This window comes from Dermacoccus sp. PE3 (assembly GCF_001021715.1).
Lineage (GTDB): Bacteria > Actinomycetota > Actinomycetes > Actinomycetales > Dermatophilaceae > Dermacoccus > Dermacoccus abyssi.
Map to the genome: position 1 here is coordinate 458,574 of NZ_LDCM01000001.1, position 56,904 is coordinate 515,477.

A 56,904-nucleotide genomic window follows, 5' to 3' on the forward strand; every position below is an offset into this window, starting at 1 on the left:
CTCGGCATGAGCCACATCAACCGGCGCATCCTCGAAGACCACTTCGCCGAGATCCTGCCCACGCCCGGCAAACTGCGTCACCCCCGCGAGGCCTACCCCATCCTGCGCGAAGCCTTCCTCGCGGCAGCAGCTCTCGTCGAGGGCGCAGACGCCGACGACGAACTCGGCCTGTGCATGGTCTCCCCCGGTGAAACCGACACCACGTGGTACGAGCAGAACCTCGTCAGTGGCGAAATCGGCGCAGCCCTCGTCACCGCCGACAAACTGCTCGTCGACGACGGCATCCTCTACCGCCTCGACGGTGACGATCGCCACCGCATCCACCTCCTCAACCCGCGGATGGGCGAGGAGGAACTGTTCGGCTCCGAGGGCACCGACGGGCGCAAGCTCGCCGAGACACTGCGCGACGTCATGGCTGCCGGTGCCGTCACCATCATCAACGCCCCCGGCAACGGTCTCGCCGACGACAAGGCCGTCTACGCACTCGTGCCCGACATGATCGACTTCTACCTCGGCGAGGAACCCCTCATCGGCCAGGTGCCGACGTTGCTGTGCTCCGACGAGAAGCAGCGCGAGGAGGTCCTCGACCGGCTCGACGAGCTCGTCGTCAAGCCCATCGACGGCTACGGCGGCACCGGCATCACCGTCGGTCCCGAGTGCTCCGAGGACGAACTCGAGGAGCGACGCAGCGAAATCCGAGAGACGCCGGAGCGGTTCGTCGCGCAGGACATCATCCCGCTCTCCACACTGCCGACCCTCTCCGACGGAGCATTCGCGCCCAGTCACGTCGATCTTCGAGCCTTCGTCATGCAACGCCCCGACCCGAACGACCCCTCGCGCACGATCGCCCAGACGGCGCCCACCGCGATGACGCGAGTCGCTCCGGTGGGCACGATGATCGTCAACGTCTCCGCGGGTGGAGGCGGGAAGGACACCTGGATCAAGTCGTGAGCTTCAACCCCCGAACGAGCGAGACCTCGCCCGCCCGGCCGTCGGTCCGCCACTCTCTTCACCCGTGCCTGTCCCCCGACGGCAAGCTGCTCGCCGCCGTCGTCATCGACGAGGACGGCTACCCGCACGCCGTGCAGCGTCCGCTCGCCACACCCGACGGCGTCGGTGCCGGCCCCGAACGCACCGTGCCCATCCCGACGCCGGGCCCGGTGCGCAACGTCGCGTACTCCCACGACGGTCACTGGATCGCCTGCGAGGTCGCCCCCGACGGTGGTGAGCGCGAGGAGATCTGGCTGTTCACCACCGACCCGGACGACCAGAGCGCGGTCAACCCGTTCGAGTTCACCGACGCGACCGTGCAGATCGTCTGCTGGGACGGCGTCGAACTCGCCCTCACCGCCATCGACGACTCGGGTCTGGCCGAAGGTCGCGTCCTGTCCGCCGTCACCCAGGACGTGCGCGTCGTCGACCGGCGGGTCGGCGGCGAACTCGTCCACGTCCGCGACGGCGTGGCGCTGTTCCGCGTCGGTTCGCGTGGCCACCGCGAGTTGCTGCGCGTCGACGTCGGCGGCGCCTGGTGGCCGCTTCTGCCGCCCGACCCCGGGTCGACGACCGACGCCGGCGTCGTGCTCGACGCAGGGCACGAGAGCGGCGTCATGCGAGCCCTCGTGCGCAGCGACCACCACGGCGAACGCTTCCGCCTGCTCGACGTGCGCGTCGGCCCCGACGGCACCGACGTCCGTGAACTCGCCGCGCGGGCCGACGCCGATCTCGACGAGTTCTCCGTCAGCCGTGACGGGTCCACCGCCACGCTGCTGTGGAACCACGACGGTCGCAGCCGCATCCAGATCCTCGACCTGCGCTACGGCGAACCCCGCGAACTCCCCGCGCCGCGCTTGCCGAAGGTCGTCGTCACCTCGCCGTCCCTCACCGCGGACGGACGGCTGCTCACGTTCTGTGTGCAGGGCCCCGAGTTCCCACCGCGCGTCGTGCTCTGGGACGTCGCGCACGGCACGTGGACCGGCGACGAGCCCGGCGCGAACCTGTCGCCCGAGGATCCTAGGCCACCCATCGGTGCGCCCGGCCCGCTCGCGCGCTACAGCGCGGAGCCGAAGGGCGAAACGGCAGCGCCCGACCCCGAGGCCGACGAGGCTGACTCACGTCCCCTCACCGTGCTCGTCGACGCCGGCAGCGCGACGTTCGTCCCCGAACTCGTGCGCTACCCCGCACGCGACGGCCTCGAGCTCACGGCGTGGGTCTACCGCTGCGGTGACGAGCCCGCGCCGACGATGGTCTACTTCCACGGTGGCCCCGAGGGGCAGTCGCGGCCGAGCTACAACAACGTGCTGCGTCAGGCCGTCGACGCGGGCTACACCGTCGTCGCGCCGAACGTGCGCGGCTCGTCCGGCCAGGGGCGTGCGTTCAGCCACGCCGACGAGCGCTACTCGCGCCTGTCAGCCATCGACGACGTCGCCGACACCGTCGCCTACCTCGTGAAGACAGGCATCTCCGACCCCGAGAAGATGGTGGTCAGCGGACGCTCGTACGGCGGCTACCTCACCCTCGCGACGCTCGTGCGTCACCCCGAGCTGTGGCGTGGCGCCATCGCAGCCTGCGGCATGAGCGACCTCGAAACGTTCTACCGCGACACCGAGCCGTGGATCGCCGTCGCCGCTCTGCCGAAGTACGGTCACCCCCTGCAGGAGCGCGAACTGCTGCAGGAGTTGTCGCCGATCCACGGGCTGGGAGAGGTCATCGTTCCCGTGCTCTTCGTCCACGGCGCGCACGACACCAACGTGCCCGTCAACGAGACACGTCAGGCCATCGCCGTCCTGGAGTCGAACGGGGTGGGCACCGACCTGCTCCTGTTCGAGGACGAAGGCCACGAGTTCGTCAAGAGAGCCAACCGGCACCGCCTCGGTGACCGGGTCGTCGCATTTCTCGAGGAGGTACTGGGCTGATGTTCGGTCGAGGCAAAGGTTCCAAGGCGTCGGAGGGCGACCTCGCCGCGCAGGTCGTCGAGTGGCGGCGGTGGCTTCACGAGAACGCCGAGCGTTCGTACGAGGAGCACGAGACGACGGATTACGTCGCCTCAGTGCTCGAGGACATGGGCCTCAAGGTTCACCGCTTCGACATGGGCACCGGTCTGTGGTGTGACGTTCCCGCCGCCGACGGAGCCTCGTCGAAGGACGTCGTGGGGCTGCGCGCCGACATCGACGCCCTGCCCATGACGGAGGACACGGGGCTCGACTTCGCGAGCGCCAACGAGGGCGTCAGCCACGCGTGCGGGCACGACGCGCACACGGCCATGCTGCTCGGCGCCGCGTCGCTGCTCGTGGCCGACCCGCCCCCGCAGCCCGTGCGCCTCATCTTCCAGCCGGCCGAGGAGACACAGCCCGGCGGTGCGAAGAAGTGCGTCGAGGAGGGCGTCACCGACGGTCTGACGCAGCTCATGGGGTTGCACTGTGACCCACACCGCCCCACCGGTGAGGTCGGAGTCATCGCCGGCCCCATCACCTCCTCGAACGCCAACTTCGGCATCACCGTGACGTCGTCGGGCGGTCACACGGCCCGTCCGCACGAGACGGGCGACACGATCTTCGCCGCTGCGCAGATCGTCACCGGGCTGACGGCGGCGCTCGACCGCCGCGTCGACCCGCGCGCCGGCGCGGTGCTGACGTTCGGTTCGATCAACGGCGGCAGTGCGGTCAACGTCATCCCCGCGAAGGTGGAGATGTGGGGCACGCTGCGCAGCGCGAAGCGTGACGTGTGGGAGATCGGCGAGGAACTCGTCACGACGTCCGTCGCGTCGATCGCGGCCACGTTCGGCGTGGAGGCTGAGGTCACGTACACCCAGGGGCCTCCGCCGGTCATCAACGACGAGGAGTGCGCCGAGCGGGCGCGCGCGGCCGTCGTCTCGGTCTTCGGTGAGGAGGGTGTCGGCACAGCGGAGCAGTCCTCCGGCGGCGACGACTTCTCCTGGTACCTCGACTCCGTGCCCGGCGTCTACCTACGCTTCGGCGTCCACTCCGGCAAGGGCGAGGAGACCGACCTGCACCACCCGGGGTTCCTGCTCGACGAGGACGCCCTCGCCGACGGCGCCCGCCTCTTCGACGCCTTCGCCCGCGGCTGACACCACGCTCCGGCCCACATGGTGACAGTTGGGGTACTTGGTGACGGTTGAACGTCACCAAGTACCCCAACTGTCACCAACTTCTCCGGGGGCTTCACGCCGCTCGCGTGACAGCCATCGCCTCGCGGATCGTTCGAACCACCCGAACCGGCGCCGACAGGTCGCTCCAGGTGAAGCGCACCACGACGTAGCCAAGTCGCCGCAGTCGCATTTCGCGTCGCTTCTCGGCACGCAGCGCCTCGGGGTGCGTGTACTTCACCATGCCGTCGAACTCGAGGACGACACGAGTCCCTTCGACGAGGAAGTCAACGCGGGCGAACGGGAGCGACTCGTCGTCCCAGATCTCCACCTGCGGAATCACTGCGATTCCGGCATCTCGGCAGATCAACCGCAGGAGTGATTCGCCGGCGGATTCGATCGCTCCGTCGGCGAGCTCGACCGCTGCGCGAGCCTGCCCGACACCGGCCTTGCGACCGTAGGCGACCAGTGCTGATTCGAGCTCCCCCGGGGTTCCGCCCTCGAACAGGTAGGAGTCGGCACTCACGACACCCGCCCGCAGACCTTCGTGTGCGGCAACCTCGATGGCAGCCTCAGCGGCAGCCTGCACACCCAGCCCATCGACCTGCTCCGGCGCCTCGCCCCAGGCCCGACGGCACACGAAGTCGTCGCGCCTCGATTGCACCCGTGGGTGGCGCGCCACTTCGATGCGATCAGGGAAGCGCAGGACCGCGAGCCGGTGAACCACGAGGGCGGATCCGCCGATGAGGTGCGCCCCCGGGAGCGTCTGCAGGAGTGCCTCACAGCGGCGCACATGGTGAAGTCGACGAGCGGCGAAGTGGTCCATGTCCGCGGCGCACGGATCGACGATGCCGTACGCCCCGTAGCTGTACGACGTCACGAAGCCTGCGCGACGCCACGCCCTCAGCGTTGAGACGTCGATCCCTGCGGAGGCGAGATCACGTCGGGTGACGTAGGTGAGGCCGTCTGCCAGACGGCGGGCGAGATACGGCGGTAAGGGAGCGGCGGGCATGTCTCAAGGCTGGATCGACTCGGCAACGTTGTCACGCATGGCCATCTCGACCCTGTGGATGACTCGGAGTTGGTGGCAGTTGGGGTACCTGGTGACGGTTGAACGTCACCAGGTACCCCAACTGTCACCAACTTCTGGCGCCTCCTGCGTCAGGCGCGGCGGCGGTGGAAGAAGTCGGTGAGCACCTCGGCACACTCGGCTTCGCGGATGCCGCCGACCACCTCGATGCGGTGCGTGGAGCGGGAGTCACGCACGACGTCCCACAGCCCACCGCACGCGCCGGCCTTGCGGTCCCACGCGCCGAGCACGATGCGCGGCAGCCTCGCCTGGACGGCGGCACCGGCGCACATGAGGCACGGCTCGAGCGTGACGACGAGCGTGCAGCCGTCGAGGCGCCAACTCCCGCGGGACGTCGCGGCCCGCCGCATCGCGACGATCTCCGCGTGCCCGGTCGGATCGCCGTCCGCCTCACGCAAGTTCGCGCCGACACCGATGACGGCGCCGCCCTCGTCGACGACGAGCGCCCCCACCGGAACGTCCCCCGCAGCCGCCGCCTCGCGCGCTCGGGCGAGGGCGTCCGCCATCCACGTCGCATACGTCGTCTCGACGGCAGGTGCTGCAGGCAGGTCCACGGGTTAAGTTTGTCCCATGCGTGTCATCGTCGCCGACCACCCGCTCATCTCGCACAAGCTCACGACGCTGCGGGACAAACGCACCGACTCCCCCACGTTCCGCCGTCTCGCGGACGAACTCGTCACGCTGCTCGCGTACGAGGCCACGCGCGACGTGCGCGTGGAAGAGGTCGACGTCGAGACCCCGGTGACGAAGGCGCGCGGCATCAAGCTCGCCACGCCGCGCCCCCTCATCGTGCCGATCCTGCGCGCCGGGCTCGGCATGCTCGACGGCATGGTGCGGCTGCTGCCGACGGCGGAGGTCGGCTTCCTCGGCCTGGTGCGCAACGAGGAGACCCTCGAGGCCACGACGTACGCCAACCGTCTGCCCGACGACCTCTCGAGCCGCCAGGTCTACGTCGTCGACCCGATGCTCGCCACAGGTGGCACGCTGGCCGCGACGATCGACTACCTCGTCGAGCGCGGCGCCGACGACATCACCGCCGTCGTCCTCATCGCGGCGCCCGAAGGCGTCGAGAAGCTGCGCGAGCTCACGTCGCACATCAACGTTCCGATCACCGTCGTCACCGGCGCGATGGACGAGAAACTCAACGAGAACGGCTATATCGTGCCCGGCCTCGGCGACGCGGGTGACCGCCTCTACGGCATCGCGAAGAACGACGCCTGAGATTCGCCGTCACTGGCGGCGCGACGGCTCACCCCAGGTCGATCGTGTCGCCCCAGCCGACGTCACGCGCCTGCTTGTAGAGCGCGCCCTGCTTCTTGCTCACGACGGCGCGGCGCACCTGTCCACTGGCGTTCGAGGCATCGTTCGATTCGCACACCTGCAGTTCGACAAAGCCTTTGTTCTTGCGCGGGTGCCGGATGACACGCACCGGCTGCTCACTGGCTGACGCGTCGGCGGCCGGAGCCGCGAAGCCCTGCGCGAGATGCGCCGGTCGTCGCACCATCGCGACGTAGCTGAACTTCTCGTCCTCGTGCGACAATTCGCCGCCCTTGATCTGCCGGTGCACCGACGAGCGATTCACCCGGGCCGCGAAGTGACACCAGTCGGGCTCGTCCTTCGCCAGCAGGGGGCACTCGCCTTGGTGCGGGCACGGCGCCGCCACCTGCCAGGTCTCCGCGAGCAACTGATCGCGTGCTCGCAGGATGCGGCGGTAGCCGTCCGGCGTCCCGGGTTCGACGATGACGATGGCGCGCGTCGCCGCAGCAGCCGCCTCGGCGACGATCTTGTCGGCCTGCTCGCTCGTCAGTTCACTGAGCACGTACGAGACGGTGACGAGGTCAGCCCCACCCGCGGACGGCGACCCGACGGAGACGTTCCACGACCCGACGCGCCCTTCCTGCCATACGGTGCGCGCGAGCGCGGACACCCCGCTGGCCTTCGCCAAGCGCTGCCCCAGGTCGAGTGCTTCGGGCACCTGATCGAGAACGCTCACTTCCTCGAGCGAGTCGAAGACGTCAGCGGCCGCCCAGGCCGCGGCCCCCGTCCCGCCGCCGAGGTCGGCGAGCGAACGCACGGAGCCCGCCTCGAACGCCCCCGATGCCGCGAGCGCCCGCAGCGCGGCGCGCACCGCGCCGAACGTCGCCGGCATCCGGTAGTGGGCATAGGCCAGGACATCGACCGGCTTGGCGAGGATGGGGTCGGACGCCGCAGCGACCGCGCGGTAACGCGTCGACAGCCGCTCGACGGCCGCCGTCAACTGCTTGACCGCCGTCCCCGATGCCTCGCGCTCGAGGGCTTCACGCAACGTCATCGACAGATCCACAGGCGCGAGCCTACTGATCCGTGCCCCGGCGCGCCTTCTTCGCTCATACCCCAGGCGCTGGAAGAATGCACGAGTTGCCCGTCCCTCTTTGGGCGCGTCGCCCACCCGAGAGAGAAGACATCGAAATGGACAAGATCAACTTCAAATCGATCCTGAAGTTCTTGTTGTTCGCGTTCCTCATCTACGCCATCTTCAGCTCGCCCGGTCAGTCGGCGGACGTCGTCCGCTCCATCGGCAACGTCCTGCGCAACGCGGTCACCAATCTGGGCGAGTTCTTCGACGCGTTGCTCGGCAAGAGCTGACGCCATGGGCCCGCTGCGCCCGACCCGCCCGTCCGAGAGCGTCGCCGGGTACCTCGCCAGGAACGAGCACGTCGTTCTCGAGATGAAGCAGCACTGGGCGCAGCTCCTGCCCGCCCTCAGCTCCTGTCTGCTCGGCCTCGTCCTCGTCGTCGTCGCGGGCCTCAGCGCCCCCGCCTGGATGGGCCCGATGACCAATGCGGCCTGGTGGATCTGGCTCGTCCTCCTCCTTCACTTCGTCTGGCGCCTCTTCGAGTGGTGGGACAAGACCTTCGTCATCACGAACAAGCGCCTCATCCTCCTGCACGGCCTCTTCTTCAAGAAGGTCGCGATGATGCCGCTGTCCAAGGTGACCGACATGTCGTACAACCGCTCCCCTGCGGCGCGCATCCTCGGTTACGGCACGTTCGTCATCGAGTCGGCCGGCCAGGAGCAGGCGCTCAACGTCATCGACTACGTGAGCGAGCCCGACTCGAAGTACCGCGAGATCTGCGGTCTCATCTTCGGCGTCGGTGACGACGAGGACCACCCCTCGCGGCATCCGCATCATTCGGACGAGGTGTCCGACCCGTACCGCCACGAAAACAAGACACTCCCGGTCCGCGTTAGCACGCGCGACACGCAATTCGGGACAGACGAACGTCCCGGTCGCACCCGCGGACCGGTTCCGCGCTCCAGCGATGAGACCGATCCTTACGGAATGGTCACATTCAGCCGTCCGCCCTGGGCCGACGAGTGTGACCGTGCTTACGGTGAATTTCGTGACGTGGGCGAGGAATCGGACGACACGGACGATGACTTGGCTTGGTCGGTGAGCCGCGAACACGCGACCGCTCCACAGACCATCCGACGCTCTCGATATGCGGACCCACCCTCCACATGGCGAGACGGCGAGTAATCTCACACGGTTAAAACTCACCTGTGGAAGGTCGCTCCTATGAGCCTTTTGCGTACCAAGTCGATCGAGGCTTCGATCGCTGACTCGGAGGCATCCGAGTTCCAGCTGAAGAAGAATCTCTCGGCTCTCGACCTCACCGTTTTCGGTATCGGCGTCATCATCGGCGCCGGTATCTTCACGGTGACCGGCAGCGCCGCCGCCACGATGGCCGGCCCTGCCATCGTCCTGTCGTTCCTGCTCGGCGCCGCCTGCTGTGGCCTCGCCGCGCTGTGCTACGCCGAGCTCTCCTCGACCGTGCCTGTCTCGGGTTCGGCCTACACGTTCTCGTACGCGACGATGGGTGAACTCATCGCCTGGATCGTCGGCTGGGATCTGCTCCTCGAGCTGATCCTCGCCGCCGGCGTCGTCGCTCAGGGCTGGAGCGCGTACTTCAACATCCTGTTCGGCGAGTGGGGCCTCAAGCTGCCCGAGAAGCTGCAGGGAGGAACCGGCTGGTTCGACCACTTCGACCTCGCCGCCTTCGGTCTCGTCGCCGCGCTGACCTGCCTCATCGCCGTCGGCATCAAGGAGTCGCTGCGCATCAACTTCGCGCTCGTGGCTGTCAAGGTCTTCATCGTGCTGTTCATCATCGTGATGGGTATCCAGTACATCGACTCGAAGAACTACACCCCTTTCATCCCGCCGGCTCAGCCGCTCGAGGGTGAGTCGCAGACGATGCACCGCCCGCTGTGGGAGATTCTCACGGGCATGGAGCCGCAGGCCTTCGGCGTCATGGGCGTCATCTCAGGTGCTGCCCTCGTATTCTTCGCCTACATCGGCTTCGACGTCGTCGCGACGACGGCCGAGGAGACCCGCAACCCGAAGCGCGACCTGCCGATCGGCATCATCGGCTCCCTCGTCGTCTGCACCATCCTTTACGTATCCGTCTGCCTCGTCATCACCGGCATGGTGAAGTACGACAAGATCGACCCGAAGGGAGCGCTCGCTGCAGCCTTCCGAGACGCGGGGCACCCCGGTTATGCGCAGATCATCTCCGCAGGTGCTGTGGCTGGTCTGGCCACCGTCGTCATGACCCTCATGATCGGCGCCACCCGCGTCATGTACGCGATGTCGCGTGACGGCCTCCTGCCGCGCGGCATGGCCAAGACGAACCCCAAGACGGGTACGCCGGTGCCGATGACGCTCGTCATGGGCTTCCTCATCGCGGTGGCTGCGGCCACCATCCCGATCGGCGAGTTCGAAGAGATGGTGAACATCGGTACCCTCTCGGCGTTCTTCCTCGTCTCGCTGGCCGTGCCGATCATGCGCAAGGCCCGCCCCGACCTCGAGCGCCCGTTCAAGGTGCCGGGCAGCCCGGTTCTGCCGTGGCTGTCGGCGGCGATCTGCCTCTACCTCATGCTCAACCTGCCGGTGGAGACGTGGCTGCGATTCGCCGTCTGGCTCCTCATCGGCTTCATCATTTACTTCACCTACGGTCAGCGCCACTCGCGCGTCGGTCGCAACCCGCAGTTGCAGGGCGGCGTCGGTGACGGCGTGTACGCCACCGACCTCGACTCCTCGGTGGGCGAAGGATTCACGAAGGACGAGCGCTACTCGTCCGACGAGCGCCACTGACGCTCACCTTCGGGTCACGAGGGCCTCGCTCCGGCAATCTGCTGGGGCGGGGCCTTCGTCGTGCCCGGCTCGGACACCTGAACGGCCGCGTAAACTTGGCTGGTCGCCCCGAGCCCGGAGCGGCCACCCGCCCACGTCACACCAGAGGTTCGTTCATGGCCATCCGCCCCATCACCATCGTCGGCCACAAGGCACTGCACTCCCCGACGAAGCGGGTCAAGGAGATCACGGACGACATCCGCACCCTCGTCGACGACATGTTCGAGACGATGGAGGCCGCGAACGGCGTCGGCCTCGCGGCGAACCAGGTGGGCGTCAAGCAGCGCATCTTCGTCTACGACTGCCCCGACGACGACCTCGGCGAGAACCGCAAGGGCGTCGTCATCAACCCGAAGCTCGAGAAGGGCCGCGTGCCCGCCGGCGAGGCCGACGAGGAGAACGACAACGAGGGCTGCCTCTCGGTGCCGGGCGAGCACTTCCCGACGGCGCGCGCCGACTGGGCGAAGGTGACAGGTACCGACCTCGACGGCAACGAAGTCGTCCTCGAGGGCCATGGCTTCTTCGCCCGCATGCTCCAGCACGAGACCGACCACCTCGACGGCTACCTCTACCTCGACCGCCTCACCCCGACGATGCGCCTCGAGTCGCGCGAGGCCGTCAAGGACCGCGGCTGGCAGTACGACGGCCTGACGAAGTGGGACCCGGCCACCACGAAGGCCGAGGACGTCTGAGCTTAGTCCGGCACTCGAACCCACCATCTTCGCGGGAGGCTAGCCTGGAGCCATGAAAGCCGAGGCTGTCTCCACACCGCACACGTACCACGGCGAGGGTGTCATCTGGCACAACGACTGGGGCAACGGGCACGCGGCCCTGCGCTACGTCGACATGCTTGCCGGCGACGTGCTCGAACTGCAGGACGACGGCGACGTGCGCCGCTTCCACGTCGGCGACGTCGCGGCAGCGCTGCGCCCCCGCCTCGGCGGCGGCGCGATCGTCGCCACGGAGCGCGGCTTCGCGCTCACACGCTCCGCCGACTTCGACGACATCGAGCGCATCGACGACCTGTGGCCCGCCGATCACGAGCCGCGCACCCGTTTCAACGACGGCGGATGCTCCCCCGACGGTTCCTTCTACATGGGCTCCATGGCCTACGACCAGAGCGAAGGCGCCGCGTCGATGTGGCGCCTCGACCCCAACCACATGCCGTCGCACGTCTTCGGCGACGTGACGATCTCGAATGGCCTGTGCTGGTCGCCCGACGGCACCCTCGCCTACTACAACGACACCCCGACCCGCACGATCCAGGTCTTCGACTGGAACCCCGAGGACGGCCTCGTGAACCCGCGCCCGTTCGTCCGGCTCGAGGACGGCATCGGCTACCCCGACGGTCTCACCGTCGATGCCGAGGGCGGCGTGTGGACGGCACTGTTCGGCGGGTCCGCGGTTCGCCGCTACGACGCCGCCGGCGAGCTCTCCGAGATCGTCGAGGTCGACCCGTCGCAGGTGACCTGCCCCGCCTTCGGGGGCATCAACCTCGACACCCTCTACATCACGACGTCACGCGAGAACCTGCCCGACGACGCGGAACCCGAGGCGGGCGCGCTCTTCGCCTGCACGCCCGGTGTCATCGGTCTGCCGACGCTCCCCTACGGCGGCTGAGCAGGCCGTCAGCCCGTGGCAGGAGCCGATTCGCGTTTCGGCCTGCAGATGTGTAGAGTTCTATCTCGTTGCAACGCGCGATAAGCGCCTCGCAGCCCGCACCCGTAGCTCAACGGATAGAGCATCTGACTACGGATCAGAAGGTTTGGGGTTCGAATCCCTACGGGTGCACTCTGTGTTGAGACAGATGGAAGAGGCCCTCACTTCGGTGAGGGTCTCTTGCTTTGTTCCCGACACCTCCTACGCCCGGATGTCACACCTCTCCCGGCGAACGGCTCACCTCCGGCGGTAGTTGAACGTAGAATCACCCTGGCTGTCATCGCAGCCACGAAGCGCCTCCCCTCGAGCACCTGCAACGGCCCGCCCCACAAGGCGCGGTCCACGTCAGGATGACGCGTCAGGGTCGGGTGCACGACCACGCCTGATCCTGAAGGACATTTCCATGCGCACGATGCCCGTACTCGCCACTGCCACGATGATGCTCGCCGCCCCGATGCTGGCACCGGCCGCTCAGGCGGCGCCCGCCGTGAAGTTCTCGCGCTGGGTCGTCGACCTGCCGGGCAACGACAAGGTGACGGCTGCCAACCTCAACAAGGAGTACATCACCGTCACCAACACGACCGCGAAGACGATCACCATCGGCGGCTACCGCGTTTCGGACAGGGGCTCCAAGCACGTCTACGTCATCCCGAAGGGCTTCAAGCTCGGGGCCAAGAAGTCGGTCGTCATTCGCTCCGGACAGGGCAAGAACTCCTCGACGACGCTCTACTGGGGTCAGGCCGTCAAGGGCCTCAAGCCGGTGAGCCGCAACAGCTTCGTGTGGAACAACAGCGGTGAAACCGCCACCCTGCGCAACGCTGCCGGCAAGGCCGTCCACGTCTGCACGTACAAGAAGAACAAAAGCGGCTCGACATCCTGCTGACCGGAGCTGTGACGTGGGCCTGAGCGGGACGACGTTCGTCCTGCTCGGGCTCCTCGTCTGCGCCGGTGCCTTCGTCCAGCGCATTGCCGGGTTCGGCCTGGCCGTCGTCGCGGCGCCATTCGTCGTGACGTTCGCGCCGCAGGTCATGCCGGCGGCGCTTCTGCTCGTCGTCCTGCCCCTGCCTGTCGTCGAGATCCTGCGCAACGGGCGAGACATCCTGTGGCGCCCGTTCGGCTGGGCCACCGGCTTCCGTGCGCTCACCATGCCGCTCGGCGTCTGGGTCGTGGCGCAAGCCTCTGGCGACGCCATATCCCTCGGGGTGGCCTTCATGGTGCTCGTCGCAGTGGCCGGATCCCTCACCCGCGTGCGGGTACGCGCCGGGACCGTGACGTCGTCCGTCGCCGGCGCCCTCACCGGCGTCTCGGCGACGGCTGCGTCGATCGGCGGCCCCTTCTTCAGCCTCGCGCTTCAGGAGGAGCAGCCACAACGCGCACGCTCCACGCTCGCGCCGTTCTTCCTCGTTGGTTCGCTACTGTCACTCACCGGTCTCGTCGTCGGGGGTCAGCTACCTCGCGACGCCTGGACGGCCGGCCTCGGGTGGCTGCCGTTCGTGGCCGTCGGCGCGCTGCTGGCCCAGCCGTTGCGTCACCGTATCGATCAGGCTCGCTTCAAGCGGGTCGTTTTCGCCCTCGCGACGACGAGTGCGTTGGGCGTCATCGCCCGCGTTGCACTGACGTAGCGCTCACCGCACAACCGTGCGGGTATTGCCGTCGCGCCGGGTCCAGCCGCGAGCGTCGAGGTGCTCGAGAAGCGGGATGACGACACGGCGGGTCGTGCCGAGCACCTGACGCGCATCGCTCGTCGTGAACGGCTGCGGGAGCGCCGCGAGCTCACGCATGGCCCGCGCCGGCGCATCCGGCAGCAGGACGATGTCCGCCGGCTGCGCTCGCAGGCGCAGCACGAGTCCCCGCTCGGCCGCGGCAGCGATCTCCCGGGAGCCGAGTTTCCAAGCGGTGAGGTCGTCGGCCTCAGGAGCATCGAAGGGGCTCGCCTGCAGGCGTTCACGGAGCTGGGCCAGGGCGGTATCCGCTCCGCCCAGGCCACGTCGGTGTTCGGCGCCCCGCACGCGTCCGGCGTCCACGTCGAGGCCGGAGGCCGCGGCCAGCAGATGGACGACGGCGGGGGACGTGTCGAGTTCGCGCGCGAGCGCTGCAACAGCGACACCAGGGCTCAGCGGGTCACGGGCGTCGTCGCTCACGAGTTCGTCGAGTTGTTGCGACCACGCGGTCACCTGCGCGGCCGACACCGCCACGCGGTCGACGATCCCGAAACCGTCTCCGTTCGGCAGAGCCAGTGGCCAGTCGCCCCAACCCGTCGCTCCGGCGCCTTCGAGCCAGGCGACCGAAACGTGCCCCCGGTCGACGACGAGATCGGACGCGCGGCCGCTCTCCCACCCCGCCAACGTCGCGGCGCGGGCGGCTCCAGCACCGCGCCGCTCGAGCGGTGGCGGGTCGAGATCGAGCACGGTGGCGCCTGCGTGGATGCGCGCGGCCGAGTCGTCGCGCACGATGACGCGATCCCCCAGCCGCAGCGGCAGCGGTGATTCGAGCCGCAGTCGGGCGGTCTCGTCGTCGAACGGCCGCACACGGGCAGGCACAGCCGCGGTGCCGACGTGCACGGAGACCTCACGCGAGGACTCCGACCACGCGCAACCCGTCTCACGGCGCACGTCGATCGTCGTGGACTCCAGACCCCCGGCGGGACGAAGCAGCGCGCTGCCGCGGGGAGCGGCGTCCCGGGTGATCCCGCGCAACCCCACAGCGCAACGCGAGACGGGGCCGACCTCGTCACGCGATTCTCCGAGCACCTGGAGAGAGCGGATCGTCGCGCGCTCGCCCGCGACGCTCACCTCGTCCCCCACGCGCAACGTGCCGTGGGCGAGTGTGCCGGTGACGACGGTGCCAGCACCCTTGACCGAGAAGGAGCGGTCGAGCCACATCCGTACCGAGCCTTCACCGTCGAGCGGTGGCATGCCCGCCACGAGGTCGTCGAGGGCCGAACGGAGTTCACCGATGCCGTCACCCTGCACGGCGTCCGTCTCGACGACGCGCACGGCTCCGAGGGAGGTCTGCGCGATGTGCTCGAGAGCAGAGCGGCGCACTTCGGCGACGCGGTCGGCGTCGGCGAGGCCGCACCGGGTGAGGACGAGCAGACCCGTCTCGAGCCCGAGTGCGTCGATGGCGTCGAGGTGTTCGCTCGACTGCGCCTGCCACCCCTGATCGGCTGCGACCACGAGCATGACGGCGGGAGCGGGCCCGAGACCGGCCAGCATGTTGCCGATGAACCTTCGGTGGCCCGGCACGTCGACGAAGGCGACGTGCTCACCGCTCGGCAACTCCAGACCCGCGAATCCGAGGTCGATCGTGAGGCCGCGGCGCTTCTCCTCGGCCCACCGGTCGGGGTCGGTGCCGGTGAGCGCCTGAACGAGTGTGCTCTTGCCGTGGTCGACGTGCCCGGCCGTGGCGATGACCCGCATGGTCAGTGGCCCACGGCAGCAGCGACGGCGAGAATGGCCTCCCCCACTTCGTCATCGGATTCGCTTGGCACACAGCGAAGGTCGACCAGGGTGCGCCCGCCGTTTGTCCGTGCGACCACGCACGGCTCGCCGAGCCGCAAGGGCTCCGCGAAGCTGTCGGGGAGGGCAACCGCGAGACTCGGCAACGGCACACCGGGGGCCCCACCACCACCGACGCGGGCGTCCACTTCGACGACGTCGCCGCCGACCCGGCGAGCGAGTCGTTCCGTGCGCTCGCGAAGGGTCTCCGGAGTTTCCCGAAGGGCTGTGAGGACGGGCGGGACGGGGCCTCGCAGGGTTGCTTCGAGGGCTGCGAGCGTCAGCTTGTCGGTGCGCACAGCACGAGCGAGAGGATGACGTCGGATGCGCTCGAGCGCGTCGGCGTCGCCGAGCACGAGGCCGGCCTGCGGGCCGCCGAGGAGCTTGTCGCCGCTCGCAGTGACGACGGTGGCACCCTCGTCGAGCCACGTCGCGGCGTCGGGCTCGTCGGGCAGGACCCGTTCGGGCGCGAGGAGACCGCTGCCGACGTCCGCGACGACGGGCAGGCCCAGTGTCGCGAGTTCAGCAACGCGCGGCACACCGGCGAAACCCTCGACGCGATAGTTGCTCGTGTGCACCTTGAGGATGACCCCTGCGTCCCCCGACGCAGCCTCGTAGTCGCGAAGGTGCGTGCGGTTGGTCGTACCGACCTCGCGCAGACGGATTCCTGCGGACTGGAGGAGGTCGGGCAGACGGAAACCGTCGCCGATCTCGACGAGTTCGCCGCGGCTGACGATGACCTCGCGCCCCTCGGCGAGTGTCAGGCAGGCCAGGAGCAACGCGGCGGCCCCATTGTTGACGACGAGGGCGCCCCCCGCTGCGGGGACGCGTTCGCGAAGAGCTTCGAGGGCGCCGCGGCCACGCGGTGCCCGACGTGCTGTGGCGGGGTCGAACTCGACATCGACGTGACCTGCTGCGGCGAGCAGCGCCTCGCGGGCAGCATCGCCGAGGGGCGCGCGACCGATGTTGGTGTGCACGACGACTCCGGTCGCGTTGATGACCCGGCGCAGCGTCGTCGCCGATCCGGGAAGCGCTTCGAGGGCGACGGTCGCCACGGCGTCGGGCGCGAGTTCGCCTGAGCGAGCGCGGCGTTGGGCTTCGACGACAGTCGCCTTGACGACGTCGACGCCGAGTCGGCGGACAGCCGAAGCGAAGCGCGCATCGGCGAGCAGTGCGTCGGTACGCGGGATGCTGCGGCGCGGGTCGTCACTCACCCGGCCATCCTCTCAGGCGAGCCTGCGAGGAAGCTCGCCGTGTCGCACCAAGACGGGGCTGAGCCCGCGAGGAAGGCCTGTGTCGCACCGAGCCAGAGGCCGAGCCTGCGAGGAAGGCCCGTGTCGCACCGAGCCAGAGACCGAGCCTGCGAGGAAGGCCTGTGTCGCACCGAGCCAGAGGCCGAGCCTGCGAGGAAGGCCTGTGTCGCACCGAGCCAGAGGCCGAGCCTGCGAGGCCGCTGGCCGGAAGACGCGGCAAAAGACACAGGCCATTTGCTTCTGAGCTTGCGAAGAATCAAATGGCGGAGGTGGACAGGAATCGAACCTGCCAAACCGAGATACTCGGTTTCACCGGTTTTGAGGACCGGGGGGCCCACCAGGAACCCTGACACCTCCGTGCTCAACGGTAGTGAATGTTGGTCCATTCACCAAGCGAACACGCTTTCGCGGATGGCGCGATTCGATCGTGCACGACCTGCGGCAGGCGCATCTCAGGCCGCCAGGTTCGCACCGGCCCCGATCACATCCCAGTGAGAGCCGTGCGTAGGGTCGGACCATGGAGCCGATTCGATTGACGCAGTTCGCCTCGGGTGGCGGGTGCGCGTGCAAGATCCCGCCCGGCGAGTTGGAGGAGGCGGTCAAGGGCCTCGTCGGTGAGCCGAACCCGAGCGTCCTCGTCGGGCTCGACGACGGTGATGACGCCGCAGCGGTCCGTGTCGGCAGCCAGGCCGTCCTGTCGACCGCGGATTTCTTCACCCCGGTCGTCGACGACCCGTACGACTTCGGGCGCATCGCCGCCACGAATGCGCTGTCGGACATCTACGCCATGGGCGGCACCCCTGTCGTCGCGATCAACCTCGTCGGGTGGCCGCGTGAACGGATCGGCCTCGACGTCATGGCCGAGGTGCTCCGCGGCGGCGCGGACATCGGTCGTGCCGCGAACTGCCCCGTCATCGGTGGGCATTCGATCGACGACCCGGAGCCCAAGTTCGGCATGGCCGTCACCGGCATTGCCGATCCGGCCAAGCTGCTGCGCAACGACGCCGCCGAGGCGGGCCTGCCGATCTCGCTGACGAAACCGCTCGGCTCGGGCGTGCTCAACAACCGTCACAAGCGCACGGGTGAGGTCTTCGCCCAGGCCGTCGACGTGATGACGACGCTCAATCGGGACGCCTCCGTCGCCGCGGTCGACGCCGGCGCGAAGGCCGCCACCGACGTCACGGGGTTCGGCCTGCTCGGCCACCTGTGGAAGATGATGCGCGCTTCGGGCGTGGCGGCGGAGATCGACGCCGCAGCCGTTCCCTACATCGACGGCGCCCGCGAGGCGGCACGTGACGGCTACGTCTCCGGCGGCACACGCCGCAACCTCGATTGGGTGGCCCCGCACATCGAGTCCGAGGTCGACGAGAACGAACTGCTTCTGCTCGCCGACGCTCAGACCTCCGGCGGGCTCCTCGTCATCGGCGAGGTGCCGGGCGCGCCGATCATCGGCCGCACTGTGAAGGGTGAACCCGGCATCCGGGTGCGCTAGGGATCGAGCGCGAAGCGCTGGTTGTGCGCGAAATATCGTGCACAACCAGCGCTTTTCTCCATCAGTCCCAAAGGACCGGGTGACCGTCCGGCCCTGGCAGCGGACGACGTCCGTCGGCCGTGCGCGGACCCGTCGTGATGTTGCCGGTCCCGCCGCGCTCGTCGAGGCGGCGCCGCTGCGGCGCCATCGTGTACTTCGGGTCCTTCGCCGACTCCATTCCCGCTTCGAACACGGCAAAACGGGTACACACCGAACCGGCGACGAAGCACGCTCCCGAAAGCACCGACGCCACCCGCGAGCGCCGCGCGAACAGCGCCGTCCCGACGGAGCCCGCCACGTTGAGCGCCAGACTCGCCTTGTTGAGCTTTCCCGCCGTTCCGTGGTGCAAGGGTTCGCCGACGCCGTGGGCGTCGAGGTGCTTCTCGAGCCGGTTGAGAGCCACGAGGTCGACGGACGACCCGATGAGCGCGAGTGCACGGGCCGGCCCCGCGTGCGCCACCGGCGTCCACACCATCGCGTTTCCGCTCGCCGCGGCCGACGCCGAGCCGGCGAACACGAACGGCAGGTGGTGACGCGACTCGGCCCACGTCGGCGTTGCCGTGTTCGACAGCAGCACAGCGGTGTACGTCGCGAGCGGGCCGGCAGCCAGCCCACCCAGCGCAGCGCCCGGCGCCTCCACGCGTTCGAGTGCGTCCTCGATGAATCCGAGAACGCCGGCGCGCCGAGGTGCCACCGCCCCGCGGCGCACACCACCGACCCGGGCGGCGGCCTCTTCCGCGCGCCCCATGAGCGAGGCCAACGAACCGCTGTTCTTGCGCGGCAGCAGACGCAGGGTCTCCAACCCGGCGAGCGGCACTGCGCCCCCGGCGAACGCGGAGAAGATCCACGTACCCACCGACATCGGGGAGCTCAGTTTCGCCACCCGCAGCATGTTGTAGAACCGTTCGGGTCGCCCGAGGTCCACGACGAGCGCAGCGCCGCTGACCGCCGTCGCCACTCCGGACGTCAGGCGCGTGACGCGTCGCAAGGGCGCGTTCCCCGTCACGTACGCGCCAGCCGCGAGCAGCTGCGATCCCGCCGCGAGCCCACCGGTGAAGAGGTAGATCGGAATCGGCGCCTCCCACGGCACCGGCTTGACCACGTTGTGCTCGTAGTACGAGTCGAACTCCACGTCCGGCACGAGCGCGCGCTCGCCGCGTCCCTCGCGGCGGTCGTTCAACCAGTCCGTCGGACGGCGACGCTTGTCACCGCCACCACGGCGGCGGCGTGGGCCCTCGGGGTCACGGTAGGAATCGAGCGGGTTGGTCACACGCCACCTCCGACGAATGCGATGGCTGCCGCAGCCGCCATGCCGCCGGCCGCGGCGAGCATTCGCTTGTACGACGACGCGAGGTGTCGCGACGGCGCCACCGGGTCGGGCGGCAGCCCGTACACCTCCGGGTCGTCGAGGAGCAGGAACACCGAACCGGTGCCGCCCACACCGTCGTCACTGCCCGCGCCGTACAGGCGCGCCTCCGTCATGCCGCGGGCGTGAAGCTCAGCCACCCGCTCCTCGGCGAGGCGCGTCATCTCCGACAGCGGCCCGAACTTGATCGACGTCGTGGGGCACGTCTGCGCGCACGCGGGCGTCTGCCCCTCGGTGAGCCGGTCGTAGCAGAGCGTGCACTTCTGCGCGTTGCCGTGGTTGATGACGGCGTCCTTCTCACGACGCTCGACCACACCGAACGGGCACCCGCCGACGCAGTACCCACAGCCGTTGCACACGTCGGCCTGGATGACGACGGTGCCGAACTCACTGCGGAAGATCGCTCCCGTGGGGCAGTTGTCGAGGCACCCCGCATGGGTGCAGTGCTTGCAGACGTCCGACGACATGAGCCAGCGGAAATCGGGCACGTCGCTACCGGCGGTCGGCGTCAGGCCCTCCGGCGACGACGCCAGAGCGAACACGTCGACGTCGAGCGAGGATTCAGGCTGCACGCCGACCGCGCCACTGGGCGTCTCGGTCGACTCAGCCCTGCGCACACTCGGCATACCGAGGTCGACCAGCTTGCGCCCCGACTTCCGGGCCGCCGCGATGCGCTCCCCCGACTGCTCGACGAACGCGACGTGACGCCACGTGTCGGAGCCGAGCTCACCCGTGTTGTCGTACGAGTGGCCCGTGAGCCCGTACCCGTCCTCCGGGTTGCGGTTCCACTCCTTGCAGGCCACCTCGCACGCCTTGCAGCCGATGCAGATGGACGTGTCGGTGAAGAAGCCGACCCGCTCCGCGAGCGGCTCGTTCGGGGCCCCGCCCGTGCGTTCCGTCGCCGCACGAGTACCCCACGCGGCCTCCTTGGCCGGGTCGCCCGCGCCGCCGAACTGGCGCGCGACGTAACTCGTCAGTGCGCTCATGCGTCGTCTTCACTCTCCTCGACATCACCCTGGGCGAGGTCGTTGCCCGTCTGGACGGTCGTGCCCGCGCGGCTCTGGTACTCGGCGACGAACCGTTCCAACGCCTCACCCTCGGGGCGCCGGCCGGCACGGATGTCGCACATGCCGATCTTGCCCTCCTGGATCTGCGTGTTGCGATCGAGGACGACGCCGAACAGGTCGTTCGCGGAATCGCCTGCCACCTGGGCGAACCCACTCGAGCCCCAGTGATACGGCATACCGATCGTGTGCACCGTGCGTCCGCCGATGCGTAGCGGTCGCGCTCGCTCTGTGACGAGGACGCGCGCCTCGATCGCGGCACGGGCCGAGACGACGGTGGCCCATCCGCCGTTCTCGAGCCCACGCTCCTGCGCCAGCTGAGGCGAGACCTCGACGAACATCTCCGGCTGCAGTTCCGCGAGGTACGGCAACCACCGGCTCATGCCGCCGGCGGTGTGGTGCTCGGTCAACCGGTTCACGGTGAACATGAACGGGTAGACGTCGCCGCCGGGCGTGCCGAAACTCGGCGCGTTGAGGTTGTCCTTGCGTTCGAAGACGACGCGCGTCGGGTTGGCCTGCTGTTGGTACAACGGGTTCGCCAGGGGTGACTCGGCCGGCTCGTAGTGCGCCGGCAGTGGGCCGTCGACGAGGCCGAGCGGCGCATACAACCAGGCCTTGCCGTCGGCCATCATGATGAACGGGTCGTCGCCGGCGAGGCCGTCAGGCCCGCCGACTCCCTTGTCCGGCCGGTAGGAGGGCGCCGTAGTCGGCGGGAAGTCGGGGATGTCTCGGCCCGTCCAGCGGCCGGCCTCCTCGTCCCACCACACGAGCTTCTTGCGCTCGCTCCACGGCTTGCCGTCGCGGTCGGCCGACGCCCGGTTGTAGAGCGTGCGCCGGTTCGCCGGCCACGCCCACGCCCACTCGGCGGCCGTCTCGTCCTGCTCGTCACCGGGCTTGCGTCGCGCTGCTTGGTTGACGCCGTCGGCGTAGACGCCCGCGTACAGCCAGCAGCCGGACGACGTCGAGCCGTCGGCCGCGAGATCGACGTACGTCGAAAGCGGCTTGCCCTCGGCGTCGGTGCCGTTGATCTCCGCGATGACGGATTCCGGCACCACCTCGCCGCGCTCGTCCTTCGCGTAGTCCCACGTCATGGCCTGCAGCGGCAGGTCGCGCGGGTCATCGGAATCAGCCAGGCGGGCCCGGATGCGCACGCCCACCTCGTGGAAGAAGTCGAGTTCGCTCTGCGCGTCACCCGGCGGGTTGACGGCCTTGTGGCGCCACTGCACGAGGCGCTGCGTCTGGGTGAACGAGCCGGCCTTCTCGACGTGCGTGGCTGCCGGAAAGAAGAACACCTCGGTGTCGATGTCCTCGGTCTTCCACTCGCCGGACGCGATCTCCGGCGCGTCCTTCCAGAACGTGGCCGTTTCGATGAGCTGGAAGTCGCGCACGACGAGCCACTTGAGGTGACGCAACCCGTTGCGCTGCAGCTTGCCGTTCGCCGACCCGACGGCCGGGTTCTGGCCGAGGACGAAGAAGCCCTCGACGTCGCCGACGATCATGCCCATCATCGACTGGTAGGTGCCGTGGGCACCCGTCAGACGCGGCATGAGGTCGAGTCCGAAGTTGTTCTCGGGCGTCGCGTGCTCGCCGAACCAGGCCTTGAACAGCGAGACGGCGTACGCGTCCGCGTTGGCCCAGTAGCCCTTCGCGTCCTTCGACACGATGGAGTCGACGTAGTCCTCAATCGTCTCGTGTTCCGCGACGCGCGGCATCGGCAGGTAACCCGGCAGCAGGTTGAACAGCGTCGGGATGTCGGTGGACCCCTGGATCGTCGCGTGCCCGCGCAGCGCCATGATGCCCGCGCCGGGGCGTCCGACGTTGCCCATGAGCAGCTGCAGGATGGCCGCCGAGCGGATCATCTGCGCGCCCGAGACGTGCTGGGTCCAGCCGACGGCGTAGGCGAACATCGTGGTGCGTTCGCGCCCGGAGTTCGCGACGAGGGCATCGGCGACGTAGCGGAAGTCCTCCGGCGAGACGCCGCAGACCTCCTCGACGAGCTCGGGTGTGTAGCGCGCGTAGTGACGCTTGAGGATCTGGAAGACCGTGCGGGGATCGGTCAGCGTCTCGTCGCGCAGCACCTCGGCGTGGGCGAGCGAGGGCCCGCCGGAACCGTGCGACTCCGCACCACCCGACGCGTGATGCCCGGACGAACCACTCTTCTCGTCGCTCGACGTGCCCTGCTCGCCGGAGGGGTCGGCGTACTGCCATGAGCTCTGGTCGTACTGACCCGTCTCGGGGTCGTAGCCGGAGAACAGCCCGTCAAGGTCTTCGGTGTCGACGAAGTCCTCACTGACGAGCGTCGCGGCGTTCGTGTACGCGACGACGTAGTCGTGGAAGTACGCGTTCGTCGACAGGACGTGGTTGATGAGCGCACCGAGGAAGACGATGTCGGAGCCACCACGGATGGTGACGTGCTTGTCGGCCACCGCCGAGGTGCGCGTGAAGCGCGGGTCGATGTGGATGACCTTGGCGCCGCGCGCCTTGGCTTCGGTCACCCACTGGAAACCGACGGGGTGACACTCGGCCATGTTCGACCCCTCGATGATGATGAGGTCTGCATTCGCCATGTCCTGCAGTGGATTAGTGGCTCCACCACGCCCAAATGAGGCCCCCAGACTGGGAACCGTGGCGCTGTGTCAAATACGCGCCTGGTTCTCGATCTGTATGGCCCCGGCTGCGGTGAACAGCTTCTTGATGAGGTAGTTCTCCTCGTTGTCGAGCGTCGCTCCGCCCAACGAGGCGATACCCATCGTTCGCCTCAGGAAGTTGCCCTTCTCGTCGCGCTCCTGCCAGGTGCGTCGACGCGTGTCGAGGAACCGCTCGACCACCATGTCGATGGCCTTGTCGCGCTCGATCGGCTCGAAGTCGGTGCCGCCGGGCTTGCGGTAGAGCACCTGCTTGATCCGCGAGGGGTTGTTGACGAGCTGCTCGCTCGCCGCACCCTTGGGGCACAGGCGGCCACGCGAGATGGGGCTGTCCTTGTCGCCCTCGATGGCGACGACCTTCTCGTCCTTGACGAAGACGCGCTGGCCGCAGCCGACGGCGCAGTAGGGGCACACCGACTGGACGCTGCGGTCGGCCGTCGTCGTGCGCGGCTCGAGCGTGCGCGTCTTCTCGCTCGTCACAGCCGGGCCGCGGCCGAGGAAGTCGCCCGAGCGCACCTGACGCAGGACAGGCCATTCAAGTGGTGACAGACCCATGATGCCGGCCTCTCTGCGCGTCGGTTACTTCCTCAGTTCAACCCTACCCGGCGGCTGCGACAACGCCTCGGAGCCACTCAGTTCGAGCGCTGCACGAGGCGGGCGGGAAGCGTCTCGTACCCGCGCAGAATGCGTGTCGGTCGGCGGCCCGCCCCGGGAAGCAACTCGACGTCGAAGCGGTCGAAGAAGGCACGCAGGCCCACCTCCCCCTCCATGCGCGCGAGCGCCGCTCCGAGGCAGAAGTGCCGGCCCGCGGAGAAGGACAGGTGGTCGCGGGCGTTCTCGCGCGCGACGTCGAAGGCGTCGGGGTTGTCGAAGACCTGCGGGTCGCGGTTCGCGCCGGCGAGCACGAGCGTCGTCATCGAGCCCTCACCCACGCGCTGTCCGGCCACCTCGGTGTCTTCGGCCGCCGAGCGGCCGGTGAGCAGTACGGGCGGGTCGTAGCGCAGTGCCTCGTCGACGGCGTTGCCCCAACCGGACGGGTCGGCTCGCAGGCCCGCCAACTGCTCGGGGTGCTCGACGAGCAGCCGGATGGCGTTGCTCAGCAGGTTGACGGTGGTCTCGAACCCGGCGGCGAGCACGAGGCCGGCGGTGGCCTTGAGCTCACGCTCGCTGAGGCGCCCCTCGTCGTCCGTGGCGTGCAGCAGCGTCGAGAACAGGTCGTCACCGGGGTTGGCGCGCAGGTGGTCGAAGTGCTTTCCGAGCCATTCGTCGAACTCGTCGAGGGCGCCGTCGACGGTGCGGAACGTCGACCAGTCGATGCCGAGGTCCAGGCTCGCTGCGGCATGTCCGCCCATGCGCAGGACGTTGGCCCGCTCGCTCTCGGGAACGCCGAGGATCTCCGAGATGACGGCGACCGGCAGCTTCTCGCAGTAGGCGGCGACGAGGTCGACCGGCCCGCCTCTGGCCGCGAGTTCGTCGAGCAGGTCGGCAGCGATTGCCTCCGTCCGCTCGCGCAACCCCTCGACGGCGCGCGCGGTGAACACCCGCGAGACGAGCTTGCGGTAGCGCGTGTGGTCGTCGCCGTCGGTGACGAGCATCGACGGCGGCTCCACGGGGTGCAGGCCCTCGCGCCGTGCCCACTGCACGAGGCGCGAAATCGCCGGGCGGTCGTCACCGGGGAAGCCGGTGCGGAACTGGGTGGAGCTGAGCACCTCCTTGACGACGGCGTGGTCAACGCTGACGTAGGAAAACTTGCTGCGCACGAGCGGACCCTGCGCGCGGATCTGGCTGAACAGCTCGGCGATCTCCTCGGGCGAGAGGTTCTGGGCCTCGACCGTGAGGCGCGCCTGGAGGTCACCCTTGTCGGCTCCGTCCTTGAGGACGCGGCTCGGCACCGCATGCGTCAGGCCCCAGCGCACGAGGGGCTTCACCCTGTTCGTCACCACGCCACTGACGAGCTCTGCAGTCGTCGTCATCACCGTCACCACCAGATCTCGGAAGTTGTGCCGCAGATCACACTACCGACGTAGTGAGTGGCGCGCAGCCAACTCCCCTTTCGGATGGCTCAGGGTTTGCGACCGCTCTCGTACAGCTCGACCGCCTTCTTGTCGCCGGCCCAGAACGCCACAGCGTCCCCCTTGACCGACGGCAGTTTCGGCCGGTTCGCCGGCGACGGCTTCTTGCCCCACGCCGAGCCGACGACGGTGCTCGGGTTCGCCGGGCGCCCCTGGGGGAACGCGACGGCCAGGGCGTTGGCGTACATCGCGGCACGGTAGCGCGAGCCGAGACGGTCGTCGTGGATCCGATCCCCCTCAACCCACTCCTCCTCGCGCTCGGCTCGCCAGTCGTAGAGACGCAGATTGGGGTAGCGCTTCGTCGCGTCGCGCAGTTGAGCATCCATGTCGCGCATGTACGCGTCGTTGTACGACCCGTTCGTCGCGATCGTCGCCGGCAGGGGCCACAACACGGGCCGCCCCTTCGTCGCCTTCATGACGGTGTCGATGCGCTGGCGGATCTTCATGTTGCTGCCGGTGTGGTCGTTCGCCGCGTCGTTCGTGCCGGTGGCGATGACGTAGCAGCCCTTGAACGTCGAGGTGAGCTTCGGCGTCAGCACGTCCATGACGTTGGGCCGGTTCATGAAGCGCTCGAAGACAGACCGGCCGCCGGAGGCGTTGACGTACAGGTTCTTGACGCCGACGTTCGCGAAGCGCGCCTCGAGCCGCTCCGCCCGGTTCGGAATCTGGTCCTTGCTCACCATGCCGACACTCACCGAGTCACCGACGTAGACGACGTCCGTGCACGAGGTCTTTCCGTTGAACGGCTGCGGCGAGGAGTTCGCCGACGTTCCTGAGTTCGATGTCGATGCCTTCGACTCGCCGTTCCTCGAACCGTCCGATCCACGATCGCCGCTGCAGGCACTCAGCCCGAGGACGGAGACGAGGCACAAGACGGCGGGGGAAGGCTTCATCGCTTCATCATGGCGAAGGTCGGGCGTCACCGCACCTTCTCGACCGCGAGACACGCTCCCGGCGGGTGCCGGCTGCGGTGATTCAATCGGGGCATGACCACGCTGCACCTCATTCGGCACGGACAGACTCCGAACAACGTCGCAGGTGCCCTCGACACCGCACTGCCCGGCGCCGGCCTCACCGATCTCGGCATGCGCCAGGCCGAGGATCTCGTGCGCCGCTTCGACGGCACACCCCTCGATCGCGTCGTCTCCTCAGCGCACCGCCGCGCCGTTCTGACGGCCGCGCCACTCACTCGCGCACGGGCGCTCGAGCCTCTGCAGGACGAGGGCTTCGGCGAAGTGGGGGCCGGCGATCTCGAGATGATGACGACGCACGAGTCACACATGACCTACCTGACGACCGTCTTCGACTGGTCCGAGGGCGAGCTCGACGAGCGGATGCCCGGCGGCCCGGACGGCCACTCGGTTCTCGAACGCTACGAGGCAGCCATCGCGCGCGCCGTCGAAGGGCTCGCGGACGACGCAGCGGTCGCCGTCGTCAGCCACGGCGCCGTCATCCGCCTCTGGGCGACGTCGCAGGCGTCCGGCATCACGCCCAAGGACGCCGAGCACAAGCGCCTGCTCAACACCGCGGTCGTGACGCTCGAGGGACGCCCGTGTGACTGGCGCTTCGTCGGGTGGGACGACCCGAACATCGTCGACGCGGGTGCCTCCGACCCCACGGCGGACGCCGAGGACGACGACTGAGGGCTCCCACTCCTTCGGGGCCGAGCCACGCGTGAGGCGCTGCTCGGCCCCGAAGCCGATGGATGCCGCGAAATCAGGAGTTGACAGCGCCCGTCGAGGCCGAGGAGGAAGCCGAACCCTGGCCCGCCGACGGTGACTGCTGCGTCGACCCGCCCTGACCGCGCTCGCCGTGCGGGCTGTGGCCTCCACGCGGACCGCGGGGGTCGAGCGTGACGGTCTTGAAGTCCGCGCTCACCGCGTAGGCAACGCGCTGGCCCGACTTCGTGCCGAGCGCGACGTAGCCACCCTGGGGCGTCTTGAACGCGTGCTCGACGGTGACCGCAGCATCCTTCGCCTTCACGGCGCTCTTGACGCTCGTCAGGGTCGAGCCGGTGACGTCGGCGGGGCGCTGCTTGCCGTCGTGACCACCGGGCCCGCCGCGCCCATCACGCCCACTGGGGCCGCCCGGACCGCCGGTGCGCACCTCGACCGTCTTGAGGTCCTTGCTCACCTCGACCATGACCTTCGCACCGCTCTTCGTGCCCAGCACGTCGTACGAGCCGTCCGGATCAGCCATGACGCGCTCGATCGAGACCGCGGCATCCTTGGCCTTGACGGCGTTGACGACGCTCGTCTTCGTCGCTCCGGTCACCTCGGTGTGCTGGTGACCGCCGGGGCCACCCTTGCCCGCGTCCCCGGACTGAGCCTGCGTGCTCGAGGAACTGGACGGCGTGGGAGCCGGCGACTGCGAGTTCGCCAGCGCGGCTCCGGAAACGGCCAGCGTGCCCGCCGCGCCAAGGCCGGCCACGATCTTCATCGTGTTGTTCAACATTTTCTTCCCTTCTCTCATGAGGAGTTGAGGGGCAGCTCGCACAACGCAGGCTGCCCCCACCGCCCGAGAGAACGGCCCGAGGCTGTGACGAGGCTGTCAAACGTCCCGTCACCGCGCTGTGAGCGCGGTGTACGCGACAATGGTCGACATGAGCAGCACGCGTGATCGCCGTCCCGACCCGACGACGTTGAGCGGCCTGCCCACCAGCGGCGACCACATCGCGTTCTACCGGTTCGCCGCCTTCGACGACGTCGACGCCGCCGTGGCGCGTCTGCGCGAACTCACCCACGGGCTCAGCGGTTCGGTGCTCGTCGCGTCCGAAGGCGTCAACGGGATGCTGGCCGGCACGCCGCAGCAGATCGATGCCTTCCTCGAGACCGCGAGCGCCGACGCGACGGTCGCTCACGCTTTCGACGGCATCGTCGTCAAGCGCACGGCGTTCGAGCGCCCGCCGTTTCGTCGCATGCTCGTCAAGGCGAAGAAGGAGATCGTGCCCCTCGGCGTCGACGGCCTCGACATGCCGAACCGCATGGACGACGTGCACGCGACTGACGTGCCGCCCGAGCAGTGGCGTGAACTCATCCGCCGCGACGACGTCGTCGTCCTCGACAACCGCAACAGCTTCGAATACGGCGTCGGCCGCTTCCGTGACGCCGTCGATCCGGGCGTCGTGAACTTCCGCGACTTCGCCGACTACGTCGAAGACCACGCTGACGAGTGGCGCGAGAACGGCACGAAGATCGCGATGTACTGTACGGGCGGCATCCGCTGTGAGAAGTCGAGCCCCTGGATGCAGGATCTGGGGCTCGAGGTCTTCCAGTTGCAGGGCGGCATCCTCAACTACTTCCAGCAGATGCCGGACGCCGAGCAGGACTGGGACGGTGAGTGTTTCGTCTTCGACGAGCGCGTCAGCCTCGACACGAAGCTGCGCGACACCGGCCGCACCCGCGAGGAGATCGACGAGCCGCGCTGACCGGTTGAGCCCGGCGAAAAATCGGGTGCCGGCGACGGCGCCCCACCCGTACGGTGGGAGCTTCCGGACCCGAGGGGGCCCATGCATCCGAACCCACCCCGCGGCACACACCTTCGTCTCGACGGCATCTCGAAGAGCTACCCCGACCGCCGCGTCCTGACCGACATCTCGTTCGCCGTCGCCGCGGGCGAACGGGCCGCGCTCATCGGGGAGAACGGCACCGGCAAGTCGACGCTCCTGCGCATCGTCGCGGGCCTCGAGGACGCCGACGTGGGGACGGTGAGCGCGCCCGACGAGGTCGGCCTGTTCCACCAGGAGCCGCCGTTCTCACTCGATCTCACCGCCGATGAGGTGCTCCGGGACGCCACCGCGCCCCTGCGCGCTCTGGGCGACGAGGTGACGTCGGCCGGTGAGCACCTGGCCGCGCACCCCGACGACCCCGGAGCGGGTACTCGACTCGAGCTCGCCCTCGCCGAGGCCGAACGCCGCGGCGTGTGGGAGCTCGACCACACGATCGACGAGTTGGTCGAGGGCCTCGGCATCGCCGACATCCCCCGCGAGCGCCCTGTACGAGAGGTCTCCGGGGGCCAACTCGCCCGCTTCTCCCTCGCGTGGATGCTCGTGCGCCGACCGGAGACGCTCCTGCTCGACGAGCCGACGAACCACCTCGACGACCGCGGCGCCGAGTTGCTCGCGCGCATGCTCCACACATGGCCGGGGCCGGTGCTCATGGCGAGCCACGACCGCAATGCCACCGTCGTCGCTCGCCGGGTCAACGATGCCCGCACGGCCCTCGAGCGCCTCGAGAACGAGCAGGTGCGCAAACCGCCGAAGCACCTGCGGTTCAACGAGGATCGGTCGCTCGCCGCAGCCCGCCGCGCCGGCGAATTGCCGAGCGGGGCGCTCGTCACGGCGTCGAACGTCGCCGCCCGAGATCGGTTACGACCGACGAGTCTCGCGCTCGCAGCCAGAGAGCGTCTGCTCGTCGAGGGCCCGAACGGATGCGGCAAGTCGACACTGCTCGAGGCTCTTGCGGGGCGCATCGCTCCCGACGGCGGCAGCGTCACCGTCGCCCCGCGCGTGAGCGTCGCCCTGCTCGGCCAGGACGCCGAAGTGAGCGGTGACGACAGCGTCCGCGACACGTACGAGCAACTCGTCGGCGCCGAACTCGCTGCCAGGCGTCCGCTGGCCACGTTCGGTTTGATCGCCGGGCGCGACGAGACCCGGCCGGTGAACAGCCTGCGCGTCGGGCAACGGCGTCGGCTGGACCTCGCCGTCCTGTTGGCGCTGCCGCCCGACGTCCTGCTGCTCGACGAGCCGACCAACCACTTCTCCCTGCTCCTGTCCGAAGACATCGAGCGTGCCCTGGCGGACTACCCCGGGGTGGTCGTCGTCGCGAGCCATGACCGGATGTTGCGCCGACGCTGGACCGGTCAGCGCTTGGAGCTCCACCTACCCGGGTGAGCCGGTGCAAAACCTCTGGCCAGGGCGAAGGGCCCGGAGTAGGGTCGAAGCAACTGTCATCGAGTGAAAGGAGTTCAGCAATGGGTTTCGACGACAAGCTGGACAACGCCAAGGACGAGAAGTTCGGCCAGGCCAAGGAGGCCTACGGCAAGGCGACCGACAACGAGCAGCTCGAGGCCGAGGGTAAGGGCGACCAGGGCGTCGCCAACCTCAAGCAGGCCGGCGAGAAGATCAAGGACGCTTTCAAGAACTGATCGTTCTCGGTGTCTGACACCGCTTGTACGAGAGGCGCATCTCCCGATTCGGGAGGTGCGCCTCTTGCCGTGTCCGGCTCACGTGATCCGCGAAGGAGCATCGAATTGTGACCTGCATTACCTGACGGTAGTCGTCTACCAAGCGCTCCACAGGTCACAGATCGATTTCATCTTGCTGTGAGCCACACCTCTGGTTAGGTCGAATACCGCTGCAGCGCAGTCCCTCTCACAGGTTGGTCGCAGCGACCCAGAATCGTCTCGTTTTTCGGGAGTTGAGCGAGCCCTACAGTGACGCACGGCACTTTTCCGCCCACTCGAGTCACGGGTCAGCGGGAAGGCCCTTCCTCTTGAAAGGCTCCGTATGTCCTCGACTCTCGACGCGCCGCCCGCCGCACCTCGCGGCACCGGCGACTCCGGTGACGCCGGCTACGCCAAGCACCTGAAGAACCGCCACATCCAGATGATCGGCATCGGTGGCGCCATCGGCTCCGGCCTCTTCATGGGATCGGCCGGGCGTCTGCACTCCGCAGGCCCGTCGCTCATCTTCGCCTACGCCATCTGTGGCGCCGTCGCCATGATCGTGGTGCGTGCGCTCGGTGAGATGGTGCTCTACCGCCCCTCCTCGGGCGCCTTCGTGTCCTACAGCCGCGAGTTCATCGGCGAGAAGGGCGCGTACGCAGCGGGTTGGTTCCACTTCACCAACTGGGCGTTCACGCTCATCGCCGACTCCACCGTCATCGCGAGCTTCCTCATCTTCTGGAGCCCGCTCAAGGACGCCCTTCCGCAGGGAGGCTGGGCCGCCATCGCTCTCGTGACCGCCCTGGCCATCAACCTCATCGGCGTCAAGCTGTTCGGCGAGATGGAGTTCTGGTTCTCGGCCATCAAGGTCGGCACGATCATCCTGTTCATGCTCGCCTCGATCTACTTCATCATCGTGGGCCAGGACCTCTCGGGCGGCGGCAAGCCCGCCAGCGCCGGCGTTCACAACATCACCGACTCGGGCTTCTTCCCCAACGGTGTCTCGCCGATGTTCACACTGCTGACCGGCGTCATCTTCGCCTACGCCGCCATGGAGCTCATCGGCGTCGCCGCCGGTGAGACCGAGAACCCGCGTGAGGTCATGCCGAAGGCCGTCCGCTCGGTGCTGTGGCGCATCCTCATCTTCTACGTGGGCACCATCACGCTTCTGTGCTTCCTCCTGCCGACCGCGCAGTACAAGCAGGGCGAGTCACCCTTCGTCACTGTGCTCGACCGCGTGGGCTTCCACGTCGGTGGCGTGCGCATGGCAGACATCATGAACGTCGTCCTCATTTCGGCCGTCGCGTCGTCGATGAACTCGGGCCTGTATTCGACCGGCCGCGTGCTGCGCTCGATGGCCGTGGCCGGTACGGCGCCGCGCATCCTCGGAAAGATGAGCCGCACCCAGGTTCCCTACGCCGCCATCCTGGCGACGGCCGCCTTCGGTGCGATCGGCGTCGTCATCAACTTCAAGTGGCCGTCGCATGCCTTCGAGATCGCTCTCGAGGCCGCCACCGTCGGCATCATCGGCGTCTGGTCGATGATCCTCATCTCGCACATGATGATGGTCCGCAAGGCCGCGCGCGGCGAGCTGGAGCGTCCGGACTTCCGCCTCAAGGGTGCGCCGGTGCTCAACATCATTGCGCTCGTGTTCCTCGCTGCGGTTCTCGTGCTCATCGCGATCGACCCGACGGACAGCAGCCCCGAGTCGGCCGCTGCCGTTCGCTTCGGCGGCCCGATCCTCGTACTCCTGCTCGTCGGCGGCTGGTTCCTCGTGCGCAACCGCATCGACGCCGCGGTCTTCGACGACATCGACGACGGTGACGAGTACGTCACGAGCTGATCGCTCACCCGTTCCACGCGTGCGGCCGCCGTCCCCTTCCCGGGGCGGCGGCCGTACGCGTCCTCACGCCTAGACTGAGTGACGTGATCGACCTTCCCGTCCTGTTCTCCACGACCGCCGACTACTACCGCTTCGCCGTCGTCGAACTACGCCGCGAGGCCGACGTGGAGAAGGTGACGCGCGTGGGTGAGGACGCGGGCTTCGTCCAGTTGAAGAACGGCGGCATCGAGCGACTTCACGAACTCGCCTCGTCCGGCTACCTGCGCTTCTGCAAGCACTTCGCCGCCGTCGAGAAGCACGCGACGACGAAGTCCCTCGAGCACGAGGACGCCGAGGAGATCGCCGAGTGGGCCTTCGACGGCATCGCCACGCGCCTCGAGGCACTGGCCGACTCCGGCGAGTACACGCCCGGTTCGGCCGTCTCCCTGCACACATGGGATTCGGGGCAGGGCCCGTGGGCGCCGGGGAAGGTGCGTCGGCCCCTCCTCGAGATGCTCATGGACGAGGGCGTCCGGGTCGTGCCCAGCGGCGCCGACCTCGCGTTGTCGGTCTGCCTCGGTGAGGACCGGGTGACGACGGGTGTCACGCCCTCGCGCTACGCCCTGTCCGACTGGGCGGGTGGACGCATCCGTCTTGCCTCGCGCAAGGAGCAGGTCAGCCGCGCGGAGTTCAAGCTCGAGGAGCTGTTCACCCACATCGACCTGCCCGAGGGGGACGTGGCCGTCGACCTCGGCGCCAGCCCTGGCGGGTGGACACGCATCCTGCGTTCGCGCGGGTACGGCCACGTGCACGCCGTCGACCCGGCCGGTCTCGACCAGCGCGTGCTCGACCTGGGCGGCGTGGAACACCACCGGACGACGGCCGGGGAGTTCGTCGCTACCTTCCCGCGTCGGGTCGACCTCATCGTCAACGACATGCGGATGCCCCCGCAGCTGTCGGCCCACACGATGCTCGAGGCGTCCGACATGCTGAACCCGGGCGCAACGGCGATCGTCACGCTGAAGTTGGGCACGAACAACCCGGTCAAGCAGGCCGACGAGGCGATGAACATGCTGAGCGAGGCGTACGACATCACCTTCGCCCGACAGCTGCAGCACAACCGGCACGAGATCACCGTCGTCGCATTGCGCGCCTGACGCTGCGTCTCGCCCGACGCTGGGGAAAATCGGTCGTCGCGCGAGGATCCGGCTGTAAAACTCCCGACACCATGAGTTCTGCACCCGACGCCGCGCTGGCCACTCAGCTCCTGCGCGAGCAGGCACCGCACCTCGCCCAGCTTGCCGTGCGCCCGAGCCCGGCCTCCGGCAGCAGCAACTGGGTGTTTCGCGTTGGAGGTCACCTCGCACTTCGCCTCCCACGCTCCGACGACTACGCCACGGATCTGGGCAACGAGATCACCTGGCTGCCGACGCTCGGAGCCGGCGTCAGGACGCCGATCCCGCGCGTCGAGTTCGTCGGAACGCCGAGCGAGACATTCCCTCGACACTGGGCCGTCGTCACCTGGATCGAGGGTCGAACTCCGACGAACCTCGACGCTTCGGCGCAGCGGTCGCTCGCGTCGTCAATCGGGGAGTTCGTCGCCGAGCTTCACGCCGTCGACACGGACGGCGAGGTCGGCGGCGCCGAGCGTTGGGGTTACCGGTGCGGCGATCCGGTGACCGACGCCACCGACGCGTGGGTCGACGAGGCCGCCGCCACGCTGAGCGACCTCTTCGACCCGACGCAGGTGCGCCTGGCCTGGGCACGCCTGCGGGAAGTGGAGGCCGCGACCGGCTCCCGGACCTGGGTGCACACCGACCTTTCGGCCGAGAACGTCCTCGTCAGGGACGGCGGCACCCTGGCCGGCGTCATCGACTTCGGCGCACTCGGCGTGGGCGACCCTGCCGTCGATCTGCTCTACGCGTGGGATCTGTTCGACGCTCCAGCACGCGCCGTGTTCACCCGTGCCGCCGCAGCCGACGAAGCCACGACGGCGCGCGCCCGCGCGTGGGCCTTCCCGGGCCCGGGCCTCGTGACGCTCGCGGAGTACCGCGATTCGATGCCCGAACGCACGGTCCGCCTCACCCGCATGGTCGAGGCCGTCGCGGCCGACGTCGGGGTCCGCCTGCGCTGAGATCGCCCAACGTTGGGAGTTTTCCGGCCACGCAGCATCCCTTCGGCTGCAAAACCCCCAAGGTCGGGGGTTTTACGCGATCTGTCGGAAGTGGGGGCGCCAACCGTCCGACAGCCGTACCGAACGGCCGCGGCGCTCCAGGGCCGCGGCGACTGCCTTCACCGTTCCGGCCGGGTCGCGGTAGATGCCGTGGGACACAACGCGGATGACCTCCCACCCCTCGGTGCGCAGGGACATTTCGCGCTCGATGTCCGCATGCTTCTGAGCCTCAGTGACGTAGTGGTGGTCCCCGTCGTACTCGATCGCGATCTTGAGATCCGGGTACGCGAGATCCAGCCTTCGACGACGCCCGCAAGCCACCACCTCGAACTGCGCGACCGGCTGGGGTAACCCCGCCAACAGAAGCAGGACCCGTAGCCGCGACTCCATGGCCGACTCGGCACCGGCATCCACGAGCCTCACCAGGTCTCGTGCGCGCCCTGGCCCCGCACCACTGGACGACCACGACGCACGCGCCGACTCCGGTTCCACCCCGGGCAGCCTGAGAACGGCGTCCGCGAGCACGACGACGTCGACGAGCGACAGCCGGGGCAAACACTCACGCACGAGGTCGACCGGCGCCGTCGTCGGCAGCCGCAACCGCACCGAGGGAACCCAAATGCTCGACGTCTTCGAGTTTCGGAGGTGACGGTGCACGACGAGTCCCGCACCGCGCACGTCCCGGCTCGCCGGGATGCTCACCGACACGCCCTCGGACCACGGCACCGGCAGACCCCACAGGAGCGCCGCATCGAGTCGCGAGATCCGCGCGCCCTCACCACACCGTCGGACCGCTGCGACGCAGCGGAGCCCGTGCCCCACCTGCACGCGGGCATCGACGAAGACACCCCGGAACAGACGGCGTACGTCCGCGCTGTCGAGGTCGCTCCGACTCAGCCCTGCTGCGAGAGCCTCGTCCGAGGTGAACGGGAGCGCGCCGAACCTGTCCAGGGCAGCACGTCGACGAGCTACCACGCTCTGGCGCGAGGGACGCGCTCCAGACGAGGGGAAAGAGGCGGAAGCAGAAGGGGCCATACCTCCAGCGTCGCGATTTCGCGCCGACCACCGCGAAAGTTATCCACAGCCCACGAGGATGCCGACAAGACCGGCTCTCAGGGCGAATCACCCAACGTTGTGAGTTTCGCAGCCAACACCACACCGTTCGGCTGCAAAACCCCCAACGTCGGGGGTTCGCCGCCCGACCCCATCCCGGGAGCCGTCGTCGTGCCTCGGCACCCCGTGCCGCAGGTCACGTCGATGGCGGTAAATGTTCGATTCTCGAACCGTTAATGAACATTTCCGACATTGGTGGCAGAAACCCAACAGCGCACCATGCGTTTGTGAGCCACGTCACAACTTGAAACCCTCGGCCACTTATATTTCGACGTCGAGATACCCGTACGTTCGAGGAGTCCCACCGGGCGCTCCCCTTCGACTCCTCGAACTCGGTTGCGCGCCGGGACGACCGACGACAGCGATGACTCGGGTGACGAACGGAGATCCCGTTCGGGCCCGCTCGCACAAAGGATGGCCGATCCAATGACTACGACTGACATCGAGACGATCGGCGGCACGACGCACAAGGGCCTTGCCGCCTGGGTTGCCGAGGTCGCCGAGATGACCACCCCCGACCGCATCCAGTGGGTGACGGGTTCGGACGAGGAGTGGAAGCAGATCACGGACAAGCTCGTCGAAACGGGCACGTTCACGCGCCTCAACGAGGACATCAAGCCGAACTCGTTCTACGCCGCCAGCTCCCCGCAGGACGTCGCGCGTGTCGAGGACCGCACCTACATCTGCAGTGTCGACGAGAAGGACGCCGGGCCCACCAACAACTGGATGGACCCGAACGAGATGAAGGACATCATGCGTGGCCTCTACAAGGGCTGCATGAAGGGTCGCACGATGTACGTGATCCCCTTCGTCATGGGTCACCTCGAGGCCGAGCACCCGATGTTCGGTGTCGAGATCACCGACTCCGAGTACGTCGTCGCGTCGATGCGCGTCATGGCCCGCTGTGGCACGAAGATCCTCGACCGCATCGAGGAGCTCGGTGACGACGCCCGCTACGTCCCGGCCCTGCACTCGGTCGGCGCCCCGCTCGCCGACGGCGAGAAGGACGTCGCGTGGCCGTGCAACGACGAGAAGTACATCGTGCAGTTCCCCGAGGAGCGCACGATCTGGAGCTTCGGCTCCGGCTACGGCGGCAACGCCCTGCTCGGCAAGAAGTGCTACTCGCTGCGCATCGCCTCGGTCATGGCACGTGACGAGGGCTGGCTGGCCGAGCACATGCTCATCCTGAAGCTCATCTCCCCGGAGAACCAGGTCTACTACATCGCTGCGGCCTTCCCGAGCGCCTGCGGCAAGACCAACCTCGCCATGCTCAAGCCGACCGTTCCGGGCTGGAAGGTCGAGACCCTCGGCGACGACATCGCCTGGATGCGTTTCGGCAAGGACGGCCGCCTGTACGCCGTCAACCCGGAGTTCGGCTTCTTCGGCGTCGCGCCGGGCACGAACGAGCACACCAACCCGAACGCCATGAAGACGATCAACAAGGGCAACTCCGTCTTCACGAACGTCGCGCTCACCGAGGACGGCGACGTCTGGTGGGAGGGTCTCGAGAACCCGCCGGCCAAGGCCACGGACTGGAAGGGCAACCCCTGGACGCCCGACAGCGACGAGCTGTCCAGCCACCCGAACAGCCGCTACTGCACTCCGATCGAGCAGTGCGACATCCTGGCCGACGAGTACAACGACCCGCAGGGTGTGCCGATCTCGGCGATCCTCTTCGGTGGCCGCCGCAAGACGACGGTTCCGCTCGTCACCGAGGCTCGCGACTGGCTGCACGGCACCTTCATGGGCGCCACGCTCTCGTCCGAGACGACGGCCGCCGCGACCGGCCAGGTCGGCGTCGTGCGCCGCGACCCGATGGCCATGCTGCCCTTCATCGGCTACAACGCCGGCGACTACTTCCAGCACTGGGTGAACGTCGGCAAGGACGCGGACGCGAGCAAGCTGCCCGCGATCTTCTACGTCAACTGGTTCCGCCGTGACGACAACGGTGACTTCCTGTGGCCCGGCTTCTCCGAGAACAGCCGCGTCCTCAAGTGGATCATCGAGCGCATCGAGGGCAAGGCCGCAGCGGTCGAGACCCCGATCGGTCACGTTCCGACGCCGGAGTCGCTCGACGTCGAGGGCCTCGACATGACGGACGCCGAGCTCGAGGCCGCCCTCGCGGTCGACGTCGAGGAGTGGAAGGCCGAGATCCCGCAGATCGAGGAGTGGTTCGCCAAGTTCGGCGACCAGCTCCCGGTTCAGCTTCAGGTCGAGCTCGACGGCCTCAAGGAGCGCCTCGGCGCCTGAGCCCATCAGACGTGGCGGTCCCGGCCGACCGTCACTTGACCGTCGTCGGTCACGCAACCTCCCGTTCGCTGCTCGCGAGCGGGAGGTTGCGTCATCTCCGCCGTCCGCCCACCGAGCGTCCTACGGGCAGTTCGCAGGTACGCCCCGTACGCTCGAAGTCAACCGCACGTCCCCGTTCCCCGAGGTAACCGATGTCACGCTCGTTCGCCCTGACCGCCGCCGCCCTCGCGCTGCCGCTCGCTCTCGTGGCCTGCGGCAATTCCTCACCCGACGCCGAGGGGCAGTCCTCCGCGACCTCGACGTCCGTTTCGGCCTCGAGCGCCACCTCGGGGGCCGGGCAGTCGTCCTCGACGAGCAGTTCCACCGGCACGAGCACCAACTCATCGGGCTCGACGCAGTCGTCCGCCGCGGCGAGCTCCACCTCGGGCGAGAGCACGGCCACCCCATCGAGCTCCTCGCAGCCCTCCGCCGTGAGACACGTGTCCGTCTCGCCGTCCACAGCACAGGGGAAGGCGCCCACCCCGACGCAGGTGAAGAAGTCCGCACTGGAGAACACCCCCGTGTCGTCTGTACACCTCACCACTCCTGACGGGGGCCCTCAGACGGGCGCAGCCGTCGCCACCCAGAGTCTCGTGACGTCGGTGAACGGTCGTACCCTCTCCTACACGTACAGCGCGTCGGGCAAGCAGCACCTCTACCGTTCGCAGCTCAACAACGCGGTCATCGCGGCGCCGAACAGCCGTGGCGTCACGATCGACTTCGGTGACGGCAGCGACATGGACGGCGCCGACCTCGGCGCGCTCCAGTGCGCACCGAAGTCGCCCCTCGCTGCATTCGCCGACACGTTGCCGACGCAGAGCCACACCTACGCGGCCGCGGGGACGTACACCGTCACGACCACCACGTACTTCTGCGGCGACTCGGGCCCGGTGAGCAAGTCCTCGACGCAGAAGGTGACGATCAACTGATCACGTTCGCCGAGGCCCGCGAGGGGCTCTTCTCGGCGCTGCACGCGTCACCGCACGACCGGCTCGTCCTCGCTGTGGCAGGCGCACCCGGCGCAGGCAAGTCCACCGTCTGCGAGCTCCTGCTCGCGGAAGCGCAGAACCGCGACGTGTCGGCGATCGTCGTCCCGATGGACGGCTGGCATCTCGCGCACCGAACACTGGAACGACTCGGCCTCGCGCAGGTCAAGGGAGCACCCCAGACGTTCGACGCCGAAGGCTTCGTCGCCCTGGTGGCCCGTATCGCGGGGCAGCGGCCCGGGGATCCGTCCGTTTGGGCGCCCGAGTTCCGGCGCGAGATCGAGGACGCCGTCACCGGCGCCGTCGAGATTCGCCCCGAACACCGTCTCGTCGTCGTCGAGGGCAACTACCTGCTGCTCGACGAGCACCCGTGGCGCAACATCGCCGACTTCTTCGACACCGCATGGGTCCTGACGCCCGACGAATCGACTCGCCGCACCCGACTCGTGGAACGTCACGAGCGCTACGGGCGCAGCACGGAGGACGCTCGAGCGCACGCTCTCGGCTCGGACGAGACGAACGCCCGCCGCATCGAGCACAACATGGTCGCGCGGGCGGGGCTCACCGTCCTGGAGGTCGACCCGGGCTGATCACCCCTTGGAACACCACAGGTGCCAGCGGATCCCGAGCAGATCCGTCCACCACACCGAGTGCCCGTTCTTCGGGTCACCCAGCAGGTCACGCAAGCCAAAGGGCACGCATGTGCTGGGCCAGGACGTCGTCGGCGGGGTCGGTGTGGTCGTCGGCGACGTGGGTGACGGTGTCGGCTGCGTCGGCTCACTCGTCGGAGTCGACGGCGAGGGGCTCGTCGGTTCCGACGGACGCGTCGGCTCGGTGGTCGGCGTGGTCGGGTTCGACGTCGTCGGCTGCGACGGTTCGCTCGTCGGCGTCGTGGGTTCCGTGCTCGGTTCGCTCGTCGGCGTCGTCGGGTTCGACGTGGGTTCGGTGGTCGGCGACGTCGGTTGCGTCGTGCTCGGTCCGCTCCTCGACGAATCCGACGGTGCGGGAGCGGTCGACGTGGGAGCCTGCGACGTCGAAGTGCCCGGTGCGGGAGCCGTCGCCGAACCGGACGGCACCGGCGGCAGCGCGGACGTCGGCACGGTGGCCGAACCCGTCGGCGTTGCGGCGCCCGGCATCGTTGTGCGCAACGGGGATCCGCCTGCCGACGGCAAGCCTGGCAGGCGCGGCAGGGTGACCGCGGAGGAGCCCGACGGAACGACTGGGCCGTTGTTCCCTCGCTCGGAGGCGGCGCGCTCGTTCGCGCGGGGGGCGCTCGTCGCCCAGGTGGACGTCGAGGTCGGCTGACTCGTCGCGGACGCCGTCGACGACGCGGTGGGAGTGTCCGTGGAGGACGACGACGGATCGGCCGGCGCACTCGAGGAGGAGTTCGGTCCACGGGAACTCGAGGCGGCACCGTCGTCCAGCAGGACGACGCCGGCCGCCACGGTTGCGGCAAGGCCCACGAGCGCGGCGCCGGCGGCCCAAGTGCTCACCGTTCCGCCGGCGCCCGGCGCTCCGGCCGCACCGGATCCGGCGGCGGCCCCGGACGGGTCGTTCAGCGCCTCGCGCAAAGCCTCGGCCTTACCGGCGTCGAGGGCGGACGGAGTGACGGTTGCGGCCCGAGCGGACAGCGCATCACGCAACTGTTGCTCGAGGGCGGCGAACGCGTCGGGTCGAAGATCAGCCATCGGCGTCTCGCATCGCTTGGGCGAGCTTGGCCATGGCGCGTGAGGCTTGCGACTTCACCGTGCCCTGGCTGATCCCGAGGGTCGACGCGATCTCGACCTCGCTCAGCCCCTCCCAGTACCGCAGCACGAGAACCTCGCGCATGCGGGTGGGCAACGCGTCGAGGTGGCCGAGCACCTGCTGGTGCTCGTCGGCCAGAAGAACGGGCTCGTCGGAGCCGGGCCCGGCCTCGGGTTCGGCAGCAGCGGCGTACTCGCGGGCGGTGCGGCGACGCCGTAGCGCCGAGCGGGCGTGGTTGAGCACGGACGCACGCAGGTACGCGCGGGCGTTCGCGGGCGATTCGAGGGAGTCGACGTTGCGGTGCAGACCGAGGAAGGCGTCGTGCACGACGTCCTGCGCCGACTCGATGTCGTCGACGAGCTGACGAGCCAGACGCACCATGTCGTGGTACGAACTGACGTACAGGGCGTCGAGGTCGACCTCGTCCGGGGGAGAGCCCTGCGAGGACGTGTTCGCCCCCGAGGTCGCGTCGTCACCGGTCGACGCAGCGCGCTCCGAACGAGCGCTTCGCGCCCCTTCCGAGATGGCCCACCAGGGCGCCGGGGGAATCGGAAGCGCTGCATGGACGAAAGTCATGCACCCGCTCCCCTCATCACACGGCAGATGCCGAAGCCGATGTTCTGCAGGGCGATTCGGACGATGCCCCATCATCCAGTGTCGGCGAGGAACGCGGGCCGGGGCAAGCCGATCGACCCAAGTGTCCGCGCAAGCGGGTGCCTGGCCCGCGCGGTCGATCGTCCTCATGACAGAAAGACGCACACCGGACCGACAGGTTGCATGTCACCTGACGACCTATGCCCGAGGTGGCTCAGGACGTGTGCCGGCGAAGGGCCTTGGCCGTGCGTCCGATGCGTGACAGCAGCGCAGCGTAAGCGTCCGTCATCGGAGCCGATCCGGCGATGGCGCTGAGAGGCTGGCGTGCTCCCTGAGCCCGCTGAACCACAGCCCGATCCGCCAGGACAGGTGAGAGGACGAGTGGCCCGAAGGTCCGCTCCAGTACCTTCACCTGTTCGGCGTGTTCGCGGACCGATGGACGGAACCGGTTGACGACGATGCCGAGCGGTTGCAGCCCGCCCGCCTCACGTCGACGCAGGTCGTCGATCGCGGCGAAGAGTCGGTTCGCAGCATTGACGGCGAACGCCCCCGGTTCGGCGACAACGATGGCGCGGTCGCTCGCGACGAGCGCGCTGCGCGTCAGGCCGGACAGCGACGGCGGTGCATCGATGAGGACGAGATCGTAGTCGAGCTTGCCGAGCGCCTTGCGCAGCGTGTGGAGGCTCTCCCCTTGGGCGTCCGGGCGATCGAGCGCTGCGGTCGACGGGGCACCGGGCAGGACGTGAAGCTCCCCCGCACCCTCCCAGCCCGAGGCGACGATCGTCTGCTCGAGCACCTTGCGCTTCGGGCTTTCCAGCACGTCACCACTCGCACTGCCGGTGGCCTTGGCACCGAGGGCATAGGTGGCGTCACCCTGCGGGTCGAGGTCGACGACGAGCGTCGCGAGCCCCTTGCGCATCGCGGCGTCGGCGAGCCCGAGGACGACGGAGGTCTTACCCACCCCGCCCTTGAGGCTGCACACGCTGATGACGACCATGGCTCAACCCTAGGCGGGCGCGGCGCAGCGGTGCCCCGACACGCCGCGCCGCCGACAGGTCACTCCGCCCAGTCGAGGGTGCGCTCGACGGCCTGGCTCCAGCGCCCCAGCAGGCGCTGACGCTCGTCGTCCTCCATCGAGGGCTTCCAACGCTTGTCCTCGGCCCACTGACGACGCAGGTCGTCGAGGTCCTTCCAGAACCCTACGGCGAGGCCGGCCGCGTAGGCGGCACCGAGGGCCGTCGTCTCGTTGACCTTCGGGCGGATGACCTCGACGTCGAGGATGTCGCTCTGGAACTGCATGAGCGTCTCGTTGACGACCATGCCGCCGTCGACCTTGAGCTCGGTCATCTCGACGTCGGAGTCGGCGTTCATCGCCTTGACGACCTCCTGGCTCTGGTACGCCACGGCCTCGAGGGCCGCGCGGCACAGGTGCCCGCGGTTGGCGAAGCGGGTGAGGCCGACCACGACGCCGCGAGCGTCGCTGCGCCAGTGCGGCGCGAAGAGGCCGGAGAAGGCCGGGACGACGTAGACGTCACCGTTGTCGTCGACCTCCTTGGCGTACTTCTCGACCTCCTTCGCGTCCTTGATGAGCTTGAGGTTGTCGCGCAGCCACTGCACGAGCGAACCGGTGACGGCGATCGAGCCCTCGAGCGCGTAGACCGGCTTCTGGTCACCGATGCGGTAGCAGACGGTGGTGAGCAGTCCGTTCTTGCTCATCACCTTCTCCTCACCGGTGTTGAGGATGAGGAAGTTGCCGGTGCCGTAGGTGTTCTTGGCCGTACCCGGCTCGAAGCAGACCTGACCGAACGTGGCGGCCTGCTGGTCGCCGAGCGCGCCCGCGATCGGCACACCGCGCAGGACGCCGCGGTGACGCACCTTGCCGTACTCCTCGGACGAACTGCGGATCTCCGGGAGCATCGACATCGGGATGCCCATGTCCTTCGCGATGGACTCGTCCCACTCGAGCGTGTCGAGGTTCATGAGCATGGTGCGGGAGGCGTTCGTGACGTCGGTGACGTGGACGCCGCCGTTCGTGCCACCCGTCATGTTCCAGATGACCCACGTGTCCATCGTGCCGAACAGCAGGTCACCGGCCTCGGCCTTCTCGCGAGCGCCGTCGACGTTCTCGAGGATCCACATGACCTTCGGGCCGGCGAAGTACGTGGCGAGCGGCAGGCCGACGACGTCCTTGTACTTGTCGGCGCCGTCGTCACCGGCGAGCTTCTTGCAGATCGCGTCGGTGCGCGTGTCCTGCCAGACGATGGCGTTGTAGACCGGCTTGCCCGTCTTCTTGTCCCACACGACGGCCGTCTCGCGCTGGTTGGTGATACCCACGGCGGCGATGTCGTCGGAGTCGAGGTCCTTCTTGGCGAGCGCCTCGGCACAGACCTTGCGCGTGTTGTCCCAGATCTCGGCCGCGTCGTGTTCGACCCAGCCGGCCTTGGGGAAGATCTGCTCGTGTTCCATCTGGCCGACGGCGACGACGTTGCCGTCGTGGTCGAAGATCATGCAGCGCGTGCTCGTCGTGCCCTGGTCGATGGATGCGACGTACTTCTTCTCAGCCATGTTCTGCTCCTCGTGCGTCGAGTTGGCGTTGGCGGTTGATGTCGAGTCTGCCCCGAACGGGTCAGCCGATGTAGAGATTGGCGGCGAAGCCTGCGATGAGGCCTCCGATGACGGGGCCGACGACCGGCACCCATGCGTAACTCCAGTTGGAGTCGTCCTTGTTGGGGATGGGAAGGAGGAAGTGCGCAAGGCGCGGCGCCAGGTCGCGTGCCGGGTTGATGGCGTAGCCCGTCGGACCACCGAGCGAGACGCCGATGGCGACGACGAGGAAAGCAACGTTGAGCGGTCCGGCCTGGCTCGGCGTCTTGGCGAACACGAGGATCGTGAAGACGAGGACGAACGTTCCGACGACCTCCGTCATGACGTTCCAGAACGGCGATCGGACGGTGGCCGAGGTGGAGAAGACGTTCGTCGGCGCGTCCTCGTGCTCGTCGAACTGCTTCTTGTAGGCCATCCACACGACGACGGCGCCGATGAAGCCGCCGACGAACTGGGCGGCGACGTAGGTGAGTGTCGAGGCGGCCGTGATGTCGACGCCCTTGGCGTAGGTGTCGGCGCCACTCGCCCACATGCCGAGGGTCACCGCGGGGTTGAGGTGGGCACCTGACTTGTAGGCGGCGAACACTCCGGAGAAGACGGCGAAGCCCCACCCGATGTTGATCATGAGAGGGCCGCCGCCGAAGCCGCCGTTCTTCGGCAGCAGGACGTTGGCCACGACACCCACACCGAGGACGATGAGGATCGCCGTTCCGAGGACTTCGCTCAAGAAGACTTGTCCGAGTGACATGCGTTCTCCGTTCCTGAAGGATCCCGTGACGGGCGCGCCCCGGGGATGCTCGTTTCGTACCCTACGCGGTGGGCTGAGATCGCCGGGGGTTCCGCAGCGGGCGCGACGAAGGCTTCGCTCTCCGTTCGTCGTGTGACGAAAGGCCCACGCTCCGGATTCGGGAAACGTCCATTCGAGCGGTCTAAGGTGGAGGGGAAGCCGCGTTCCGCGCGGCGCCCGTGAGACCCGTCGCTCCCCTTTCGGAGGTACCCATGACGATGCACCCCTACAGCGCGAAGATGAGCCCGCAGGCCCGCGAGGAATCGTGGCGCGAGCTCGGCGAGCGCGAACTCGACGTCCTCGTCATCGGCGGTGGTGTCACGGGCGCGGGCGTCGCGCTGGACGCCGTCACGCGCGGCCTGCGTACCGGCCTCGTCGAGGCCCGCGACTTCGCGAGCGGCACCTCGAGCCGCTCGTCGAAGCTCTTCCACGGCGGCCTGCGCTACCTCGAGCAGCTCAACTTCGCTCTCGTTGCCGAGGCGCTCAAGGAACGCGAGCTCATGCTGACGCGCATCGCTCCGCACCTCGTGCACCCGGTGGCGTTCCTCTACCCGCTGAGCCACCGCGCCTGGGAGCGCCCGTACGTCGCGAGCGGTATCGCGATGTACGACCAGATGGGCGGCGCCCGCTCGGTGCCGCGCCAGAAGCACCTCACCCGCGGCGGCACGATGAAGCTGTTCCCGGGTCTCAAGCCGGACGCGATGGTCGGCTCGATCCGCTACTTCGACGCGCAGGCCGACGACGCGCGTCACACGATGACAGTGGCGCGCACCGCCGCGCAGTACGGCGCCATCGTGCGCAACTCCACCGAGGTCGTCGAACTCGTCACCGAGGCCGACCGTGTCGTCGGTGCCGTCGTGCGTGACGTCGAGACGGGCGAGAAGCTCGAGGTCCGCGCCAAGGTCGTCATCAACTGCACCGGTGTGTGGACCGACGACATCCAGAAGATGACGGGTGGGCGTGGCCGTTTCCGCGTGCGCGCGTCGAAGGGCGTGCACATCCTCGTGCCGCGCGACCGTATCGCCGGCGAGGTGGGCCTCATCCTGCGCACCGAGAAGTCGGTGCTGTTCGTCATCCCGTGGGGTCAGCAGTGGCTCATCGGCACCACCGACACCGACTGGGCCCTCGACGTCGCCCACCCCGCGGCGACGAGCAAGGACATCGACTACATCCTCGAGCACGTCAACACGGTGCTCGCCTCGCCGCTCACGCGTGACGACATCCTCGGCGTGTACGCCGGCCTGCGTCCGCTGCTCGCGGGCGAGAGCGAGGACACCTCGGCGCTCTCGCGTGAGCACGCCGTCGCGCGCCCGCAGCCGGGCCTCATCTCGATCGCCGGCGGCAAGTACACGACCTACCGTGTCATGGCGGAGGACGCCGTCAACGCGGCCGCCGAGGACCTGGGCCCGATCAAGGACTCGGTCACGGAGGTGACGCCGCTCGTCGGCGCCGACGGGTACGCCGCGATGCTCAACCTCAAGCACGAGCTGGCCGCCGAGTCGGGCCTGCCGGAGTGGCGTATCGAGCACCTGCTCGGCCGCTACGGCTCGCGTCTGTACGAGGTGCTCGAGCTGGCACAGGACGACGCGTCGCTGCTCACGCCCGTCGCGGCCGCCGACGAGTACCTGCGCTGCGAGATCGCGTACGCCGTGACGAACGAGGGCGCCCTGCACCTCGAGGACGTCCTCGCCCGCCGCACGCGCATGTCGATCGAGACCAAGCACCGCGGCGCCGACGCGGCGCAGGAGGTCGCCGACATCATCGCGCCGCTGCTCGGCTGGTCGGACGAGACGAAGAACGCCGAGATCACGTCGTACGTCGAGCGCGTCGAGGCCGAGCGCAAGTCGCAGGAGCTCGAGACCGACGAGGCCTCCGACGCCGCGCGCCTCGAGGCTCCCGACCCGCGCCCGAGTCTGCGCAAGGTGCTCGCCACCCGCTGACCCGCGCTGGTCCTCGCCGCCCCCTCCCGCCTGCCGCGGGTGGGGGCGGTGGCGTGTAGAGGCCGGTCTCCGGGGCGAGTCGGCCGTACGATGCATCGTGCCCCTCGATGTCATCGCTTTCCTGGCCGGGTTCCTCGCAGCTCTCATCGTCACGCTGCTCCTGGGACGCGCGGCCCTGCGTCGGTACGACACCGACTTCTCCGGCTGCGAAAGTGGCGGGTGCAGCGCGTTGGTCAGCCGGCTCGACGGTTATCCCCCGAGGGCTGTGCGGGCGATCGCCCACAAGGGAGGAGTCGTCCTGTGGCAGCCCCGACGGCGACTCGTCATCGCCACACCACCTGCCGCCACCGACACGGCCACACGTCGCGCAACTGCACAACCGGACGATGCCCCGTGGGGCTGGAACCTCGAAGGCCGTGACGACGGTCCGGAACTGTTCGGCGGCGAGGGCCTCGCCACGGTCGTTCGACGAGCCTCACGAACGGCGCAGCGAGCTCCCCTCACGACCTGGGCGTGGCTGCTGTTCCCCCGATTCTGGGGTGCACTAGCCGGCGCCTTCGTGCTGACTGCGCTGGGGATGGCAGGCGTTGTCGCTCTCGGTCACACAGAAACCGTGACGGTGACCAAGACCGTCGCCGACCCGGAGATCGACGAAACCTTGTGCACCTTCGTTCTCAGCGACGCGGCCGGCAAGGCGGCCGGCGAGCAGGTGTCGTCGTGCGTCATGGTCGACGAGCCTCGAGTGGGCGCGCGGGTGGAAGCCGTCGCGCTGCCGGCGAGCGACTACGCCATCGTCCTCGACGACTTGGGCTTGTCGGAGCCGACACTCGGCAGTCTCTTCATGGCAGCCGGAGCCGGCGGTGTCGCAGTGGTCTCCGGCCTCTGGCGCGCCGTCCTACCGCGCCGTCGAACGAGCCTCATCCCCTTCCCGATCGCCTCGGACGACGCCGAGGGCGTGGACATCGCGGCCATGGAGCACTTGACGCTGGCCGAACTCGCCGACCTCGAGGAGAGCATCGCCCCGCAGCCCTCGACGACCCCCTCGCACGCCGGTACTGGGGTTCGGGGGCTGATCAACCGGATGAGGCTCTATCCGATTCCTGCGGGATCTTTCGCGACGTTGGCCCTGTGCTGGCACCACTACGACGAGCATCGAAACATCGCCCTCGTGGTCGGGCTCGTGGCGCTCATGGTGTTCGTTCGAGGACTCGTGCTGAGCCTGACGCAGTTCGTCGAGGTGCGCTCCCTCACGCACCAGGCCTGGCAGGGTCCGCTCGCGTACTCACGCGTGCCGGGCGTTGCCAACGCTGTGCTGCTCTTCCTGCGCCCCGGCCGTGCGCTGTGGCTCGATCTCGATGGCAGCGTGCCGCCCCGCGGCACCGCGCAATACCGCGGTGATCTCACCGAGGACCCCTCATCGGTCCAACTGCTCGTGGACGGAGTCCTCCTGCGCGCCGATCGTCGCCACCCCGAGTTGGGCCCAGCGGAACTGGACCAGCTTCACGAGGACGTTCTCGACGACCTCACCATGCTCATCGCCCGGGCCGACCCACCGTCCACGCACAGGAACGTCACAGAAACGACCTTGGAACTGCATAGCCGCCGGGGCGACACTGAGTGACATGAGCCCCGCTGCCCCCGCTTTGAAGCGCCCCGACGGCACGAACGTCCGGGTCCTCGTCGTCGACGACGAGTCGAACCTCACCGAACTGCTGTCGATGGCCCTTCGTTACGAGGGCTGGGACATCAAGAGCGCCGCCACCGGCAACGCGGCCGTCAAGACGGCCAAGGAGTTCAAGCCCGACGCCGTCGTGCTCGACATGATGCTGCCCGACTTCGACGGCCTCGAGGTGCTCCGGCGTATGCGCGACGAGGACCCGACGCTGCCGGTCCTTTTCCTCACCGCGCGCGATGCCGTTGAGGACAGGGTGGCCGGTCTGACGGCCGGAGGCGACGACTACGTCACGAAGCCCTTCAGTCTCGAGGAGGTCGTGGCCCGCGTGCGCGCGTTGCTGCGCCGCTCGGTCCAGTTGCAGGAGGAGGAGAGCTCGCTGCTGCGCGTCGGCGACCTCACCCTCGACGAGGACAGCCACGAAGTGATGCGCGGCGGCGAGGAGATCACCCTCACCGCAACGGAGTTCGAACTCCTGCGCTTCCTCATGCGCAACCCCAAGCGCGTACTGAGCAAGGCTCAGATCCTCGACCGGGTGTGGCACTACGACTTCGGCGGCCAGGCCAACGTCGTCGAGCTCTACATCAGTTACCTGCGCAAGAAGATCGACGCCGGCCGCGCACCGATGATCCACACGATGCGCGGCGCCGGCTACGTGCTCAAGCCCGCTTCCTGAGCCGCCGCCCCGTGTTCAATCCCGCCCGGTGGCCGCTGCGCACGAAGCTGCTCACCTCGATCGTCACCCTCTTCGTCGTCATCATCGCGATCATCGGCGCGGCGACCGTCCTCACCACCCGCAACTCGCTCATGACGCAGGTGGACGCCCAACTCGCCGACGCACAGCGCTCCCTCGACGGCCCCGGTGAGGGCGACGCCCCCGGTCACACCGACGGCTACCACCGCGCCGCGCCCGGGCTCGGCGGCAGCATGCTGCGCCTGACGATCGACGCCTCCTCCACCGCGAACACGATCCGCACGAGCGAGAACGTCGTCCTGTCGCCCGGCTCGATCTCGACGCTGTCGAAGGCCCAGGTTCTGACGCTGTGGAACAGTTCGCTCGGCACCGCCCCTCAGACCGTCGACGTCGGCGGCGGCCTCGGCACCTATCGCCTCGTCGCCGTCTCGCGCTCGAACGGCGACGTCACCATCGTCGGCATGCCGCTCGAACCCATCGACCGGAACGTCGGTGAACTCGCCCGGAACATCGCGCTCATGGGTCTGCTCGGCCTCGTCGCCGTGGGCGGTGCGAGCTTCCTGCTCGTGCGCAGCAACCTGCGTCCGTTGCGCCGGGTCGCGGCCACCGCCGAACGAGTCTCGGAGATGCCCCTCGGACGCGGCGACGCACGCACCGACGAGCGCGTGCCGACGGTCGACACCGACCCGCGCACCGAGGTCGGCACCGTCGGCCTGGCGCTCAACAACCTGCTCGACCACGTCGACTCCGCCCTCGACGCTCGCGAGGAGAGCGAGATGCAGGTGCGCCAGTTCGTGGCCGACGCGAGCCATGAGCTGCGCACTCCCCTCGCCTCGATCCGTGGCTACGCCGAGTTGTCGCGCCGCGAGACCGAGCCCGTCCCGCCGTCCGTGACCCACGCTCTCGGGCGCATCGAATCCGAAGCCGGGCGGATGACGACGCTCGTCGAGGACCTGCTCCTGCTGGCCCGTCTCGACGCCGGCCGCGAACTCGAGCGCGAACCTGTCGACCTCACCCGCATCGTCGTCGAGAGCCTGAGCGACCTCCACGCGGCCGGGCCCGACCACGTCTGGCACCTCGACCTCCCGGAGGACCTCGACGAGGTGCCCGAAGTCGTCGGCGACGAGGCGCGTCTGCGTCAGGTCGTCATCAACCTGCTCGCCAACGCGCGCCGTCACACGCCGCCGGGGACGGTCGTGACGGCCGGGCTCGCGCGTGAGGGCGACGACGTGATCGTCAGCGTCACCGACAACGGCCCCGGAATCCCCGCCGAGTTCACGCCGCACCTCTTCGAACGCTTCACCCGCGGGGACGTCGCGCGCACGCGCACCGAGGGCTCGACTGGTCTGGGCCTGTCGATCGTGCACGCCGTCGTCACCGCGCACCACGGCACGGTGAGCGTCGAGAGCGAACCCGGGAGCACCCGGTTCACCGTGCGTCTGCCCATCGAACCGAGGGGCCGACTCGCGTCACCCGAGGCAGCCGGAGCATGATGTCGGACGACACCCGGAGGTGACGATGAACGAGAACGAGGCGCTCGCCGCCGCGACGAACCCGTCTGCGGCGCCGGAAACCCAAGCCGGCGAACGGGGCACCGTGTCGCACGCCATGCGCTTCGCGCTCGTCGGCGTGGGCTCGACGGTTCTCTACACGCTGCTCTTCATGCTCCTCGACATGCGCATGAACCACCACCTCGCGAACGTGACGGCGCTGCTCGTGTGCACGGTCCTCAACACGTGGGTGAACCAGCGATTCACGTTCGATGCGGCGGGGCACTCGGGCGGCAAGGCCGCCCACGTCCAGAGCCTCGCGATCCTCGCGGTCACGCTCGCGGTGACAACGGGCGCGCTCGCGCTGGAGCACCACCTGTGGCCGAACGCGGGCACCTTCTGGGACACGGTGACGGTGACCATCGGCAACGCGATCGCGACGGTCGTGCGCTTCGTCGTCTTCCGCCGAATCTTCACGCGCTGAGCGACCGAAGCCCCCTGTGACGGCGCGGTTTGGTGTGCGCCGGGCTGTCCGATACCCTTTCAGGGCTTGCAGTGCTTACTGCTCGTGGAGGAGGCGTCGCCTAGTCCGGTCTATGGCGCCCGCCTGCTAAGCGGGTTTGGGGTTTATAGCCCCATCGAGGGTTCAAATCCCTCCGCCTCCGCCAGCGAATGTGAAGGGCCCCTCCCCAGGATCAGCGACGAAGTCGCCCTGGGGAGGGGCCCTTCACATTCGCTGATGAAAGCACGGGGGATTTGGGAGGAGTCCGGGCGCCCGCGAGCGAAGCGAGCCCGCGCCCGGACGACGGCTCCCTCCGCCTCAGGGAACGAGACCGAGGCGCGACACACCAGCGCAGCACCTCCAGCGAACTCTCAGAACCTGATCGTCACCGGATTGAGACTTTCCCAGGTTCGTCCTTCATCATGGTGAGCAGCACTTTTCAAGTTCGCCGGGCCGGTGGCTCCGACGGGCGGTCAGCTATTGGGGATCTTCACATGACGCACGACTCGTACGCGAGCCATTCGGGGCCGGAGGGGCTCCGTGAGGCAACTCGCTCGGGTGAGCGTCAGCGCCGTCGGGCGTCGTTGCGCCGCAGCTTGTCGTTGACCTTCCTGAGCACGCTGTTGCCGGGGCTGGGGCTGGTGTGGACGCGCCGCCGCCGCCTGGGCATTCTGCTGGCGGCGTTCACGTTGCTCGCACTCCTCACGTTGGCCGTCGTGCTCGTCGGTGGTGGGCTCATCACCGGTGCGGCGAACGTGCTCACGGCGAAGGGCCTCAAGATCGCCCTCGCCGTCACGATCGGCGCGATCCTGCTGTGGCTGTTCTCGATCGTGCTCACGGCGCGCACGACACACATGACGGCGTGGTCGCGCCGCGGCGAGACCGTCTTCAAGGGCTTCACCGCGCTCATGTGCCTCGCGGTCACGCTCCCTGCCGCTGAGGCAGTCCGGTACGTCACGGTGACGCAGGACGCCTTCGGTTCGATCTTCATCAAGAACGGCGGCGGCCAGAGCGCGAAGGAGAACGCGTTCAAGCGGCACGAACGTGTCAATTTCCTCCTCGTCGGTTCGGATGCGGGCAAGGATCGCTTCGAGGTGCGTACCGACTCCGTCATGGTCGCCTCCGTCGACACGAAGACCGGCGACACGACCCTCATCAGCATCCCGCGCAACTGGCAGAAGGTGCCGTTCCCCACGTCCAACCCGCTGCACGACCTCTACCCGGACGGATTCACCTGCCCGGACCGTGGCGCGAGCGAGCAGTGCATCATGGATGCCGTGTGGACCGAGGCCACCGTGCAGCACCCCGAGCTGTTCAAGGGTCAGCAGTACGCCGGCCTCAACTCGACACGCGATGTCGTCACGGAGATCACCGGCCTCGAGATCGACTACTCCACCGTCATCAACCTCGAGGGTTTCCAGGATCTCGTCGATGCCATGGGCGGCGTGGACATGACGATTCCGCCCGGCGGGATCGCCATCGGCGGCAAGATCGTCAACGGCGTGAAGACGGGGATCACCGGGCGCATCCCCGAGGGTGAGCAGCACCTCGACGGTCAGCAGGCCCTCTGGTACGCGCGCAGCCGGGTCGAGACGGGCGACGGTGACCGCATGCGCCGTCAGCGCTGCATGGTCAACGCTCTGGTCAGCCAGACCAACCCGTTCCAGATGGTCCAGCGCTTCCCCGACATCATGAAGGTGGCCAAGGAGAACATCCTCCTCGACCTCCCCCAGGACCAGCTCCCCGACCTCGCTGATCTGGCCAACACGATGAAGAAGGGCCAGATGAAGAGCGTCAATCTGGCCTACCCGATCATCAGCGACAGCAACCCGGACTACGACAAGGTGCGCTCGCTCGTGAAGAAGGGCTTGGAGCGTCCGAAGGCCACGAAGAAGCCCGCACCGAAGAAGACGTCGACGTCCAGCTCGACCACGCCCTCGACGAGCACCTCGACCACCGAGGAGCCTGTGAGCGACACGACCTCCACCTGCTGATCGCACGACCTCGACGAGGACGCTCCACAGCTGATCCCGAAGTGACGAGATATCCGGGCACAACGAAGGCCCCAGCCGAACCGGCTGGGGCCTTCGTGAGGTCTACCTGATATCAGGCAGAGGTGACGTTCGAGGCCTGCGGGCCCTTGTCGCCCTGCGTGATCTCGAACTCGACGCGCTGACCCTCGTCGAGCGAGCGGTAGCCGTTGGTCTGGATGGCCGAGTAGTGAACGAAGACGTCAGCGCCGCCGCCGTCCTGCTCGATGAAGCCGAAGCCCTTTTCAGCGTTGAACCACTTCACAGTGCCCTGTGCCATGGGAAATCCCTCTATCTATCGTGTTGCGTTGAGCTTCAACTTTTGAAACTCAGGCTGATGTGCATGCCATAGGCGCCTGAGGTTGAAACAACAGGAAAAACCGAGGTACTGCAAAGCAACCACCATCACGCTAACACGCGCCGCCTCCCCGAGGCTCATGCGCGACGCCCGCAAACGTGAACAGTGCATGACCGCACAGCGACGGGCGGCACCCGATCGGCCTCAGGCTGCCAGCTCCTCGTGGTCGGCTGCCGCAACGAGTTCCGCGTAGCGCCCACCACGGGCGAGAAGTTCGGCATGCGTGCCGGCCTCGACGATCCGTCCCGCGTCCATGACGACGATGCGGTCGGCGTCGCGGACGGTGGAGAGACGGTGGGCGATCGTCAGGGTCGTGCGGCCCGCGCTCAGGCGCTCCAGAGCGTCCTGGACGGAGCGTTCCGTACGGGTGTCGAGCGCACTCGTCGCCTCGTCGAGGACGAGGATCGGCGGGTTGCGCAGCAGAGTGCGCGCCAGCGCCAGGCGTTGCTTCTCGCCGCCGGAGAAACGGTGTCCGCGAGCGCCGACGACGGTGTCGTACCCGCCGGGCAGACCGGCGACGACGTCGTGGATGGCGGCGGCTTTCGCGGCGGCGACGATCTCGTCGTCCGTGGCGTCGGGCTTGGCGTAGTGCAGGTTCTCGGCGATGGTCGCGTGGAGCAGGTAGGGCTCCTGGACGACGACACCGACGAGGTCGCTCACGTCGGCGAGCGTCATGTCGCGCAGGTCGACGCCGTCGATCCGCACGCTGCCCGCGTCGGGGTCGTGCAACCGGCTGACGAGTGCCGCCAGCGTGGACTTGCCCGAGCCGGTGGCGCCGACGACGGCCACGTTGGAGCCGGCGGGCACGGTGAGGTCGACGTCGTCGAGCGCGGGTCGGTCAGCGCCGGGGTAGCGCAGAGTGACGTGGTCGAAGCGCACCTCGCCGCGCACGGCGTCAGGCTCGAGGCGAACCGGCTCGGCCGGGTCGGCGATGGCCACGGGCATGTCGAGGTACTCGAAGATGCGGCTGAACAGCGCCTTGCTCGTCGTCAGCTGGATGCCGACGTTGAGCACGCCCATGAGCGGGCGGAAGAGCGCGGACTGCAGACCGGTGAAGGCCACGAGCGTTCCGATCGTCATGCCACCACCCGTGGCGGGGAGGCCGGCCGCGAGGTAGATGAGTGCAGGGATGACGGCGAAGATGATCGACATCGTGCCCATGCGCCAGCGTCCGGCCATCTGGGCCTGGAGTTCGAGTTCGGTGAGCGTCGCGGACGAGCGCGTGAAGCGGGTGCTGAGCTGCGGGCCCGCGCCCATCGTCTTGGCGAGCACGACACCGCTGATGGATAGGCCCTCCTCGATCTGGGTCTGCATGTCGGCGAGCGTTCCCTGCGCCTTCGACTGAACCGCGCGTCGCAGACGCGCGACGCGGCGCGTCAGCCAGATGGCCGGCGGCAGGACGACGAGGCTGATGAGCGAAAGCTTCCAGCTGAGCACGGCCATCGCGATCGCGGTGCCGATGACGGTCGTCACGTTGCTCGCGATCGACGTGGCGGCGTCCGTGACGACGCCCTGCATGCCGTTGATGTCGTTGGTCAGGCGGCTCTGCAGCTCGCCGCCGCGCGTGCGGGTGAAGAACCCGAGGGGCTGGCGCTGCAGGTGGGAGAACAGGTCGGTGCGCAGCGTGTGCATGACGCGCTGGCCGGTGCGCGTGGCGAGCCAGGTCTGCACGACGCCGAGAAGCTGCGTGACGATCGTGACGGCCAGGATGCCGCCGACGAGCGTGAGCAACAGCGGCACGTCCTGGTGCGGAATGGCGTCGTCGATGAGGTGCTTGGTGAGGAACGGCGGCGCGAGCGCGATGACGGCGCTGACGACGATGATCGCGAGCACGACGGCCATGGACACGCGGTGCGGCGCGAAGAGCCGCGTGATGCGGCGCATGGAGACGGGGTGGGCGTCGAGCTGGGCGATGTCAGCCTTGCTCACGCGCATGTCGGAGCGGCCGGCGCCGTGGCCGGGGCCCGGGCCGTGGGGGTTCGGTTGGCTGGTCGTGGTGATCACGTCCTTTCGGCTTTAGTGAGGTTGCCTCACTATCCGGGGATGTAACAATCGTGCCATGGCGATTCATTCCCGGCCGACGCACGAGTCGGACCTCGCGAGCCTTCTGGCTCTCACGGCCCGCCGGATGCGCCGAGCCCATCTCGACTCGCTCGAGCCGTATGGCATCACGCCCCAGCTGTCGCGAGCGCTCGCCATGATCGAGCGGCTTTCCGGCGACGGCGAGGTGCGCCCCTCGTCGATCGCGGCACGACTCGACATCTCGGCACGCTCGGCGACGGAGGTCGTCGACGCCCTCGAGGAGCGCGGGCTCGTCGAACGTCACCCCTCCCCCAGCGACCGGCGCGCCACGGCGCTGACGCTGACGGACGCCGGGCGCGCGCTACGTCGCGAGATCGGCGCGGTCCGCGCGGAGCAGACGCACGAGCTCACCCGCCACCTCACGGGTGATGAGCAGGAACAGCTGCGTGCTCTGCTGACGAAGATGCTCGACGCCTGACGTCGCTCTCCAGGCCGACGGCGGTGGCCATCGCGCCCAGCAGGACCGAGCTGACGCACCACCACATGGCGGTGCCGAACGCCTCGGCCACGCTTTCGCCGTCCTGATAGGCGCTGCCAACGAGACCGACGAGCATCGGCAGGGCCGCGACGGCGACGAGGCCGGCCGTACGCGAGACGGCGTTGTTGATGCCGCTCGCCAGGCCGGAGCGTCCGGACGGCGCGGCGGCAAGGACGGTGCCCGTCAGGGGCGAGACGAGCATCGACATGCCGACACTTCCCGCAGAGCTACGAACAGGCAACGCTCGGCGGATATCTCGTGACGCGCAGCTCCGGGCAAGCGTCCTCCGGGTACGGACGGCTCGAGCAGAACGTCGTCGCCGTCACCCTCGCCACGCCCGAGGGCGAGCTGACGCTCGGCGGGCGCACTCCCAGCTCGGCGACGGCCGCCGGGCCGAAACTCATCGACGTACTCATCGGCAGCGAGGGCACGCTCGGCGTCATCACCGAGATGACGCTGCAGCTGCACGAGGGACCGACCGAGTTCGCTTACTAGACCTGGGCGTTCGACTCGTTCACCGACGGGTTCGACGCGTTCCGGGCGCTCGCGCAGGATCTCGGCCACGGCGTCATGCCGGACGTCAGCCGCCTCTCCGACGGTGAGGAATCACGCACGATCCTGGCCCAGTCGGCGCAAGGGCTCGCGGCGATGGCGACCTTCGCCGCGCGCGGCGCCCGCGAGCCGTCGTTCGGGGTGCTGCGCTGGGAGGACACCGACCGCACCACCCTGCACTGGATCAGCCACCGCTTCCGCGGGCCCTACCAGCGCGACCACCTCATGGATCGCGGCATCTTCGTCGAGACGCTCGAGACGGCGACGACGTGGGCGAACCTGCCGACGCTCTACCGCGCGGTGCGCGATGCGATCAGTAGTGCCGAGGTCGGCCCGCACGCCGTCGTCCAGTGCCACGTCTCGCACCTCTACGACGG

52 protein-coding genes and 3 tRNA genes (2 of these 55 running past the window's edge) are annotated in these 56,904 nt (G+C 68.5%); 34 read left to right on the plus strand and 21 right to left on the minus strand.

All coding sequences use genetic code 11. From position 1 onward, the window contains the following. The 3 genes in view from AA983_RS02125 to AA983_RS02135 are tightly spaced (each overlapping or abutting the next) and all read left to right on the plus strand, a layout consistent with a single transcriptional unit that may run on beyond the window. Window positions 1-951, plus strand: the 3' portion of a protein-coding gene (locus AA983_RS02125; protein ID WP_052946784.1) for a circularly permuted type 2 ATP-grasp protein. Its footprint begins 576 nt before the window's first position; the window shows 951 of its 1,527 coding nt (coding positions 577-1,527); its start codon lies off the left edge, out of view; it ends in the stop codon at window positions 949-951. Further along, the gene (locus AA983_RS02130; protein WP_052946785.1) at window positions 948-2,912 is read left to right on the plus strand and encodes an alpha/beta fold hydrolase; all 1,965 of its coding nucleotides are present in this window, start codon (window positions 948-950) and stop codon (window positions 2,910-2,912) included. The genes AA983_RS02125 and AA983_RS02130 overlap by 4 nt, the downstream gene beginning before the upstream one ends. Next, window positions 2,912-4,084, plus strand: a complete 1,173-nt coding sequence (locus AA983_RS02135) for an amidohydrolase (RefSeq protein ID WP_047310553.1) — start codon at window positions 2,912-2,914, stop codon at window positions 4,082-4,084. The genes AA983_RS02130 and AA983_RS02135 overlap by 1 nt, the downstream gene beginning before the upstream one ends. A 94-nt stretch (window positions 4,085-4,178) precedes the next feature. On the opposite strand, the gene AA983_RS02140 is transcribed toward AA983_RS02135, so the two are convergent. Then, on the minus strand, window positions 4,179-5,114 hold the full coding sequence (locus AA983_RS02140) for a DUF559 domain-containing protein (RefSeq protein ID WP_047310554.1): 936 nt from the start codon (window positions 5,112-5,114) through the stop codon (window positions 4,179-4,181). 149 nt (window positions 5,115-5,263) lie between these two features. Continuing rightward, window positions 5,264-5,698: a nucleoside deaminase gene (locus tag AA983_RS02145; protein ID WP_047311114.1), complete on the minus strand. Its 435-nt coding sequence runs from the start codon at window positions 5,696-5,698 to the stop codon at window positions 5,264-5,266. A gap of 64 nt (window positions 5,699-5,762) precedes the next feature. Between AA983_RS02145 and upp the strand changes: the two genes are divergently transcribed. After that, complete coding sequence (gene upp, locus AA983_RS02150) at window positions 5,763-6,413, plus strand: uracil phosphoribosyltransferase (protein ID WP_047310555.1); 651 nt, start codon at window positions 5,763-5,765, stop codon at window positions 6,411-6,413. A 28-nt stretch (window positions 6,414-6,441) separates the two neighbouring features. Here upp and AA983_RS02155 read toward each other — a convergent pair whose 3' ends face one another. Beyond that, window positions 6,442-7,515 carry a small ribosomal subunit Rsm22 family protein gene (locus tag AA983_RS02155; RefSeq protein ID WP_231579498.1) on the minus strand — a complete coding sequence of 358 codons (1,074 nt, stop codon included), beginning with the start codon at window positions 7,513-7,515 and terminating at the stop codon, window positions 6,442-6,444. 125 nt (window positions 7,516-7,640) lie between these two features. Between AA983_RS02155 and AA983_RS15595 the strand changes: the two genes are divergently transcribed. From AA983_RS15595 to AA983_RS02190, 8 genes are all read left to right on the plus strand, one after another. Then, window positions 7,641-7,817: a hypothetical protein gene (locus tag AA983_RS15595; RefSeq protein WP_165357884.1), complete on the plus strand. Its 177-nt coding sequence runs from the start codon at window positions 7,641-7,643 to the stop codon at window positions 7,815-7,817. A 4-nt stretch (window positions 7,818-7,821) separates the two neighbouring features. Beyond that, complete coding sequence (locus AA983_RS14550; protein WP_052946786.1) at window positions 7,822-8,712, plus strand: PH domain-containing protein; 891 nt, start codon at window positions 7,822-7,824, stop codon at window positions 8,710-8,712. 39 nt (window positions 8,713-8,751) lie between these two features. Next, window positions 8,752-10,326 carry an APC family permease gene (locus AA983_RS02165; RefSeq protein WP_047310557.1) on the plus strand — a complete coding sequence of 525 codons (1,575 nt, stop codon included), beginning with the start codon at window positions 8,752-8,754 and terminating at the stop codon, window positions 10,324-10,326. Window positions 10,327-10,481: 155 nt separating this feature from the next. Then, the gene (gene def, locus AA983_RS02170; protein WP_047310558.1) at window positions 10,482-11,057 is read left to right on the plus strand and encodes a peptide deformylase; all 576 of its coding nucleotides are present in this window, start codon (window positions 10,482-10,484) and stop codon (window positions 11,055-11,057) included. Window positions 11,058-11,109: 52 nt separating this feature from the next. Then, window positions 11,110-11,985: an SMP-30/gluconolactonase/LRE family protein gene (locus tag AA983_RS02175; RefSeq protein WP_047310559.1), complete on the plus strand. Its 876-nt coding sequence runs from the start codon at window positions 11,110-11,112 to the stop codon at window positions 11,983-11,985. 98 nt (window positions 11,986-12,083) lie between these two features. Next, window positions 12,084-12,156, plus strand: a tRNA-Arg gene (locus AA983_RS02180). A 271-nt stretch (window positions 12,157-12,427) separates the two neighbouring features. Next, the gene (locus tag AA983_RS02185) at window positions 12,428-12,907 is read left to right on the plus strand and encodes a lamin tail domain-containing protein (protein ID WP_047310560.1); all 480 of its coding nucleotides are present in this window, start codon (window positions 12,428-12,430) and stop codon (window positions 12,905-12,907) included. A 13-nt stretch (window positions 12,908-12,920) separates the two neighbouring features. Then, entirely contained in the window at window positions 12,921-13,646 is a 726-nt protein-coding gene (locus AA983_RS02190) for a sulfite exporter TauE/SafE family protein (RefSeq protein ID WP_047310561.1), read from the plus strand. 3 nt (window positions 13,647-13,649) lie between these two features. On the opposite strand, the gene selB is transcribed toward AA983_RS02190, so the two are convergent. From selB to AA983_RS02205, 3 genes are all read right to left on the minus strand, one after another. Next, window positions 13,650-15,443: a selenocysteine-specific translation elongation factor gene (gene selB / locus AA983_RS02195; RefSeq protein WP_047310562.1), complete on the minus strand. Its 1,794-nt coding sequence runs from the start codon at window positions 15,441-15,443 to the stop codon at window positions 13,650-13,652. A gap of 2 nt (window positions 15,444-15,445) precedes the next feature. After that, the gene (gene selA / locus AA983_RS02200) at window positions 15,446-16,735 is read right to left on the minus strand and encodes an L-seryl-tRNA(Sec) selenium transferase (RefSeq protein ID WP_082128625.1); all 1,290 of its coding nucleotides are present in this window, start codon (window positions 16,733-16,735) and stop codon (window positions 15,446-15,448) included. Between the two features lie 300 nt (window positions 16,736-17,035). After that, a tRNA-Sec gene (locus AA983_RS02205) sits at window positions 17,036-17,131 on the minus strand. 160 nt (window positions 17,132-17,291) lie between these two features. Here AA983_RS02205 and selD point away from each other — a divergent pair. After that, on the plus strand, window positions 17,292-18,266 hold the full coding sequence (selD, locus tag AA983_RS02210; protein WP_047310563.1) for a selenide, water dikinase SelD: 975 nt from the start codon (window positions 17,292-17,294) through the stop codon (window positions 18,264-18,266). Between the two features lie 61 nt (window positions 18,267-18,327). Here selD and nrfD read toward each other — a convergent pair whose 3' ends face one another. From nrfD to AA983_RS02240, 5 genes are all read right to left on the minus strand, one after another. Further along, on the minus strand, window positions 18,328-19,575 hold the full coding sequence (gene nrfD / locus AA983_RS02215) for an NrfD/PsrC family molybdoenzyme membrane anchor subunit (RefSeq protein WP_052946787.1): 1,248 nt from the start codon (window positions 19,573-19,575) through the stop codon (window positions 18,328-18,330). Further along, window positions 19,572-20,657: a 4Fe-4S dicluster domain-containing protein gene (locus AA983_RS02220; RefSeq protein ID WP_047310564.1), complete on the minus strand. Its 1,086-nt coding sequence runs from the start codon at window positions 20,655-20,657 to the stop codon at window positions 19,572-19,574. Before AA983_RS02220 ends, nrfD begins: the two co-directional genes overlap by 4 nt. Next, window positions 20,654-23,938 carry a formate dehydrogenase gene (gene fdh, locus AA983_RS02225; RefSeq protein ID WP_369798755.1) on the minus strand — a complete coding sequence of 1,095 codons (3,285 nt, stop codon included), beginning with the start codon at window positions 23,936-23,938 and terminating at the stop codon, window positions 20,654-20,656. The genes AA983_RS02220 and fdh overlap by 4 nt, the downstream gene beginning before the upstream one ends. A gap of 74 nt (window positions 23,939-24,012) precedes the next feature. Continuing rightward, window positions 24,013-25,353 (minus strand): cytochrome P450, encoded by a 1,341-nt coding sequence (locus AA983_RS02235; protein ID WP_047310567.1) that lies wholly within the window; start codon window positions 25,351-25,353, stop codon window positions 24,013-24,015. An 89-nt stretch (window positions 25,354-25,442) separates the two neighbouring features. Beyond that, the gene (locus AA983_RS02240; protein ID WP_052946788.1) at window positions 25,443-26,345 is read right to left on the minus strand and encodes a hypothetical protein; all 903 of its coding nucleotides are present in this window, start codon (window positions 26,343-26,345) and stop codon (window positions 25,443-25,445) included. 93 nt (window positions 26,346-26,438) lie between these two features. Here AA983_RS02240 and AA983_RS02245 point away from each other — a divergent pair, with 93 nt between their 5' ends. After that, window positions 26,439-27,095, plus strand: coding sequence for a histidine phosphatase family protein (locus tag AA983_RS02245; protein WP_047310568.1), 657 nt, complete (start codon window positions 26,439-26,441; stop codon window positions 27,093-27,095). Window positions 27,096-27,168: 73 nt separating this feature from the next. On the opposite strand, the gene AA983_RS02250 is transcribed toward AA983_RS02245, so the two are convergent. Beyond that, window positions 27,169-27,906 carry a hypothetical protein gene (locus AA983_RS02250; protein WP_047310569.1) on the minus strand — a complete coding sequence of 246 codons (738 nt, stop codon included), beginning with the start codon at window positions 27,904-27,906 and terminating at the stop codon, window positions 27,169-27,171. 148 nt (window positions 27,907-28,054) lie between these two features. Between AA983_RS02250 and AA983_RS02255 the strand changes: the two genes are divergently transcribed. The 6 genes from AA983_RS02255 to AA983_RS02280 all read left to right on the plus strand — a co-directional run bounded on the left by AA983_RS02255 (window position 28,055) and on the right by AA983_RS02280 (window position 34,571). Continuing rightward, a complete protein-coding gene (locus tag AA983_RS02255; protein WP_231579499.1) occupies window positions 28,055-28,879 on the plus strand; it encodes a rhodanese-like domain-containing protein in 825 nt (274 codons plus the stop codon). Between the two features lie 81 nt (window positions 28,880-28,960). Beyond that, entirely contained in the window at window positions 28,961-30,343 is a 1,383-nt protein-coding gene (locus AA983_RS02260; protein ID WP_047310570.1) for an ABC-F family ATP-binding cassette domain-containing protein, read from the plus strand. An 80-nt stretch (window positions 30,344-30,423) separates the two neighbouring features. Continuing rightward, window positions 30,424-30,597 carry a CsbD family protein gene (locus AA983_RS02265; RefSeq protein ID WP_047310571.1) on the plus strand — a complete coding sequence of 58 codons (174 nt, stop codon included), beginning with the start codon at window positions 30,424-30,426 and terminating at the stop codon, window positions 30,595-30,597. 361 nt (window positions 30,598-30,958) lie between these two features. Continuing rightward, window positions 30,959-32,458 (plus strand): amino acid permease, encoded by a 1,500-nt coding sequence (locus AA983_RS02270; RefSeq protein WP_047310572.1) that lies wholly within the window; start codon window positions 30,959-30,961, stop codon window positions 32,456-32,458. Window positions 32,459-32,541: 83 nt separating this feature from the next. Continuing rightward, window positions 32,542-33,594 (plus strand): SAM-dependent methyltransferase, encoded by a 1,053-nt coding sequence (locus AA983_RS02275; RefSeq protein WP_231579500.1) that lies wholly within the window; start codon window positions 32,542-32,544, stop codon window positions 33,592-33,594. A 71-nt stretch (window positions 33,595-33,665) separates the two neighbouring features. Continuing rightward, window positions 33,666-34,571 (plus strand): aminoglycoside phosphotransferase family protein, encoded by a 906-nt coding sequence (locus AA983_RS02280; RefSeq protein ID WP_047310573.1) that lies wholly within the window; start codon window positions 33,666-33,668, stop codon window positions 34,569-34,571. Between the two features lie 72 nt (window positions 34,572-34,643). On the opposite strand, the gene AA983_RS02285 is transcribed toward AA983_RS02280, so the two are convergent. Further along, complete coding sequence (locus AA983_RS02285; protein WP_047310574.1) at window positions 34,644-35,585, minus strand: endonuclease domain-containing protein; 942 nt, start codon at window positions 35,583-35,585, stop codon at window positions 34,644-34,646. A gap of 564 nt (window positions 35,586-36,149) precedes the next feature. Between AA983_RS02285 and AA983_RS02290 the strand changes: the two genes are divergently transcribed. Next, window positions 36,150-37,973, plus strand: coding sequence for a phosphoenolpyruvate carboxykinase (GTP) (locus AA983_RS02290; protein WP_156170128.1), 1,824 nt, complete (start codon window positions 36,150-36,152; stop codon window positions 37,971-37,973). A 91-nt stretch (window positions 37,974-38,064) separates the two neighbouring features. Here AA983_RS02290 and AA983_RS02295 read toward each other — a convergent pair whose 3' ends face one another. After that, a complete protein-coding gene (locus AA983_RS02295) occupies window positions 38,065-38,529 on the minus strand; it encodes a hypothetical protein (protein ID WP_047310576.1) in 465 nt (154 codons plus the stop codon). Window positions 38,530-38,614: 85 nt separating this feature from the next. Here AA983_RS02295 and AA983_RS15345 point away from each other — a divergent pair, with 85 nt between their 5' ends. The 3 genes from AA983_RS15345 to AA983_RS02305 all read left to right on the plus strand — a co-directional run bounded on the left by AA983_RS15345 (window position 38,615) and on the right by AA983_RS02305 (window position 40,303). Beyond that, window positions 38,615-38,941 (plus strand): hypothetical protein, encoded by a 327-nt coding sequence (locus AA983_RS15345; RefSeq protein WP_156170129.1) that lies wholly within the window; start codon window positions 38,615-38,617, stop codon window positions 38,939-38,941. A gap of 38 nt (window positions 38,942-38,979) precedes the next feature. Next, window positions 38,980-39,588 carry a nucleoside/nucleotide kinase family protein gene (locus AA983_RS02300; protein WP_255352612.1) on the plus strand — a complete coding sequence of 203 codons (609 nt, stop codon included), beginning with the start codon at window positions 38,980-38,982 and terminating at the stop codon, window positions 39,586-39,588. A 112-nt stretch (window positions 39,589-39,700) separates the two neighbouring features. After that, on the plus strand, window positions 39,701-40,303 hold the full coding sequence (locus AA983_RS02305; RefSeq protein WP_047310577.1) for a hypothetical protein: 603 nt from the start codon (window positions 39,701-39,703) through the stop codon (window positions 40,301-40,303). 375 nt (window positions 40,304-40,678) lie between these two features. On the opposite strand, the gene AA983_RS02310 is transcribed toward AA983_RS02305, so the two are convergent. From AA983_RS02310 to AA983_RS02325, 4 genes are all read right to left on the minus strand, one after another. Beyond that, entirely contained in the window at window positions 40,679-41,320 is a 642-nt protein-coding gene (locus tag AA983_RS02310) for an RNA polymerase sigma factor (RefSeq protein ID WP_082128628.1), read from the minus strand. Window positions 41,321-41,552: 232 nt separating this feature from the next. Then, the gene (locus tag AA983_RS02315; RefSeq protein WP_047310578.1) at window positions 41,553-42,335 is read right to left on the minus strand and encodes a ParA family protein; all 783 of its coding nucleotides are present in this window, start codon (window positions 42,333-42,335) and stop codon (window positions 41,553-41,555) included. Between the two features lie 59 nt (window positions 42,336-42,394). Further along, window positions 42,395-43,903, minus strand: a complete 1,509-nt coding sequence (gene glpK / locus AA983_RS02320) for a glycerol kinase GlpK (RefSeq protein ID WP_047310579.1) — start codon at window positions 43,901-43,903, stop codon at window positions 42,395-42,397. Window positions 43,904-43,964: 61 nt separating this feature from the next. Then, window positions 43,965-44,690 (minus strand): MIP/aquaporin family protein, encoded by a 726-nt coding sequence (locus AA983_RS02325; protein ID WP_047310580.1) that lies wholly within the window; start codon window positions 44,688-44,690, stop codon window positions 43,965-43,967. A gap of 251 nt (window positions 44,691-44,941) precedes the next feature. Between AA983_RS02325 and AA983_RS02330 the strand changes: the two genes are divergently transcribed. The 7 genes from AA983_RS02330 (at window position 44,942) to AA983_RS02360 (ending at window position 53,021) form a co-directional block, all read left to right on the plus strand. After that, window positions 44,942-46,669 (plus strand): glycerol-3-phosphate dehydrogenase/oxidase, encoded by a 1,728-nt coding sequence (locus AA983_RS02330; RefSeq protein WP_047310581.1) that lies wholly within the window; start codon window positions 44,942-44,944, stop codon window positions 46,667-46,669. Window positions 46,670-46,766: 97 nt separating this feature from the next. Beyond that, window positions 46,767-48,290, plus strand: a complete 1,524-nt coding sequence (locus AA983_RS02335; RefSeq protein ID WP_047310582.1) for a hypothetical protein — start codon at window positions 46,767-46,769, stop codon at window positions 48,288-48,290. 1 nt (window position 48,291) lies between these two features. After that, a complete protein-coding gene (locus tag AA983_RS02340; protein ID WP_047310583.1) occupies window positions 48,292-49,017 on the plus strand; it encodes a response regulator transcription factor in 726 nt (241 codons plus the stop codon). 11 nt (window positions 49,018-49,028) lie between these two features. Continuing rightward, a complete protein-coding gene (locus tag AA983_RS02345) occupies window positions 49,029-50,528 on the plus strand; it encodes a cell wall metabolism sensor histidine kinase WalK (protein WP_082128629.1) in 1,500 nt (499 codons plus the stop codon). A gap of 25 nt (window positions 50,529-50,553) precedes the next feature. Next, on the plus strand, window positions 50,554-51,009 hold the full coding sequence (locus AA983_RS02350; protein ID WP_129663934.1) for a GtrA family protein: 456 nt from the start codon (window positions 50,554-50,556) through the stop codon (window positions 51,007-51,009). 89 nt (window positions 51,010-51,098) lie between these two features. Continuing rightward, window positions 51,099-51,193 (plus strand) — tRNA-Ser (locus AA983_RS02355). Window positions 51,194-51,521: 328 nt separating this feature from the next. Continuing rightward, window positions 51,522-53,021: an LCP family protein gene (locus tag AA983_RS02360; RefSeq protein WP_052946789.1), complete on the plus strand. Its 1,500-nt coding sequence runs from the start codon at window positions 51,522-51,524 to the stop codon at window positions 53,019-53,021. Between the two features lie 112 nt (window positions 53,022-53,133). On the opposite strand, the gene AA983_RS02365 is transcribed toward AA983_RS02360, so the two are convergent. Together AA983_RS02365 and AA983_RS02370 are read right to left on the minus strand one after the other, a co-directional pair. Further along, entirely contained in the window at window positions 53,134-53,337 is a 204-nt protein-coding gene (locus AA983_RS02365; protein ID WP_047310585.1) for a cold-shock protein, read from the minus strand. Window positions 53,338-53,559: 222 nt separating this feature from the next. Further along, window positions 53,560-55,350, minus strand: a complete 1,791-nt coding sequence (locus AA983_RS02370) for an ABC transporter ATP-binding protein (protein ID WP_047311125.1) — start codon at window positions 55,348-55,350, stop codon at window positions 53,560-53,562. A gap of 124 nt (window positions 55,351-55,474) precedes the next feature. Between AA983_RS02370 and AA983_RS02375 the strand changes: the two genes are divergently transcribed. Continuing rightward, a complete protein-coding gene (locus tag AA983_RS02375; protein WP_047310586.1) occupies window positions 55,475-55,915 on the plus strand; it encodes a MarR family winged helix-turn-helix transcriptional regulator in 441 nt (146 codons plus the stop codon). Here the strand turns inward: AA983_RS02375 and AA983_RS02380 are convergent. Beyond that, on the minus strand, window positions 55,857-56,183 hold the full coding sequence (locus AA983_RS02380; protein ID WP_047310587.1) for a hypothetical protein: 327 nt from the start codon (window positions 56,181-56,183) through the stop codon (window positions 55,857-55,859). The genes AA983_RS02375 and AA983_RS02380 overlap by 59 nt on opposite strands. 50 nt (window positions 56,184-56,233) lie before the next feature. Here AA983_RS02380 and AA983_RS14555 point away from each other — a divergent pair, with 50 nt between their 5' ends. Continuing rightward, window positions 56,234-56,470, plus strand: a complete 237-nt coding sequence (locus tag AA983_RS14555; RefSeq protein ID WP_052946790.1) for an FAD-binding oxidoreductase — start codon at window positions 56,234-56,236, stop codon at window positions 56,468-56,470. 75 nt (window positions 56,471-56,545) lie between these two features. Then, window positions 56,546-56,904 carry the 5' portion of an FAD-linked oxidase C-terminal domain-containing protein gene (locus AA983_RS14560; protein ID WP_052946791.1) on the plus strand. Its footprint extends 298 nt past the window's final position, so only the first 359 of its 657 coding nucleotides appear in the window; the start codon lies at window positions 56,546-56,548; the stop codon falls past the right edge of the window.

Bases quoted from the DNA above. Each gene is read 5' to 3' on its own strand.
- AA983_RS02370 (WP_047311125.1), bottom strand. From the start codon at position 55,350: ATGCGCGTGAGCAAGGCTGACATCGCCCAGCTCGACGCCCACCCCGTC.
- AA983_RS02290 (WP_156170128.1), top strand. From the start codon at position 36,150: ATGACTACGACTGACATCGAGACGATCGGCGGCACGACGCACAAGGGC.
- def (WP_047310558.1), top strand. From the start codon at position 10,482: ATGGCCATCCGCCCCATCACCATCGTCGGCCACAAGGCACTGCACTCC.
- AA983_RS02350 (WP_129663934.1), top strand. From the start codon at position 50,554: ATGAACGAGAACGAGGCGCTCGCCGCCGCGACGAACCCGTCTGCGGCG.
- selD (WP_047310563.1), top strand. From the start codon at position 17,292: ATGGAGCCGATTCGATTGACGCAGTTCGCCTCGGGTGGCGGGTGCGCG.
- AA983_RS02220 (WP_047310564.1), bottom strand. From the start codon at position 20,657: ATGAGCGCACTGACGAGTTACGTCGCGCGCCAGTTCGGCGGCGCGGGC.
- AA983_RS02325 (WP_047310580.1), bottom strand. From the start codon at position 44,690: ATGTCACTCGGACAAGTCTTCTTGAGCGAAGTCCTCGGAACGGCGATC.
- AA983_RS02260 (WP_047310570.1), top strand. From the start codon at position 28,961: ATGCATCCGAACCCACCCCGCGGCACACACCTTCGTCTCGACGGCATC.
- AA983_RS02165 (WP_047310557.1), top strand. From the start codon at position 8,752: ATGAGCCTTTTGCGTACCAAGTCGATCGAGGCTTCGATCGCTGACTCG.
- AA983_RS02245 (WP_047310568.1), top strand. From the start codon at position 26,439: ATGACCACGCTGCACCTCATTCGGCACGGACAGACTCCGAACAACGTC.
- AA983_RS02365 (WP_047310585.1), bottom strand. From the start codon at position 53,337: ATGGCACAGGGCACTGTGAAGTGGTTCAACGCTGAAAAGGGCTTCGGC.
- AA983_RS02185 (WP_047310560.1), top strand. From the start codon at position 12,428: ATGCGCACGATGCCCGTACTCGCCACTGCCACGATGATGCTCGCCGCC.
- AA983_RS02360 (WP_052946789.1), top strand. From the start codon at position 51,522: ATGACGCACGACTCGTACGCGAGCCATTCGGGGCCGGAGGGGCTCCGT.
- AA983_RS02240 (WP_052946788.1), bottom strand. From the start codon at position 26,345: ATGAAGCCTTCCCCCGCCGTCTTGTGCCTCGTCTCCGTCCTCGGGCTG.
- AA983_RS02380 (WP_047310587.1), bottom strand. From the start codon at position 56,183: ATGTCGATGCTCGTCTCGCCCCTGACGGGCACCGTCCTTGCCGCCGCG.
- AA983_RS02280 (WP_047310573.1), top strand. From the start codon at position 33,666: ATGAGTTCTGCACCCGACGCCGCGCTGGCCACTCAGCTCCTGCGCGAG.
- AA983_RS02310 (WP_082128628.1), bottom strand. From the start codon at position 41,320: ATGACTTTCGTCCATGCAGCGCTTCCGATTCCCCCGGCGCCCTGGTGG.
- AA983_RS02340 (WP_047310583.1), top strand. From the start codon at position 48,292: ATGAGCCCCGCTGCCCCCGCTTTGAAGCGCCCCGACGGCACGAACGTC.
- AA983_RS02375 (WP_047310586.1), top strand. From the start codon at position 55,475: ATGGCGATTCATTCCCGGCCGACGCACGAGTCGGACCTCGCGAGCCTT.
- AA983_RS02255 (WP_231579499.1), top strand. From the start codon at position 28,055: ATGAGCAGCACGCGTGATCGCCGTCCCGACCCGACGACGTTGAGCGGC.
- AA983_RS02140 (WP_047310554.1), bottom strand. From the start codon at position 5,114: ATGCCCGCCGCTCCCTTACCGCCGTATCTCGCCCGCCGTCTGGCAGAC.
- AA983_RS02175 (WP_047310559.1), top strand. From the start codon at position 11,110: ATGAAAGCCGAGGCTGTCTCCACACCGCACACGTACCACGGCGAGGGT.
- AA983_RS02250 (WP_047310569.1), bottom strand. From the start codon at position 27,906: ATGTTGAACAACACGATGAAGATCGTGGCCGGCCTTGGCGCGGCGGGC.
- AA983_RS14550 (WP_052946786.1), top strand. From the start codon at position 7,822: ATGGGCCCGCTGCGCCCGACCCGCCCGTCCGAGAGCGTCGCCGGGTAC.
- selB (WP_047310562.1), bottom strand. From the start codon at position 15,443: ATGCGGGTCATCGCCACGGCCGGGCACGTCGACCACGGCAAGAGCACA.
- upp (WP_047310555.1), top strand. From the start codon at position 5,763: ATGCGTGTCATCGTCGCCGACCACCCGCTCATCTCGCACAAGCTCACG.
- AA983_RS02145 (WP_047311114.1), bottom strand. From the start codon at position 5,698: ATGGCGGACGCCCTCGCCCGAGCGCGCGAGGCGGCGGCTGCGGGGGAC.
- AA983_RS02265 (WP_047310571.1), top strand. From the start codon at position 30,424: ATGGGTTTCGACGACAAGCTGGACAACGCCAAGGACGAGAAGTTCGGC.
- AA983_RS15595 (WP_165357884.1), top strand. From the start codon at position 7,641: ATGGACAAGATCAACTTCAAATCGATCCTGAAGTTCTTGTTGTTCGCG.
- AA983_RS02330 (WP_047310581.1), top strand. From the start codon at position 44,942: ATGACGATGCACCCCTACAGCGCGAAGATGAGCCCGCAGGCCCGCGAG.
- glpK (WP_047310579.1), bottom strand. From the start codon at position 43,903: ATGGCTGAGAAGAAGTACGTCGCATCCATCGACCAGGGCACGACGAGC.
- AA983_RS02235 (WP_047310567.1), bottom strand. From the start codon at position 25,353: ATGACGACGACTGCAGAGCTCGTCAGTGGCGTGGTGACGAACAGGGTG.
- AA983_RS02315 (WP_047310578.1), bottom strand. From the start codon at position 42,335: ATGGTCGTCATCAGCGTGTGCAGCCTCAAGGGCGGGGTGGGTAAGACC.
- AA983_RS02135 (WP_047310553.1), top strand. From the start codon at position 2,912: ATGTTCGGTCGAGGCAAAGGTTCCAAGGCGTCGGAGGGCGACCTCGCC.
- AA983_RS02270 (WP_047310572.1), top strand. From the start codon at position 30,959: ATGTCCTCGACTCTCGACGCGCCGCCCGCCGCACCTCGCGGCACCGGC.